The 57,671-nt window shown below is 36.2% G+C and carries 61 protein-coding genes (2 of these 61 cut by a window edge); 21 read left to right on the top strand and 40 right to left on the bottom strand.

The genetic code is table 11. From position 1 onward, the window contains the following. The 6 genes in view from M900_RS13530 to M900_RS17330 are tightly spaced (at most 38 nt apart) and all read left to right on the top strand, a layout consistent with a single transcriptional unit that may run on beyond the window. Positions 1 to 992 carry the 3' portion of a response regulator gene (locus M900_RS13530; RefSeq protein WP_021275427.1) on the top strand. The gene continues 337 nt to the left of window position 1, outside the view, so 992 of the gene's 1,329 nt are visible here — the last part of the coding sequence; its start codon lies beyond the left edge, outside the window; its stop codon occupies positions 990 to 992. Positions 993 to 995: 3 nt separating this feature from the next. Continuing rightward, a complete protein-coding gene (locus M900_RS13525; RefSeq protein WP_021275552.1) occupies positions 996 to 1,289 on the top strand; it encodes an Hpt domain-containing protein in 294 nt (97 codons plus the stop codon). Then, complete coding sequence (locus M900_RS13520) at positions 1,286 to 1,966, top strand: response regulator (RefSeq protein WP_021275607.1); 681 nt, start codon at positions 1,286 to 1,288, stop codon at positions 1,964 to 1,966. The genes M900_RS13525 and M900_RS13520 overlap by 4 nt, the downstream gene beginning before the upstream one ends. 1 nt (position 1,967) lies before the next feature. After that, positions 1,968 to 2,654, top strand: coding sequence for a PleD family two-component system response regulator (locus M900_RS13515; protein WP_021275502.1), 687 nt, complete (start codon positions 1,968 to 1,970; stop codon positions 2,652 to 2,654). 38 nt (positions 2,655 to 2,692) lie between these two features. After that, positions 2,693 to 4,867 carry an APC family permease gene (locus M900_RS13510; RefSeq protein WP_084703606.1) on the top strand — a complete coding sequence of 725 codons (2,175 nt, stop codon included), beginning with the start codon at positions 2,693 to 2,695 and terminating at the stop codon, positions 4,865 to 4,867. Beyond that, on the top strand, positions 4,867 to 5,448 hold the full coding sequence (locus M900_RS17330) for a PAS domain-containing protein (RefSeq protein ID WP_021275335.1): 582 nt from the start codon (positions 4,867 to 4,869) through the stop codon (positions 5,446 to 5,448). Before M900_RS13510 ends, M900_RS17330 begins: the two co-directional genes overlap by 1 nt. Before the next feature lie 32 nt (positions 5,449 to 5,480). On the opposite strand, the gene tyrS is transcribed toward M900_RS17330, so the two are convergent. From tyrS to M900_RS13475, 6 genes are all read right to left on the bottom strand, one after another. Further along, positions 5,481 to 6,752, bottom strand: a complete 1,272-nt coding sequence (tyrS, locus tag M900_RS13500; RefSeq protein WP_021275481.1) for a tyrosine--tRNA ligase — start codon at positions 6,750 to 6,752, stop codon at positions 5,481 to 5,483. Positions 6,753 to 6,762: 10 nt separating this feature from the next. Then, positions 6,763 to 8,190 (bottom strand): glutamate--tRNA ligase, encoded by a 1,428-nt coding sequence (gene gltX, locus M900_RS13495; RefSeq protein ID WP_021275583.1) that lies wholly within the window; start codon positions 8,188 to 8,190, stop codon positions 6,763 to 6,765. A gap of 254 nt (positions 8,191 to 8,444) precedes the next feature. Further along, the gene (locus M900_RS13490; RefSeq protein WP_021275354.1) at positions 8,445 to 8,879 is read right to left on the bottom strand and encodes a hypothetical protein; all 435 of its coding nucleotides are present in this window, start codon (positions 8,877 to 8,879) and stop codon (positions 8,445 to 8,447) included. A 2-nt stretch (positions 8,880 to 8,881) separates the two neighbouring features. After that, on the bottom strand, positions 8,882 to 9,325 hold the full coding sequence (locus tag M900_RS13485; protein ID WP_157680670.1) for an FMN-binding protein: 444 nt from the start codon (positions 9,323 to 9,325) through the stop codon (positions 8,882 to 8,884). A gap of 77 nt (positions 9,326 to 9,402) precedes the next feature. Next, positions 9,403 to 10,542: a hypothetical protein gene (locus tag M900_RS13480; protein ID WP_021275309.1), complete on the bottom strand. Its 1,140-nt coding sequence runs from the start codon at positions 10,540 to 10,542 to the stop codon at positions 9,403 to 9,405. Positions 10,543 to 10,649: 107 nt separating this feature from the next. Continuing rightward, the gene (locus tag M900_RS13475) at positions 10,650 to 11,885 is read right to left on the bottom strand and encodes a hypothetical protein (RefSeq protein ID WP_021275601.1); all 1,236 of its coding nucleotides are present in this window, start codon (positions 11,883 to 11,885) and stop codon (positions 10,650 to 10,652) included. A 247-nt stretch (positions 11,886 to 12,132) separates the two neighbouring features. Here M900_RS13475 and M900_RS17325 point away from each other — a divergent pair, with 247 nt between their 5' ends. From M900_RS17325 to M900_RS13460, 3 genes are all read left to right on the top strand, one after another. Next, positions 12,133 to 12,918, top strand: coding sequence for a response regulator (locus tag M900_RS17325; protein ID WP_021275506.1), 786 nt, complete (start codon positions 12,133 to 12,135; stop codon positions 12,916 to 12,918). Positions 12,919 to 12,925: 7 nt separating this feature from the next. Further along, positions 12,926 to 14,233: a sensor histidine kinase KdpD gene (locus tag M900_RS13465; RefSeq protein WP_021275595.1), complete on the top strand. Its 1,308-nt coding sequence runs from the start codon at positions 12,926 to 12,928 to the stop codon at positions 14,231 to 14,233. Positions 14,234 to 14,303: 70 nt separating this feature from the next. After that, the gene (locus M900_RS13460; RefSeq protein WP_021275408.1) at positions 14,304 to 15,518 is read left to right on the top strand and encodes an ectonucleotide pyrophosphatase/phosphodiesterase; all 1,215 of its coding nucleotides are present in this window, start codon (positions 14,304 to 14,306) and stop codon (positions 15,516 to 15,518) included. Here the strand turns inward: M900_RS13460 and M900_RS13455 are convergent, their stop codons facing one another. The 4 genes from M900_RS13455 to M900_RS13440 all read right to left on the bottom strand — a co-directional run bounded on the left by M900_RS13455 (position 15,519) and on the right by M900_RS13440 (position 18,441). Continuing rightward, on the bottom strand, positions 15,519 to 16,940 hold the full coding sequence (locus M900_RS13455; RefSeq protein ID WP_157680668.1) for a hypothetical protein: 1,422 nt from the start codon (positions 16,938 to 16,940) through the stop codon (positions 15,519 to 15,521). A gap of 35 nt (positions 16,941 to 16,975) precedes the next feature. Next, positions 16,976 to 17,341 (bottom strand): response regulator, encoded by a 366-nt coding sequence (locus M900_RS13450; protein ID WP_021275637.1) that lies wholly within the window; start codon positions 17,339 to 17,341, stop codon positions 16,976 to 16,978. Between the two features lie 8 nt (positions 17,342 to 17,349). Then, positions 17,350 to 17,724 carry a hypothetical protein gene (locus tag M900_RS13445; RefSeq protein WP_021275429.1) on the bottom strand — a complete coding sequence of 125 codons (375 nt, stop codon included), beginning with the start codon at positions 17,722 to 17,724 and terminating at the stop codon, positions 17,350 to 17,352. Between the two features lie 78 nt (positions 17,725 to 17,802). Beyond that, positions 17,803 to 18,441 carry a nucleotidyltransferase domain-containing protein gene (locus M900_RS13440; protein WP_021275329.1) on the bottom strand — a complete coding sequence of 213 codons (639 nt, stop codon included), beginning with the start codon at positions 18,439 to 18,441 and terminating at the stop codon, positions 17,803 to 17,805. Between the two features lie 77 nt (positions 18,442 to 18,518). Between M900_RS13440 and M900_RS13435 the strand changes: the two genes are divergently transcribed. Further along, positions 18,519 to 19,574 carry a serine/threonine protein kinase gene (locus tag M900_RS13435; protein WP_021275334.1) on the top strand — a complete coding sequence of 352 codons (1,056 nt, stop codon included), beginning with the start codon at positions 18,519 to 18,521 and terminating at the stop codon, positions 19,572 to 19,574. On the opposite strand, the gene M900_RS13430 is transcribed toward M900_RS13435, so the two are convergent. Together M900_RS13430 and M900_RS13425 are read right to left on the bottom strand one after the other, a co-directional pair. Next, entirely contained in the window at positions 19,571 to 20,113 is a 543-nt protein-coding gene (locus M900_RS13430; protein ID WP_021275638.1) for an NADAR family protein, read from the bottom strand. The two genes, M900_RS13435 and M900_RS13430, sit on opposite strands and share 4 nt — an antisense overlap. Positions 20,114 to 20,164: 51 nt before the next feature. Beyond that, positions 20,165 to 21,532, bottom strand: a complete 1,368-nt coding sequence (locus M900_RS13425) for an MATE family efflux transporter (RefSeq protein ID WP_021275438.1) — start codon at positions 21,530 to 21,532, stop codon at positions 20,165 to 20,167. A gap of 97 nt (positions 21,533 to 21,629) precedes the next feature. Here M900_RS13425 and M900_RS13420 point away from each other — a divergent pair, with 97 nt between their 5' ends. The 3 genes from M900_RS13420 (at position 21,630) to M900_RS13410 (ending at position 23,487) form a co-directional block, all read left to right on the top strand. Beyond that, entirely contained in the window at positions 21,630 to 22,067 is a 438-nt protein-coding gene (locus tag M900_RS13420) for a co-chaperone YbbN (protein ID WP_021275489.1), read from the top strand. Between the two features lie 7 nt (positions 22,068 to 22,074). After that, on the top strand, positions 22,075 to 22,809 hold the full coding sequence (locus M900_RS13415) for a hypothetical protein (RefSeq protein ID WP_021275400.1): 735 nt from the start codon (positions 22,075 to 22,077) through the stop codon (positions 22,807 to 22,809). 93 nt (positions 22,810 to 22,902) lie between these two features. Then, the gene (locus tag M900_RS13410; RefSeq protein WP_021275308.1) at positions 22,903 to 23,487 is read left to right on the top strand and encodes a hypothetical protein; all 585 of its coding nucleotides are present in this window, start codon (positions 22,903 to 22,905) and stop codon (positions 23,485 to 23,487) included. Between the two features lie 39 nt (positions 23,488 to 23,526). Here the strand turns inward: M900_RS13410 and M900_RS13405 are convergent, their stop codons facing one another. The 9 genes from M900_RS13405 to M900_RS13370 all read right to left on the bottom strand — a co-directional run bounded on the left by M900_RS13405 (position 23,527) and on the right by M900_RS13370 (position 32,125). After that, the gene (locus M900_RS13405; RefSeq protein ID WP_021275564.1) at positions 23,527 to 24,003 is read right to left on the bottom strand and encodes a hypothetical protein; all 477 of its coding nucleotides are present in this window, start codon (positions 24,001 to 24,003) and stop codon (positions 23,527 to 23,529) included. A 76-nt stretch (positions 24,004 to 24,079) separates the two neighbouring features. After that, a complete protein-coding gene (gene ahpF, locus M900_RS13400; protein WP_021275626.1) occupies positions 24,080 to 25,627 on the bottom strand; it encodes an alkyl hydroperoxide reductase subunit F in 1,548 nt (515 codons plus the stop codon). A 64-nt stretch (positions 25,628 to 25,691) separates the two neighbouring features. Beyond that, entirely contained in the window at positions 25,692 to 26,258 is a 567-nt protein-coding gene (gene ahpC, locus M900_RS13395; RefSeq protein WP_021275526.1) for an alkyl hydroperoxide reductase subunit C, read from the bottom strand. A 123-nt stretch (positions 26,259 to 26,381) separates the two neighbouring features. Further along, complete coding sequence (locus M900_RS18065; protein WP_369751684.1) at positions 26,382 to 26,600, bottom strand: ankyrin repeat domain-containing protein; 219 nt, start codon at positions 26,598 to 26,600, stop codon at positions 26,382 to 26,384. Positions 26,601 to 26,846: 246 nt separating this feature from the next. Then, complete coding sequence (locus M900_RS13390) at positions 26,847 to 27,317, bottom strand: Dps family protein (RefSeq protein WP_021275373.1); 471 nt, start codon at positions 27,315 to 27,317, stop codon at positions 26,847 to 26,849. Positions 27,318 to 27,409: 92 nt separating this feature from the next. Then, positions 27,410 to 28,177, bottom strand: coding sequence for a ZIP family metal transporter (locus M900_RS13385; RefSeq protein ID WP_021275559.1), 768 nt, complete (start codon positions 28,175 to 28,177; stop codon positions 27,410 to 27,412). 83 nt (positions 28,178 to 28,260) lie between these two features. After that, the gene (locus tag M900_RS13380; RefSeq protein WP_021275435.1) at positions 28,261 to 30,300 is read right to left on the bottom strand and encodes a methyl-accepting chemotaxis protein; all 2,040 of its coding nucleotides are present in this window, start codon (positions 30,298 to 30,300) and stop codon (positions 28,261 to 28,263) included. Positions 30,301 to 30,362: 62 nt separating this feature from the next. After that, complete coding sequence (locus tag M900_RS13375; protein ID WP_021275606.1) at positions 30,363 to 30,806, bottom strand: cache domain-containing protein; 444 nt, start codon at positions 30,804 to 30,806, stop codon at positions 30,363 to 30,365. 92 nt (positions 30,807 to 30,898) lie between these two features. Next, complete coding sequence (locus tag M900_RS13370; RefSeq protein WP_021275520.1) at positions 30,899 to 32,125, bottom strand: glycosyltransferase; 1,227 nt, start codon at positions 32,123 to 32,125, stop codon at positions 30,899 to 30,901. A gap of 59 nt (positions 32,126 to 32,184) precedes the next feature. Here M900_RS13370 and M900_RS13365 point away from each other — a divergent pair, with 59 nt between their 5' ends. Beyond that, on the top strand, positions 32,185 to 33,525 hold the full coding sequence (locus M900_RS13365; RefSeq protein ID WP_021275668.1) for a cytochrome P450: 1,341 nt from the start codon (positions 32,185 to 32,187) through the stop codon (positions 33,523 to 33,525). On the opposite strand, the gene M900_RS13360 is transcribed toward M900_RS13365, so the two are convergent. The 8 genes from M900_RS13360 to M900_RS13325 form a co-directional block, all read right to left on the bottom strand. Next, a complete protein-coding gene (locus M900_RS13360; protein WP_021275342.1) occupies positions 33,520 to 34,479 on the bottom strand; it encodes a fatty acid desaturase in 960 nt (319 codons plus the stop codon). The genes M900_RS13365 and M900_RS13360 overlap by 6 nt on opposite strands. A 101-nt stretch (positions 34,480 to 34,580) precedes the next feature. After that, positions 34,581 to 35,354: an exodeoxyribonuclease III gene (locus tag M900_RS13355; protein WP_034732907.1), complete on the bottom strand. Its 774-nt coding sequence runs from the start codon at positions 35,352 to 35,354 to the stop codon at positions 34,581 to 34,583. Between the two features lie 19 nt (positions 35,355 to 35,373). Then, complete coding sequence (locus M900_RS13350; RefSeq protein ID WP_021275525.1) at positions 35,374 to 35,970, bottom strand: DUF938 domain-containing protein; 597 nt, start codon at positions 35,968 to 35,970, stop codon at positions 35,374 to 35,376. Positions 35,971 to 35,972: 2 nt separating this feature from the next. Then, a complete protein-coding gene (locus tag M900_RS13345; protein ID WP_021275307.1) occupies positions 35,973 to 36,311 on the bottom strand; it encodes a DOPA 4,5-dioxygenase family protein in 339 nt (112 codons plus the stop codon). Between the two features lie 15 nt (positions 36,312 to 36,326). Further along, the gene (locus tag M900_RS13340) at positions 36,327 to 37,268 is read right to left on the bottom strand and encodes a hypothetical protein (RefSeq protein ID WP_021275385.1); all 942 of its coding nucleotides are present in this window, start codon (positions 37,266 to 37,268) and stop codon (positions 36,327 to 36,329) included. Continuing rightward, positions 37,265 to 37,558, bottom strand: coding sequence for a hypothetical protein (locus M900_RS13335; protein ID WP_034732786.1), 294 nt, complete (start codon positions 37,556 to 37,558; stop codon positions 37,265 to 37,267). Before M900_RS13335 ends, M900_RS13340 begins: the two co-directional genes overlap by 4 nt. Before the next feature lie 83 nt (positions 37,559 to 37,641). Beyond that, on the bottom strand, positions 37,642 to 39,135 hold the full coding sequence (gene proS, locus M900_RS13330) for a proline--tRNA ligase (protein WP_021275599.1): 1,494 nt from the start codon (positions 39,133 to 39,135) through the stop codon (positions 37,642 to 37,644). Positions 39,136 to 39,241: 106 nt separating this feature from the next. Continuing rightward, positions 39,242 to 40,189, bottom strand: a complete 948-nt coding sequence (locus tag M900_RS13325; protein ID WP_157680664.1) for an endonuclease/exonuclease/phosphatase family protein — start codon at positions 40,187 to 40,189, stop codon at positions 39,242 to 39,244. Positions 40,190 to 40,288: 99 nt separating this feature from the next. On the opposite strand from M900_RS13325, the gene M900_RS13320 reads away from it, so the two are divergent. Beyond that, positions 40,289 to 41,179, top strand: coding sequence for an ImmA/IrrE family metallo-endopeptidase (locus tag M900_RS13320; RefSeq protein ID WP_198296018.1), 891 nt, complete (start codon positions 40,289 to 40,291; stop codon positions 41,177 to 41,179). Between the two features lie 30 nt (positions 41,180 to 41,209). Here the strand turns inward: M900_RS13320 and M900_RS13315 are convergent, their stop codons facing one another. Both M900_RS13315 and M900_RS13310 read right to left on the bottom strand, forming a co-directional pair. Beyond that, positions 41,210 to 42,484, bottom strand: coding sequence for a DEAD/DEAH box helicase (locus M900_RS13315; RefSeq protein ID WP_021275300.1), 1,275 nt, complete (start codon positions 42,482 to 42,484; stop codon positions 41,210 to 41,212). 133 nt (positions 42,485 to 42,617) lie between these two features. Beyond that, a complete protein-coding gene (locus tag M900_RS13310) occupies positions 42,618 to 43,085 on the bottom strand; it encodes a YaiI/YqxD family protein (protein ID WP_021275430.1) in 468 nt (155 codons plus the stop codon). 35 nt (positions 43,086 to 43,120) lie between these two features. Between M900_RS13310 and M900_RS13305 the strand changes: the two genes are divergently transcribed. After that, positions 43,121 to 43,342, top strand: coding sequence for a DUF3820 family protein (locus M900_RS13305; protein WP_021275384.1), 222 nt, complete (start codon positions 43,121 to 43,123; stop codon positions 43,340 to 43,342). Here M900_RS13305 and M900_RS13300 read toward each other — a convergent pair. From M900_RS13300 to M900_RS13290, 3 genes are read right to left on the bottom strand one after another with little or no spacing between them, the layout of a single operon-like run. Then, positions 43,339 to 43,965: a LysE family translocator gene (locus M900_RS13300; RefSeq protein ID WP_021275665.1), complete on the bottom strand. Its 627-nt coding sequence runs from the start codon at positions 43,963 to 43,965 to the stop codon at positions 43,339 to 43,341. The genes M900_RS13305 and M900_RS13300 overlap by 4 nt on opposite strands. A 55-nt stretch (positions 43,966 to 44,020) precedes the next feature. Beyond that, positions 44,021 to 45,283, bottom strand: a complete 1,263-nt coding sequence (locus M900_RS13295) for an Hsp70 family protein (protein WP_021275454.1) — start codon at positions 45,281 to 45,283, stop codon at positions 44,021 to 44,023. A 1-nt stretch (position 45,284) separates the two neighbouring features. After that, the gene (locus M900_RS13290) at positions 45,285 to 46,409 is read right to left on the bottom strand and encodes a DegT/DnrJ/EryC1/StrS aminotransferase family protein (RefSeq protein ID WP_021275514.1); all 1,125 of its coding nucleotides are present in this window, start codon (positions 46,407 to 46,409) and stop codon (positions 45,285 to 45,287) included. A 125-nt stretch (positions 46,410 to 46,534) separates the two neighbouring features. On the opposite strand from M900_RS13290, the gene M900_RS13285 reads away from it, so the two are divergent. After that, positions 46,535 to 47,269, top strand: a complete 735-nt coding sequence (locus M900_RS13285) for a DUF3750 domain-containing protein (RefSeq protein WP_021275593.1) — start codon at positions 46,535 to 46,537, stop codon at positions 47,267 to 47,269. Between the two features lie 136 nt (positions 47,270 to 47,405). Further along, the gene (locus tag M900_RS13280; protein ID WP_034732783.1) at positions 47,406 to 47,816 is read left to right on the top strand and encodes a hypothetical protein; all 411 of its coding nucleotides are present in this window, start codon (positions 47,406 to 47,408) and stop codon (positions 47,814 to 47,816) included. On the opposite strand, the gene M900_RS13275 is transcribed toward M900_RS13280, so the two are convergent. After that, positions 47,796 to 48,401 (bottom strand): hypothetical protein, encoded by a 606-nt coding sequence (locus M900_RS13275; protein ID WP_021275448.1) that lies wholly within the window; start codon positions 48,399 to 48,401, stop codon positions 47,796 to 47,798. The genes M900_RS13280 and M900_RS13275 overlap by 21 nt on opposite strands. 124 nt (positions 48,402 to 48,525) lie before the next feature. Continuing rightward, positions 48,526 to 48,858, bottom strand: a complete 333-nt coding sequence (locus tag M900_RS13270) for a hypothetical protein (protein WP_021275411.1) — start codon at positions 48,856 to 48,858, stop codon at positions 48,526 to 48,528. 125 nt (positions 48,859 to 48,983) lie between these two features. Here M900_RS13270 and M900_RS13265 point away from each other — a divergent pair, with 125 nt between their 5' ends. Next, positions 48,984 to 49,274, top strand: coding sequence for a DUF6172 family protein (locus M900_RS13265; protein ID WP_021275663.1), 291 nt, complete (start codon positions 48,984 to 48,986; stop codon positions 49,272 to 49,274). Here the strand turns inward: M900_RS13265 and M900_RS13260 are convergent. Next, complete coding sequence (locus M900_RS13260) at positions 49,271 to 50,428, bottom strand: DEAD/DEAH box helicase (protein WP_021275494.1); 1,158 nt, start codon at positions 50,426 to 50,428, stop codon at positions 49,271 to 49,273. The two genes, M900_RS13265 and M900_RS13260, sit on opposite strands and share 4 nt — an antisense overlap. A 103-nt stretch (positions 50,429 to 50,531) precedes the next feature. On the opposite strand from M900_RS13260, the gene M900_RS13255 reads away from it, so the two are divergent. Beyond that, positions 50,532 to 51,515, top strand: coding sequence for an alpha/beta fold hydrolase (locus tag M900_RS13255; RefSeq protein ID WP_021275362.1), 984 nt, complete (start codon positions 50,532 to 50,534; stop codon positions 51,513 to 51,515). 39 nt (positions 51,516 to 51,554) lie between these two features. On the opposite strand, the gene M900_RS13250 is transcribed toward M900_RS13255, so the two are convergent. The 3 genes from M900_RS13250 to M900_RS13240 form a co-directional block, all read right to left on the bottom strand. Then, positions 51,555 to 52,250, bottom strand: coding sequence for an ABC transporter substrate-binding protein (locus M900_RS13250; RefSeq protein WP_021275376.1), 696 nt, complete (start codon positions 52,248 to 52,250; stop codon positions 51,555 to 51,557). A 214-nt stretch (positions 52,251 to 52,464) separates the two neighbouring features. Further along, the gene (locus M900_RS13245) at positions 52,465 to 56,166 is read right to left on the bottom strand and encodes a flagellar FliJ protein (RefSeq protein WP_021275455.1); all 3,702 of its coding nucleotides are present in this window, start codon (positions 56,164 to 56,166) and stop codon (positions 52,465 to 52,467) included. Between the two features lie 154 nt (positions 56,167 to 56,320). Next, complete coding sequence (locus M900_RS13240; protein ID WP_021275368.1) at positions 56,321 to 57,136, bottom strand: MaoC/PaaZ C-terminal domain-containing protein; 816 nt, start codon at positions 57,134 to 57,136, stop codon at positions 56,321 to 56,323. Positions 57,137 to 57,193: 57 nt separating this feature from the next. Here M900_RS13240 and M900_RS13235 point away from each other — a divergent pair, with 57 nt between their 5' ends. Then, on the top strand, positions 57,194 to 57,671 hold the 5' end (the start) of the coding sequence (locus tag M900_RS13235; RefSeq protein ID WP_021275540.1) for a tRNA-dihydrouridine synthase family protein. Its footprint extends 479 nt past the window's final position; only the first 478 of its 957 coding nucleotides appear in the window; it begins with the start codon at positions 57,194 to 57,196; its stop codon lies off the right edge, out of view.

Below are 57,671 nucleotides of genomic sequence, written 5' to 3'. Positions count from 1 at the left end.
CGGCAATGCTTAATAAAATTTTGAACTACGACGGAGATGGAGAACAAAGTAAATATCGAAGAGTTCCAATATATAACTTTACGAGATTCAACTACACAAAATGTTCAATCTTCATCGAAATAAATAAGGAAAAGTACGTTAAAATCATTAATAAAGAACATGAATATGAAATGGACTTTATTCAACGCTACATTCAAAAAGAAATTAAGTATTTCTATATATTAGCAGAAGATTACGAAGACTTTCTCGTTGAATTTACATCAACAAATTTTTTAAAAAACACTAATAGTGAAAGTGATTTCTTAGAAAATGCAAAGAAACAGCACCTCTACCTAGCCTCCCTGGTGAAACAACTAGGAATTTCACAATACTCTATCGATGAAAGTTCTAAACTTGCTTTACAGGCAATTGAGCAGGCCCACAAATCTAGCTTTAAAGGACTGATCGAATCTCTGCTAAAATCAAATGATTATTCTTACGATCACACATTTTTGATAACATGCATTTGCTCACATATTTCCGGTGAAGTTGGGCTAACAAAGCAAGCAAATGAAAGACTTGCAATGGCATCACTAATTCATGACCTAGGTATTGAAAGGGCCGATTTAAATTACATTCATGACATAAGGCCAGAAAAGATCAAAGACTTAACATATGATGAACAACAGATAATAAGAAAACATGTTAAACTTCTTGAGAATAATAAGAATTTTACAGATATAAGTGATGAAATTCAAAAGATTTTAACAATTCAACATAGTTTTGATGAGAATTATCCTTATAATGAAAGTCAGATGAATACAAATAATTCAGTCACCACTTTGACCTTTCTAGTGGCTCATGCTTTTTCTAATGAGCTGTATCATTATGAATTTAAACCTGAAAAACTAAGAGAGATTTTTACAATATTAAATTATAAATTTGCGCACAAGAATTTCTATAAAATTTTAAAAGCAATCAAAGATAAATTTCTAATTACAGATGAGGAGTAAAAAATGCCAATCATTGAAGTTGATGAAGAACTTAAAGATATCTTACCCAGCTTCCTCGAGAACAGACGCAAGGATATCGGACTACTAAATGACGCCTTTGCGGTTAAAGACTACTCAACGATAGAAAAAATTGGACATCGTGTATCTGGTAGTTCAGGTGGTTATGGTTTTGATGAACTAGGAAAAATTGCTAAGAATATCGAACTTGAATGTAAAAATGGAAATTTTGAAAAAGTTGGTGATCTTATCAAAAATTTTGAAGCATTTATGCAGGATATTCAAGTCAAATTCATATGAGAAAGAGTAAGAGTATTTTAATAATTGATGATGATCCGGACATGAGAGTATATCTTCGAAAGTTGCTCGAAGGAATGGGTCATGAAGTACATGAAGCAGAAGATTCACTTTCAGCTGAGAAGAAGCTTACTGCAATTTACCCACATCTTATTCTATTGGATATTAATCTCGAGAATGAAAATGGCTTCAATTTTATTTCACAAGTACGTAAAATTGATCCACACCGTCGCATAAAAGTTATAATGATAAGTTCCCTATCAAGTAAAAAAGCGATAGAGCTGTCTCAGCGTATAGGAACAAATGGTTATCTAATAAAGCCTATCAATAATAATATACTTATGACCACAATGAAAAAAATCATGCCAGACCTAGATCTCCTGGAAGCTACAATCGTAGACCAAAACACAAGTAGGCTAACGGCAAAATGTATGGGGCAAGTGACAAAAATTAGCGAAGTTGAACTGGTATTGAGATCAAAAATTAAATTTAGTGAAAAAATGAAGCTCAATATAAGCAGTAAATTTCTAAAGAAAATTGAAATTGATCGTGCCCAGTTTGTTATTCACCGACCTAGTCGTGATGTACAACCAGGAATCTATGACACTGATGTCAGTATTGTAGGTCTAAAAGAAAAAGATCTAAAAGGTATTAGGTCATTAAAAACGAAGAAGGCTTAGTGTGAACGAAAGAAGAATTCTTACTATTGATGATGATGCTGACATCAACAACTATCTAAAAGTTATTTTAAAGAAAAACTCATATGCTATTGAGACAGCTACTTCCCTCGAAGAATTTTTCAAAAAAATTGTATCTTTCAAGCCACACCTCTGTCTAGTAGATCTAAACATAGGAGATTTTAACGGAGTAGGATTTAAAATCATCGAAATGATGAGAAGAAAGATAGGCAACCAAATTATTATCATTATTATGTCCAGAAGAGATAGTGATGAAGATATTCAACTTGCTCTTGAGTGTGGTGCAAATGACTATATTCAAAAACCGCTAGATAATAAAATTCTGATGAGTAAAGTTGATCTCTACTTAGAAAGATTCAATGAACAGAATGCCTTCCCATTCTTTGCAATTCCTACAGGAGATCTTGAGTGTTTCTTTGAACTACCATTAACTATTCACTCTATTACAGAGGAATATATCCGTGTTCTTTCTAAGAACTATATCGCAAAAGGCACATACATAGAAATCAACAATGGCTTCTTGGCCGGTCATAACTTTATTATCAAAGAAGTAACACTCGATCGAGAGCACGGTGGGTATATATTTAAAATTGAACTTGACGAGCAAGAACATGCAGCTCTTTTCCCTGCGATTAGAAAGATACTCATCGAATCCCCTCCAATAACATAAGTATCTAAATTAATTGATTTTTCTTCCGATACGCTTGCATGAAAAAATTAGAACGAAGCTTAGGACTAAGCTCTGTCATCGCAATTTGCATAAGCTCTATGCTTGGCTCTGGAATCTTCGTTCTTCCAGGTCTCGCTTTTTCCATCACTGGTGAAAGTGTATGGCTCTCCTATTTACTAGCAGCAATTTGTGTCCTACCGGCCGCTATTTCAAAATCAGAACTTGCCACAGCAATGCCATCAAGTGGTGGTACATATATTTATCTTGATAGAACATTTGGCCCGATGGCAGGAACAATTGCAGGCCTAGGTCTTTGGATATCTCTTTTGCTCAAGTCAGCATTTGCCCTCATGGGCTTTGGAGCATATCTCAACATTCTAAGTAACGTTAATATTAAAGAAGTAGCACTAGTGCTCGCTATCGCGATAACCTTTATAAATATTTTTGGTGTGGGAAAAATAAGTAATTTTTTAATCTTTATCGTCATCACGGCCATTAGTAGTTTAGTCTTACTTGATACCCTAGTGATTCTAAACCCACTGGAAGTTTCAGGTGATACAGCATTTCTACAAAATGGTATAGAAGGTTTAATCAAAAGTACTGGTCTTGTCTTTGTTTCTTTTGCGGGGGTAACCAAAGTTGCAGCTATAGCAGAAGAAATAAAAAAACCAGAAAAGAATCTTCCTCGTGGAATTTTAATATCTCTACTTATTGTCACGATTGTTTACTGTACAACAACATTTGCACTATCTAAATATGTCGAACTATCAAAGTTATCAGGAAACCTTAGGCCTATATACACAATGACCAAAGCATATGCAGGTGACTACATAGGAATAGCTATCTCAGTTATTGCAATTATCACAATGACCTCAATGGCTAATGCAGGTCTACTGGCAGCATCTCGTTTCCCATTTGCCATGAGTAGAGATGGATTACTTCCAAAGAGCTTTGGAAAGCTACACATAAATTTCAAAACTCCTATTGTGAGTATTATTAGCTCTGGAATTATTATTCTCTTTATAATTTCATTCATCGATATTACGAAAATTGCCAAATTAGCTTCTGCTTTCATTCTTGCTATTTATCTTTTTGAGAATATTGCAGTTATCATACTAAGAGAAACTCGCGTTCACTGGTATAGGCCGACATATAAAAGTATTCTCTATCCATTCACTCAGATGATAGGAATAACACTCACAAGCTTTCTTCTCCTAAAAATGGGAAGTGTCGCAATTGTTGGACTACTCGGAATTTCGATACCTGGTCTCATAATCTATTTTTCCTATGCTAGGAAAAGGGTAGATAGAAAGGGTGTTATTGGAATTCATGGAAAGAGAAAAGATCTAACCAAACAACGAGATGATGAGATAAATAAAATGGAGTCTGCAACTTTTAATCGTGATGCCCAAATTGTAATAACTCTTCTAGGGAAAGAACGATCTCCAGAAATGCTTGTTGAAATGGGTGTTGCACTATCAGAAAATGATGACCTAATTGAAGTCGCTCATCTTACTGAAGCTCCTGAACAATCGGACTTAAGTGATTTCATTGAAGAGCCTCCTGAACTTAAATCTCTTCGCCGACGTGTCATTGCGATGGCAATTGAAAAAGGAAAACCTCTTACTTTTGATCCCGTTGTCACTCACGACATCTCAAAGACAATTTTTGAACTCTCTCAGCGAATGCACTCAAAGTGGCTCTTCATGGAATGGAGCGGAAAAAGTCGAGGAACTATCACCCTTCACTCTCCAATCACTTGGCTTAAGGCCCATCTCGAATGCCATCTTGTTATCTTCAAGGATAAGGGTGTTCGTTATATTAGAAAGATACTCGTCGTGCTTAATCTAGACCATAATGATGAAATCATTATTTCAACAGCAGAGGCCCTTGCAGTAACAAATAAAGCAGAAATAGCTTTTGCGTACTTTGTTAATAAAAATGAGGCGATTGAGCGTTGCCAATCAATTGAGCATGAGCTAGAAATTCGTACAAATGACGTTCGAGTCAGAAAAAGTATTATTATTTTGACTGGCAAAAACTCTGTCTCTACTATTGTACAAAACAGTGCTGAATTTGACCTACTTATCATTGGTAGTGAGAAGAATTATAGATGGCATGATATTTTTTCAAGTGTCGAGGATCAGATAATTGATCAAGCAACTTGTTCCGTCATCTCAATCCACCCAAGTGGAAAAGGAATTAATAAATAATGAAATCAATTCTTGATGTTCTTACACAATGTGGAAATGAGTTTGATGAGTGCTTTACCATCGTCGATCTAGAAAAAGAAGATTCTCCACTCGTTTACATAAATAGTTATTTCACAGAAATTACCGGATATACGGCAGCTGAGTCAATAAATCGAAACTGTCGTTTCTTACAAGGACCAGGAAGTGATCAAGAGGTTACAAAGTCTCTTAAGAACTCTATATCAAAGGGTATATGCTGTTGGTATGATCTCATTAACTATAAGAAAGATGGTACACCATTTTGGAATAGATTAATGCTAATACCGATTGAGCATGAGCTATTAGGTGTTCGATATTTTATTGGGATTCAAAGTGATATCACAGAAAAGAAAGAAAAAATTCTCGATACAACACTTACAGAAACAATAGAATCGAAGATTAGTACAAACGAAATCGAGCACAACGTCTCTAATCCGCTAGAGAGAATCTTTGCAAATATCCGATCAATGCAATACTTCACAGACCAGGAAAGTGCGATGGTAGTCAAAGAAGAAACTAAAACAGAAATAAAGAAAATAATTGACTATATAAGATCAATTTAACAAAAAAAGGAGGTCAATGACCTCCTCTACTCTTATTCAAATTTAATTACACAGTAATTTTTCTTTCCCTTTTTAACGAGAAGAGCCGTCTCACTTGCGAGATCATCTTTAGAAAGCTTCTTATCAACCGCTGTAACTTTTACGTTATTAATAGAGATTCCATTTTGTTCAACGCTACGTCTAGCCTCCCCTTTTGATTTAAAAAGTGGAGTTTGAGCAAGGGCCTCTAAAAATTCACCTTCATTTAAGAAGTCTTTAGAGAGTGTCACGGAAGGAACATCTTCAAAGATTGAAGAGATTTCTTTATCTGTTACATTTTCAATTTTTTCACCGAAGAAGAAGCTCGTTGCACGAAGTGCCGAGGCTAATCCTTCTTCACCATGAACAAGCTTTACCACTTCACTTGCCAGAGTCTTTTGAGCAACTCTTAAATGTGGTTCAGTCTTAGTCTTATCTTCGAGTGTTGCAATTTCATCCAGAGTTAGGAATGTATAGCGCTTTAGAAGACCATCGACGATGGCATCATCAACATTTAATAAAAATTGGTACATCTTATATGGAGAAGTCATCTCCCCATCAAGAAAAATAGCATTTCCAGCTGACTTTCCAAACTTATTTCCATTTTGATCTGTAATTAGTGGCATTGTAAAACAGAAGGCCTGCTCCCCATTCATCTTACGTACAAGGTCTGTACCAGCGGTCATATTTCCCCACTGATCAGAACCACCAATTTGAAGCTTCACATTATGCTGTTTATTTAAACAAACAAAGTCATATGCCTGAAGAATTTGATAAGAGAATTCAGTTAAGCTGATCCCTGATTCTGATTGAATACGAGATTTAACAGAGTCTTTGGCAAGCATTTCACTTACTCTAAAACGCTTTCCAATAGTTCTTAAGAACTCGAGGAATCCAATTCCCCCCCACCAGTCATGATTATTCACCATTACAGCAGCATTAGACTTCGAAGTATCGAAGCTTACAAATTGACCAAGTTGCTTTGTGATACCTTCAATATTTGATTTCAGCGTATCTTCGTCAAGAAGGTTTCTCTCTTCACTCTTGCCTGAAGGATCACCGATCATTCCAGTAGCACCACCAACTAGCATATAGGGCTTGTGTCCTGCATTTTGAAAACGCATACACGTCACAATTGTAAATAAGTTACCAAGCTGTAAAGACTTTGCAGAAGGATCATAACCACAATAGAAAGAAAGGCTTTCGTTATTAAGTTTTTCTTCTAACTCATCGTGACTCATGGCCTCGATAATACCTCTGGCTTTTAATTCATCATAAAACTTCATGCAATATCCTTTAGCTTAATCTTTTCTTAACGATTTCAAGTGGAGTTAATGACACAACTGATTTTAAATCTGGTCCGTGTGCTCTACCTGTTAGGCAAACTCTTGTTCCCATGAATAATGGTTTACCCTTAATTTTTAATTCACTTTTTAGATGGTTCATCCAAGTATCAACAAGAGACTCGTCAATAAAATCACCACTAAGCTTTGAAACTTCCTCATTTAAGTAGGTCTTAATTTGAGCTGTAGTTTCCCAAGCAATTGCTTCTTTATACTGATCATCTTCTTCAGCAGCGGGATCAAAGAAGATTGGGAGGTGTGACTCAACATCAGAGAAAAGTTGAATTTTTTCTTTCATGATGCTCGCAAACTTTACTTTCCACTCATCACTCTGTTTATTAAATTCAGAGTCCGTCCCTAGTGCAATAGTCATTCCTTTCGCAATATCAGCATCAGGAAGAGCACGTAACCATTGCTCATTTACAAAGTTTAATTTCTTAATGTCATACATTGCTGACGTCTTAGAAAACCTAGAAAGATCAAATTTTTCTCCAAGTTCGTTCACATCAAAAATATCTTTCTCTTCTGGATGTGACCAACCAAGAAGACAAAGGTAATTTGTCATTGCCTGTGGAAGATAGTGAAGCTCTTTGTATTGAGTTACAGAAGTCGCCCCATGTCTCTTAGAAAGTTTTTGTCTATCTTCACCAACAAGAAGAGTTACGTGACAAAACTGAGGTGGCTCTGCCCCCATGGCATCATAGATCATTAGCTGTCTAACAGTATTATTTAAATGCTCTTCTGCGCGGATAACATGACTGATCTTCATTAGACAATCATCAACGGCACAACAAAAGTTATAAACAGGCATTTTATTTGAACGGATAATAACAAAGTCACCTACCATATCTTCAGGGAAAGTTACTTCTCCACGAGAAAGGTCTGTAAACGTCCATTTCTTTCCTGGGTTTTTAAATCTAATAACATACTCTTCACCTGCTTCGATTCTCTTCTTTGCTTCAGCAAGGTCGTAGTCTCGATATTTTCCGTGATAAGCATGTGGAGCGATTTTTTCAGCATTCGCTTTCTCTGTAAGCTCTTCAAGTTCCTCACTTGTTAAGAAACACGGATATGCTTTTCCTTCCTCAATAAATTTCCAAGCAATATCACCATAGATTTGCATTCTTTCAGATTGACGGTAAGGTCCATACTCTCCACCGATATCTGGCCCTTCACCGTGCTCGATCCCTAACCACTTGAGATCTCCAATTTGGCTCTCTTCATATTCTCTTTTAGATCTTTCAAGATCTGTATCTTCAATACGAAGTACATAAGTTCCACCCATCGCTTTTGCGAAAAGGTATTGGTAAAGCGCAGTTCTCGCTCCTCCGATATGTAGGTAACCAGTTGGTGATGGTGCAAATCTAACTCTTACAGTCATTTCTATATCCTTCTAATTTAACAAATTTTTGGCACATTATAGCAAAAGCTAGATGTATATGCATTTAAAAAGCCAATGGCACATTGCCCAATTCGATAATTAGTTTAAACTGCTCCAGAAAAATGGGGATAATTATATCAATTTCTTAACAACAACATGGGTTTAGGTATTTTTTTTACTGCAGCCTAAAATCTCAGGGTTTAACGACACTAAATAACAAAAGAATATACAAATCTCATCCCCATTTAACTGGATCAGTTTGAGGTATGCTTCGAGAAACTGACTAAAGCATGGTGAAGAATGTAAGAAATGGCCCAAATTAAAGCAGATATATTGTGAATCAGTACAGCTGTATTGCGCCCAGCTTCAGAGATAAATACTTGGATTGAAGTTCCTGAAAATAACATGACAAGAAAAGACACCACAAGTAAGAGTCCTGATACTTTAAATTTTTTCACCCCACTCTTAAGCTTTATCAATATATGAAAGTGTAAAATTGAACCAATAAAGAAAACTAAAAGTGGTGTGGTTAGAAGATGTGCACTCAACAAAGGCTTAACGAGGAAGTGATCTTCAACTCCCCATTCCCCTTCGACACTAAAGAAATTTTTAATCACATACAAGATTGCACCGATTGCGATCACAAGGTATGAAGAAAGATGTACAGGAAGAGAGTTTCGTCTTTGCATAACTATTTTATTATAGCATCAACATAGAGAAATACCCAACTAAGATATTTCGTTGAGCGCGAAGTCAGTGTTGCCCCAGAGACTCCATCCATTTTATCAATCTCACTTAGAGAAGTAATTTTATAAAATTTCTCAAGCCAATAAGGCTGTACTTTGTACTCAACTGGTTCATCAAACTTTAAGACCTCAAGATTTACAATCCTCTTGTCTTTTATCTCAATTAATAGAAATTGCTTTAATGTCCTTACAACATCACTTGAAACAAATAGTCGAGACATTTTACCTGAACAAGATTTTTCATAATAATTATAAAATGCACTGATGTTTTTTGTCGGATACTTTTCTTTTAATTTCAAAAGTTCAGCATCTTCAAGAAAATATACTTTCTTTTCTAGCTTGCACTCTGGAAATTTTTTTTCGAGGTTACTATGGATTTTGTCTCCCATAGAATTTGAGGACAAAAACAAAAAAGGGAGAAGTAATCTTCCCCCAATTTTTAAAGTATTTTGAAATCTAGACAAGATTAGTATTCCCATCCGATACCAAAGTTAACTTTATCAACTCCTGTTTTTGCTTCGTTTGTAACTTTTTGGTAGTCAACTTTGAAAGCAATTTTCTCAACTGGCTTATACATTAAACCGTAAGTAAGGTTCGTAACATCTTTTGACTTATCTTTGTCACCAAGGCTTGCATCAAGCTTTTCTTGAGTATTGAAAGTTTCATATCTGACGTAAGGAGCAAGGTAACAATCTTTTCCGTGGAAAATATCATAACCAAGTTCTACATAGTAACCAGCCATTTCATCAGCAACATCTTTACTTACAACTTCAGAAATCTTCTTCCCATCAAGGTCAGATTTTACATAAAGAACTCTCGCCTTTAAACCTTGGTAATTATACTCAGCATGTAATTCATAAATATTGTGCTTTAGCCCTGAAGCTGTTGTTCCATTTGTTTTTGAAATATATGCTGTTGCTCCTAAATCAAGACCAAAATTAAAGTTATAATCTAATCTTGCAAGGTATGCCCAGTTTCCAGCAGCAGCATTAGAGCCCTTCTGTCTACCACTTCGAACACCTGAAGCATCAAAACTATCACCCTTTAAAGAGTTTAAAAGAAATACGTTATATGAAAGTTGGTTGAGCTTCCCATGAAGACCTAAACCATTTTCTCTCCATGTTGTTGGAATAATTTTACTTTCGATCTCCGGTCTATTTACTCCAAAAAATCTAGTTGGCTCATGCTCTGTATTTACAAAACCAATTGGCGCAAGAAGAAGACCGGCCTTAGCATTGAATGCATCAGAGTGAGAGTATCTAATTTCAGCGAATTCCGTATAAATTTCATTCGCGTGCTCAATTTCAATTTCAGTTTTAAATGACCATTTTGGTGAAAACTTATAACCTACATAAAGCACGTTTCTAAGAGTATCCCACTTATTGCTTGGTTTTACTCCAGACGCTTTATTTGACTCATTTTCAGACGATGTATCTGTATAGATAATTTCTCCGTAACCACCCAGAGTTACACCAGTTTCAGTTTTGTTTTCCTTAAGATTTTGTACTTCTGTTGCAAGTACATTTAACTTTCTTTCTAGATCTGCTGTTGTTGCTGCATTCGCTGTAGTTGCGAGTACTACCATTGCAAGTAATGACTTCTTCATTGTTTCTCCTGTTTGAATAATCAAACAGGAGTATTAACAAGCAACAAATAATTGTCAAGCAAAACAGGTAAAAAAAAAGGCCACCGAAGTGGCCTAACTAAATTCTATTAATCTTTATAAACTTTTAGACTAAAAATGTGCTCTCTAGAATTGTTTGGTTTTTGATTTCCAAGAACATTTCCAAGCGGAGTTGTTTCAAAAGTTGTTGCGACTTTAATTCTTACTCCACCAAAAAGATTTTTTAGGGCCTTGAAACCATGTTTTTTAAGATCAATTGAAAGTTTTACCTTCCCATTTCCAGCATCAGTTTTCTTAAATTCATTAATATTGAAAGTTTTCTTATAATGTCTATCTCCGTCAGAAACAGTTACAACATCAATTTCAACAGCAAAGTTTACAGCGCTGAAGCTATCAACAGTAAGTACGTAGTCACCATCTTTACTCATCCATAAACCATGTGAATTAATTTTTAATGGCGCTTCATATTGAGCTCTATCAACTACATTTACATCAACTTGTGATGTGAAATCGTACTCACTTGATGAAACAATTCTATTATCAACTTCAAGAAGTGTTAAAGCAGAGTGGTTATCAGCAGAAAGGGAAATACTTCCATTCTCAGCTAAGGCAACATTAATTGTTGCATCAGAAAGGTCTTTAGCTCCTACGATATTAAAGTTAACAGTGTGCTCAACTTTCTTATCAACTTGATATGGAACTTTAACTGTAATTTTACATGCGTATGGAATACTTCTGTAACGAGTAACTGTTTTACATTCGTACTCTTGGTATGGAACGCTTGAACATACATTTCTACCTGGCTCATAATCACATCTATTGCGCGTTTCATTGCGACAAACGTAATCTTGATAAGGAACATCTCTACAAACTCTTCTTCCTGGAGCAGTGTCACAAACCTGCCTACCTGGAATCGTTCTACAATTATTCTCTCCACGCGAATTCGTTCTACATACTGTTTTACCTGGCTCATAACGACATTGTTGTCTTCCTGGCTCAGTTCGACACTCTTGACGATAGCGAGTTTCATAACGACATATTCTATCTGTATACGGTCTACAAACATTTCTACCTGGCTCGTAGCGACAGTCCTGACGATACTTTGTTACATACCCACACTCTTCTGTGTCATATGGCTCTTGTCTAGTGCAAGTCGAATCTTGAAGCTCATCTCTATACATTGTTACTGACTTAATTAGGTCAAGTACAATTGTCTCTTCAGATTGTCCGTTTAATTGAAAACTGTCTGCGCTTTCGGCCTTTGCCCCTAGACCAAGCAACAAGCAAAGCAATAAAAGGCCTAAACTTAGGTAAGTCTTACTCATCTCTCTCTCCTTATGTTGTGTTACGAAGATATCAAAGAGCAATTAATATGCCAAAAAAATCAAGTATATAGCAGCGCGTCTTGTACCTGAATTTGTTTAGGACCAGGAATCTGCAAAACTAGCTATAGTGACCCCAGTGTCAAAATGGCCCATGAAAAAATTTCATTTTGCACCTATAATTGATCTAATAAAAATTTATTGGAATCCGATAGAGTTCGTACAATCGAACAAATAAAAAGGACCAGCCATGGAAGAAATAGAAAAAGAACTTAAACTAGCAACGATGAGTGAGCTTGAAGATCATCTTGCAGAACTAAGTGATGTCTTATACGGCAAAGAAGTTTCAGAGTTTGGTACTGATGACTATAATCAAATGTTTCGCGTGATACATTCTATTAAGGGTAATACAAGAGCTTGTGGTTTTGACTCAATAGCGGAGATCTCTCACTTATTTGAATCAAAGTTGATCCAATTAAAAAATGGTGAAATTGAGTTTGATAGTAAATCTTATGATACATCATTAATGTATCTCAATTCTCTCTCTGATTATCTTGAAATATTAAAAGTCGACTTGACTGCAGATTTTGATTTCTATGATTTAACAAATATGATTCAAAATCAAGCAAGTGATAAACCAATGAAGAAGAATAATTTTAAGTTTCTTATTATTGATGATGATCCAGATATTCAAGAAATTGTTTCCACCTATCTAAAAGAAAGTTTTAATTGTGAAATTGCAACATCTGCTAATGGTCAAGAAGGCTTGAGAGAGAGTCAAGCTAAAACATACGATGTCATCATCTGCGATTACATGATGCCAGAACTCGATGGGAAGGCGTTTATCAATCAACTCAGAAAATCTGTTGGAGGCAATCAACATACACCAATTATTTTCTTGAGTGGTTATCGTCCAGAGATCAATGCTGACGAACAAGTCTGGGAAAAAGTATTCTTTGCTGAAAAACCGTTATCAGAAAATAAACTTATTTACTATATCAAGTGCTCAATTGAACTTGGAAAAATTGCTGCATAAAATTTAGATGAATGTAGAAGAACAAAGTAATTATCGCTTTTCAGGACAATTAAGAGATAGAGACCAAGAGGCTTTGTTCAAAGAATATTATTGGCAGCAAAGTAAGAAGCACTTTTTTGTAAGCTATAATATCTGCTGCATTCTACTTCTTTTTGCTGGAATCTTTTTTGACTTTCATCGTACCTTTTATTGGGGAAGTGCAAATATCCTCATCGGTCTTCGCCTTATACTAGTCTTTGCTGGACTGCTAATGTTTCCACTTTTCTACAAAAAAGTTCATTACCCTAAGGCTATTGAAGAGTATGGTTTTTTCCTGATGCTACTGTCGACTCTCATAATTATTCTTCTGACTTTGATGACAAGGGGAAATAGCTTTACTCTAATGCCAGGAATTCTCATCATGACCTGCTCATTTTATATAGTAACTCCAGCACCGCTACTTTATGCATTTATTTCCTCTACACTTTTACTAGTACACTACATTTTCTTCTTTAACTTTGAACTCGTTGGATTGAATGCTCATATTTATATGTGTTTCATGTTATGTGCTATTAACATAGTTCTCATTTATATAAAAATAGTTCAATCAAAATCACAAAGAGCAAGTTTCTTGGCACAAGAATACCTTAAAGAACTCGGCTACGCTAAAGATACGATACTTAGCCTTATCGGCCATGACCTTAAAAACCCACTTACAGTTATTAAAAGCAGAGTAGAAATACTAAAAAAGTCTCTTGAGAATGATGATATCGAAAGAGCAAACAAACAAGTTGAATCAATAAACTCCGCCTCAGATAACTTAAACGGCCTTCTTCAAAACCTACTTGAATGGGCCATAAGTATCAAGTCATCAAATGCAAAGAATGAATCAAATTGCGTGCAGAACGCATGTGCAAATGCGATAGATTTTTGCGAAGATTTAGCAATTGGAAAAAGTATTAATATTGAAAGTACGATTCATCCTCTTAAGTTTTGTTTTAATCAACTGATGCTTGAGACAGTGATTAGAAACCTCATCGCAAACTCAATAAAATATTCATTTGAAAACTCTAAGATTAGTGTGACGGGAGAAATCCTCGGCTCTCAATATAAAATAACAGTGAAAGACGAAGGTATTGGTATTGATGAAGATTTTTTAGAGGAGCTTAGAAAAGGTGTCAACAATAGAACATCTCTTGGAACACAAGGAGAGCATGGACACGGAGTTGGTTTAAAACTTGTTTTCCACTTACTTCAATCACATCAATGTGATATCGATATTAATTCGACTAAAGATGCGGGATCCAAATTCTCTGTCTTTCTCCCAATAATCTAATTCTTCCTTTGAAAAAATACTAATTATTCTTTAAACTACTCTCACATTCAATTTTTTACAAAGGCATTTCATGAAGAAATATTTCTGTCTCCTACTGACGACTTTGACACTATTCTCTTGCAACAAACAGGAAAAGACTAAACTTCTAGTAATCTCAATTGATGGTTACCGCCACGATTATACAGAACTCTACTCTCCACCATTTTTGACAAAGTTTAGCAATGAAGGAGCAAGGCTAAGATCACTAAGACCGTCATTTCCGACAAAGACTTTCCCTAATCACCTCTCCATTATGACAGGTGTTTACCCAATGAATCATGGTATTATCGCCAATCACTTCTATGCTCCAGATCTTGAAAAAAGATACTCACTCAAAGATAGATCTAGTGTAACGGATGGAAGATTTTATAAGGCGCTTCCGTTTTGGGCGCTTGCAAAGAAAAATGGAATCAAGTCAGCGACTCTATTTTGGCCAGGCTCAGAAGCGGAAGTACTAGGCTATCGACCAGACTTCTACCTTGATTATGAGCATACAATGCCACATGAAGCGAGAATTTCTAAGGTACTCGAGTGGCTATCTGATAAGACAGAGAATGCACCTCAATTTCTAACTCTCTACTTCTCTGATGTAGATTCCGCTGGCCATAAATTTGGTCCAGAGGCGCAAGAAACAAGAGAGGCCGTTTTAAAGGTGGATAGATCAATTGAAAGTCTTCTCAGTCAGGCACTTAAAATTGAGCCAAATCTCAATATTATTGTACTCTCAGATCATGGTATGCAGGCACTAGTTGCAGAAAATAAAGAGCTCCTTTTCAAAAAATCTAATGATTATATTCGCTCTCTCTACTTTATTGAAGGGCATGGTCCAATTTCACATTTATATAAAAAATCTAATATCGTAACCAATATCTCAAAAGATATTGAAGCGATTAATAAGACCGCCAAGAACTTCAAGTGCTACTCACCAATGACTACTCCAAAACAACTTAAGTTTCACTCGAATGTGAGAATTGGTGATATCGTCTGTATTGCAGATGATCAGTGGAATATCATTTTAAATGTTGATGATAAGCTTTCACTAGGAAATCATGGTTGGAATCAGCATGAGACAAATGATATGGATGCTATCTTTTATGCAAAAGGTCCTAAATTTAAAACTTCATATGTGCATAAGAGCGTGGATAATATAAATATTTACCCTCTGTTCGCCTATATTTTTGGAATCAAAATTGACCACGGAATTGATGGAAACTTTGCTCCAATTATGGGTATTTTAAAACAATAGTCATTTGAACTTATATTCAAATCCGACACCAAGTTGATGGTCGATATCATATCGGCCATTTCTATCGAACTCTTCCTGTCCATACTCTTTTGAATAGCGATCAGCATTATATTCCATGCCAGCTTTGACATAAATATAACCACGATCTGTTACTCCAAATCTTCTTGTAAGTGATGCTCCTGAGATCATACCTGATTCACGATCTTGATATTTCTTAACATTCCCATACAGTCGCACGTCCCACTGAGGAAATACACTTCCTTCATTCTCATCAAGGAAAATAGCTTTTAACTCTCCTCCTACTGAGACATATCTTTCAGAGCTTCCAAGAGTCGATGCTTGAAGCCCAGTGTAAGCAGTGGCTTCGAGTGACGACTTATCGCCTCTATAGATTTCAAACTTCTTACCAACCTCTACATAGGCTTCGTAGCCTCTTCGCTTTTCCATATAATCCAAGTAGTGATATTGAATTGTATTGTCCTTTGCCCCTTCTAGATTCTTGTGCCAGCTTTCCTGTACTTCTTTCGCAATGCCTGAAGTATCATCCATTTCTTTTTTACGACCAATTACTTTTACATAGACATCATCAAAACCAAGTTCTCTCTTGATCTCAAGTTCTATACCATCAATACTTAAAAACTCTTGATAGCGTTTTCCTTCCTCATCGTAGATAAATTGCGACTTGTACATTTTCCCATTATATTTATAGCCATTTCCTTCAACTGAACCGAGACGACCATAACCTTCAGAGAACTTGCGAAGAGTAATCTCCCCTTTTTCAAACTGTGCACTTACTTCTCCAGAAATTCCAAATGTTTTACCACGATCATCTCCCTCTATTCCTTCACCCCAACTTGTAACGCCAATGGCCCCAAGTCCACCGTGCAAAGGATTATCATTTGAAGTCATTAACTCCAACTTCATTCCAGTGAGTTTTCCCATAGCAAAGAACCCATCTCCCTCGAGAGCAAGCTCGACGACATTATGATCCTCTGTATTTGATTTTTCATACTCGACAGTTACATCATCATTGATGACTTTATTTTGACCACATGGACCAGATTGCGGTGTTGTATAGTCATTAATTAATTCAAGAGTTTTTAAATTATAAATAACCAACTCTTCATCTGTTGGTTTACTTAAAGTAGAAATCTCAGCATGCTTTTTTAGCGTCTGGAACAATTTTTCAGTATCCTTTGAGGGAATATCATAAAAATGTTTTTTTTCAATTTGATCAAACTTACGTCGTGGATACCAGTATGACTTTCCACGGGCCTTGAAGAGGTAGCTACTAGTAGCATCGTCAAATGACAAAGAAACTTCTACTCCATCAACCTGAGATTTATAAAGATAGCCAGACAGATTACTTGCAGTAGTAAATTGACATAATAGAAATATACCGACCAAAAATATTTTTCTCATAAATACTTTTCGGTATATCTATTAAAAATCTTGAGTTAAGAACTCAACTGTTTTAAGACCTGGAGTAAGCGCTCAGATGAGAACGGTTTTTCAAGTATTTGGTAGAATTTATCATGATATTTATGACTGAATTCCTGGTCGATTAGGCCACTCATAAGAACAACCCTGACATCTTTGTTAAGGGTATTTTCTTCAGAACGAATAAAAGTGATTATTTGCTCTGAGCTCTCATGCCCTAAAACGATATCTAGGAAGATAGCTTCGAGCTCAATTTCTTTAATAACCTCAATTGCATCCTGGCAATTATCCGCCTGCATCGAAATTGCACCAAATTCTTGAAGTTCCCACTTTAAAAAGCTCAAAACATCATGATTGTCATCAACAATTAAAAAGGGCTTCATTTGCTATCCTATTCTATTTTTTTTTGCGATATCGTTCCTTCAAATTTGGAGAGAACCTTATCCAGATACTTCACGTTCTCGAGACGCTTTTGCATCGATTTTTTAATAATACAATTATCTTTTCCAACACACTTAAGTGTGGATACACTCTTAAAGCAAGTTGCAAGGAAATTAAAATATTCAGGTGTGCCAACTTGAATTTTTCCTTCCGGAACTTCACCTGGCCCTACGACAAAGAGAGCCTCATTTCTCTTTAGACACTCATCAATACCAAAGACTGTGTATTCAAGAATATTTTGCTTTCTCGCGTTCTTGTAATTTTCAACAGGAGATGCAAAAACATAGAGACTAGAGATAAATATGATAGCGAGCAATTTAATCAACTTTATTCCTTTTCAAGCGACTTAATTATTCTAACTTAAAATGGGAAGAGGAAAAATCAATAAAAAACTGGGAAGAAATTACTTTTTTATCTCCATTCCTACAATTAAGTTAACCACTTTCTTAATTTTTAGAAGATCAGCAGGGTCCTTAAGTGCTTCAGAGTATACAAAGTAGAAATCAGGGTGAGTCATTCTTAAAGATAATAGAGTTTCTTTACTACCGAAGAACCACATCCCATTTAATGTACAAAAGATCTCAAGAATATCTTTTAAGAGACTCACTCTTCTGTAGTTAGCTTCGTCATCACCTCTTTGCAATCGATCATACGTGCGCTGTAGCCAAAGTACGAGATTATTTCGAAGAGCACCACCAATTTGAGCAGGACCCTCGCCGATATAATTACGAACACCTTGAACAAGACGTTCACCTTGTTGCTTATCATCAAGAATGATTTTGGCGTTCTTTAATTTCATATATTGAGAGAAGTCATTGATCTTTGATAGTTTTGACATCGGTTCAAGCCAGCAATCAAGAAAACGCCCCTCAAACTCAAGGTTGAAACACTCGGGAGCATCACCTTCGTAAAAGCAGTGAATATCAATATCACTTTTTGGTGTATAGTCGCCACGAACCATTGAACCGTACATGATTGCAACTTTAATATCGATATTCTCTAATAAGAATTCAAGTAATTTATCTGAATTAACACCGCTCATACTTATTCCTTTCCCATTAAATACGGCTTCTAGTATAATTCTGACAAATCAATCACCTTTTTACAATAAAGGAATTTATGACAAACTACGTTTGGGGTAATGAAACACAATTCTTCTTTCACTTAACACCTGAAATTGTTCTTGATGCTGTCGAGGCCTTGAAAATAACGACAACAGGTCGTTGCCTCCAATTAGGAAGTATGGAGAACAGGGTGTATGAGATAGAAATAGAAAGACCAACAAACGAGATTAAAAGTCCTAGTGATAAGTTCATTGTCGCTAAATTTTATCGACCAGGACGATGGAATCAAGATCAGATACGCGATGAGCATCGCTTCCTGCTTGATCTTGACGAGCAAGAGCTTCCAGTCATCGCCCCCCTTGTTATTGATGGTGAAACTTTATTTAAACTGAAAGATCATGATATCTACTACTGCCTCTTCCCAAAGAAAGGAGGAAGAGCACCAGAAGAACTCAATGAAGAACAGCTGCAAATCATGGGAAGAACGCTTGGAAGAATTCATAATATTGGTGCAAGCTCTGTGGCAAGTCACCGCTTATCAATTAATACAAAAACCTATGGAGAACAGAACCTCGATTTTCTTTTAGAAAAAAATATTATTCCTCCGCAATATGCCAAAGGCTATGAGAGCGTTGTGCGAGAGATTTGTGAAGTGAGCTCTCCCCTTTTTAAAAATATTAAAAATATTCGTATCCATGGAGATTGTCACAAAGGTAATATCATTTATCGCGACGACATCCCTTACTTCATTGACTTTGACGATATGTTAATGGGTCCTGCAGTTCAAGATATCTGGCTAGTCGTTCCCGGTATCGATGAGGAAGCACTTAATGATCGAATGGTTCTTCTTGAGGCCTACGACTCAATGAGAAGCTTCAATTATGAAGAGCTAAAGTTAATTGAACCACTGAGAGCTCTACGTTATATCCACTTTGCCGCTTGGATGGCCAAGAGATGGGATGATCCAATTTTCAAAGAGAATTTTCCCTACTTTAATACAGATCAATACTGGGCAGAGCAGATATATGATCTCAATGAACAACTAAGGACGATTAAAGGTCCTTCGAATGGATATGGCAATGGGTATGGAGACGATGATTACTACTATTAAAGCTCTGCTCTAATTGTCATCAGTAGTTTTCCAAGCTTATTCTTACCTGTGCGATCACCACAATCACCCCAGTAACAATCATTCTTGGTATGTTCGAATATCTCACTATCATTAGTTGAAAGTAGTAGCTCTTTTAAGACTTCATACTGAGTGAATTTTGCTCTTACAGCAACATCCATCGCAATATCTTTATAAGAATCCCAGTCTGCACGTTTTGGAATATTTTTATCTCTTCCTCTCATTGCTGCCTCATATGGTGAAGGCGCTTGTCTTACCCACTCTTGGAGATCAGCTGCTTCATACTTATGTGCCTGATAATAATGTTCAGACGTCGGCCAAAGAACTCCATTAATTGTGATTGGAAAGAGAGCAAAGTTTGAAAACTCACCATAAGCTGTTTTCGTTGAATAGAAGTCTAAGATATCTTCTTCGTAAGGAATCGCAGGAGTTTGCGGATACCTGTCGTAATGAGGAATTGATCCAGCAAATGTTACAAGAGAAATAAAGGTAAGTGTGCAAATTTTGATTAGATTTTTCATGGCCAAATTAAATAAATAAATTCACCAAAAAGCAACGTCTCTTATTAGACGCTACGAATTAAGAGCTTGATTTCCGGCAATATCTTTAAAAGTTTTTTTCAAGTAGATATAAGCAAAGAATCCAGTTACCAGATGGGCAGTAAGGCCGGCGTAGTAAATTCCATACTCATGAAACGTCCCACGTAAGATGAAAGCATATGGCAGATAGATAATGAACATCTTAAAAGCATTGGCCACGAGAGATACTTTGGGTCTTTTAATAACATTAAAAACATTAACAATATTTAAAAGGACCCCATTACCAATTATTCCTATCGTAATAATAAGTAGGTAGCTTCTTGCGGCACTCATTACTTCAACATCATCGTTAAAAAGCGCACTAATATTATCAGAGAAAAAGTACATAACTAAAAAACAAAATGCGGCCCAAAGTATTGGAAAAATATTAGCATAACGAATCGCCTTATTTATTCTTTCAAAATTCTTAGCACCAAAGTTCTGCCCAACAAATGGGCCAAGACTAACTGATAGTCCAATAAGCAGAATAGTCATAAAGGACTCGATACGAGTTCCGACACCAAAACCTGCGACAACTTTATTTCCATAATTTGAAACCATTCTTGTAACGATGGCCATTGAAATAGGAGAAACAATATTTGTACAAGTCGCAGGAATTGCAAGCCAGATAATATCGGTCCATGACTTCCAAAGTTCCTTAAAGTTTTTAAAAGGATTTTTGATTACACCATACTTTGTATGAAGAATATAAAGTGAAGCAAAAAGTGTTAAGATTCTTGATATCATCGTGGCGATGGCAGCACCTTGTAGTCTCATTGGCTCAATTGGTCCTAAACCAAAAATGAGAATAGGATCTAAGATGATATTTACAATCCCCGCAACTGCCATGATCTTTGCTGGATTCTTAGTATCTCCAAGTGAGCGCATAATATTATTTCCAACCATCGGAATAACAGTAAACGGCGTACAAAGATACCAAATTTGCATATACTCACGGATAAGAGGAAGAACCGTATCATCTGCTCCCATCAAGCGAAATTGCCAATCAATTGTTGAATATCCTAGAACTGCGACGATACAGACTATAACGATAGCAAGGAGAAGACTATAACTTGTGTACTGCTTAACTTCCTCTACTCGACCTGCGCCAATGGCCTGAGAGGTAAAAGAGGCTGTTGAAGTACCAATACCAAAAGAGATTGATCCCACAAGCATTGGTATAGGAAAAGTAAACGCCATGGCAGCAAGCTCCAAACTTCCAAGCTGACCAACGAAGAAAGTATCGACGAGGTTAAATCCAATAATACTAAAAACACCAAATGACATCGGTAACGCTAAAGAGATTAGTTGTAAAAGAATATTACCTTGAGTGAGACTTGCTTTGAGTTCTTTCTTTTCCATATCCTCACTATATACAAACAAGAGTTAAAAGATAAGCATTTAATCAAAGTACTCGCTGCGTCTTATCAAAATGTGGTCCATCACCTAAAATTTTTAAATGGATTATATTTTAACATCAGAAAATTTTGACTCATCTGTTAATGCTCTTAACAGACCCTATATTATTAAGTTTGGATCTGAAACATGTGGTCCATGCCAAACGATGAAACCTGTTCTAGAAAAGTTTCGTGAAAGCTATCCTGAAATAAAACTCTTTGAAGTCGACACAGACCAAAGTCCTGAACTTGCAAGTCATTTTGAAATTAGATCGGTGCCAACAATTCACATCTGTGAAGGCAGAGAAATTCTTTACTCATTCTACGGTGTCACTCCATTTAGAGATTTAGAATTCGTAATTACAAATATCGACCAACCTTATTTTCGAGAGCACGGACAATTTGAAGTTGAAAAACAAAACAAGTCATACTCATTTGAAATCTTAATCATTTTACTACTAGTCATTTTTATTGGTGCTTTTATCTTCTTAAGCCTCTAGGATTTTTATGAAAAGCTTTTTTCTTATCCTCTTATCACTTCAAACACTTGCATCTTTCTTGCCTGAGAATATGGAGACAGTTGAAGTTGATAATACTTTCATGGAAAAATCTAATAGAGAACTCTACGAGATAGAGCTTGATAATTTTCGAGGATTTTATAATATGTCCAATCTCGAGGTCAGGCTGGCCTGGGAAAGAAATGACGTTAATGCATATGCTTCCAGAGAAGATGGCCTAATGGTTATCACAATTCTTGGTGGACTTATACGTCACAAACAAATGAACATTCAAACTTTTCAGACAATACTTTGCCATGAGCTTGGCCATCATTTTGGCGGAGTTCCCTACAAACAAGGAAGATGGGCCACGGTTGAAGGAAAGAGTGATTACTATGCAACAAATACTTGTCTTAAAGAATATATCGCTAACGAAGACAATCAGAATTTCATGAAGATGCATAAAGACGAGTCCAGCCAAATTGGCCTTTGTGCAAGCAATGATTATCTTTGCCAGCGCCTCATTCTAAGTGGAAAAAATACTGCCGAGTTTTCACACAAATTATCAAATACCAGAAGAGGTAATCGCTTTCCGTTTCCAAAATTGACTAGACAAGATTCAAGTATTGTCACCCAAACAATGGAAGAACATCCAGCTCCTCAATGCCGTCTCGATACATTTAAAGCAGGGATTTTAAACGAGAGCTATCCTAAGTGCTGGTATTTTAACGATGGTGTAAACTAAATCTACACCCCTAAATAAATTTCAATAAACCTGAATATGAACGCTTCTCCAGGTAATCTAGAAATAATTTTATTTCATAAAACTGGAGACAACATGAAAAAGTTATTACTTGCTTGCGCACTTTTATCAACATCGACGTATGCCTTAAAAATTGAAATTGGAACAAATTTAACATCTAAAACTTTCTATAAAAAGATGGCGAAAAATGATTTTATTAAGTCATACTCACTAGCGAGCGGAAATGTATCTTTTAAGTTTTCTGATGATGGCGAAACAATGCTAGAGAAATCAGAAGACGTAAGCCAAAGAGATGATAAGAATGCTCATCTCAAACGTATTACAGTTACAGGGAAGAACACTATACAATATGTAGATAAAGAAATCGACGCTAACGGAAGACAAGAGAATATTGATATTGAAATAAATGCAAAAATGAAAAAATCATTCACTGGAAACTTAAAAGAACTTACAATCTCAAAGGAAGAACTTCTCGCCATATATAAAGATGAATTAGAACAGTCAGGTCTTGCACAATTACAGCATTTAAATATTGACACAGATGAATTTAAAATCTCTAGTGATATCCAATTTAGTGATATGGAATGTTCTGTAGATGGTGACACACTTGCTTGTACGGATCATTTAAAAATGACAATCGAAGTATCTGACGAATTATAAAAATATAGAGCTTGGCCTAGAAACCAAGCTCTTATCTATTTAAATCTCCCAAGTAAACTCGACGAGATTATTACCAGAAGTTTCTAAACACTCATTATTAACTTTAGTCATAAAGAGTAGAGAAATATAAGCATTAAACTTAATCACATATCTAAAACCATTTACCATAAGAGCATCAATTGCCTCTTTCTTACTAGTACAAACTTCATCACCAACAGCAACAGAAGATTCAAAGTTTAAAAACTTCTCCCCTTTTTTACGTGAAAAGTATGCGTGATAAGAACAACTCCCATCAGAAGACATTAGGTCCATTGTGATATTACGGGTGCTATCAGAGACCCCTAAGAGGGTAAACTCCATGTCTAATTCCGCAAGCTCAGTTGGTGTGGAGGCCTTATCTCTAAAGCTCTTACACGCATAATTTTGGAAAGTTGTAACGAATTTTTGGTTCTTTGCTGTTAGCACTTCTAAAGCATAAATATTTGAAATTATTAGAATCGAGATTAGAGTTTTCAACTTAGACCACCTTGTTTCACTGATCAAACTTTATTATCACTAGCAAAACAAGGTGTAAATAGATATGAATATTTTTCTAACTAATCATGTGATCTTCAAATGAAGTCAGGGCTGCTTTCGCTCCCTCTCCCATTGCGATAATGATTTGCTTAAATGGTACAGTTGTTACATCTCCTGCGGCATATATATTTGGAACACTCGTACGACATTTTTCATCGATTACAATTTCTCCAAATTTATTTGTCTCAACAACATCTTTGATAAAAGCACTATTTGGTAAAAGACCAATCTGAACGAAAATTCCATCAAGCTCGAGATTCTTGATTTCACCGTTGCTTCTATCTTCATATGAAAGACCAACAACTTTTTCGCCGTTACCAACGACTTCATGTGTTCTCGCATTTTTTAAAATCTTTACATTTGGAAGAGACTCAAGTTTTTTAACAAGCACTTGATCGGCCTTAAGTTCTGGAGCAAATTCAATAAGTGTAATACTCTTTACGATGCCAGCAAGATCGATTGCTGCCTCAACACCAGAGTTTCCACCACCAACAACTGCAATATCTTTTCCTTTGTAATATGGGCCATCACAGTGTGGACAGAATGCTACACCACGTCCAATATATTCTTTCTCACCAGGAATATTTAACTCTCTCCACTTCGCTCCCGTTGTCACGATAAGAGACTTTGTTTCAAGCTTCTCTCCAGAGTCTAAAGTTAAGAATGAATTCTTATCTTTTACAACTTTTGAAACTCTACGATGCTCAAGAATTTGAATATCATATTCGGCCATATGCCCTGCGAGTTTAGCCGCGAGCTCAGGACCTTCTGTATATGGAACAGAGATTAAGTTTTCAATCCCTTTTGTATCTTGAACCTGGCCACCAACTTTTTCCGCAATTACAGCAGTCTTTAAACCTTTACGAGCACTGTAAATGGCAGCAGATGCACCAGCTGGGCCACCACCAACTACAACAACATCATAGAGACCAAGGTCTACTTCTTTTACTTCTCCACCTTCTTCAACCCCGTATTTTTCTTCAAGTTTCTTAATAAGATCTGGTAATGATATTTTTCCTGAACTAATAAGTTTTCCCTCACCAATAACACTTGGAACCCCTTGGATACCCAGAGAAGAAATTTCTTCCTGAACGAATTCTCCATCAACCATCGTATGAGAGAAGTTTTCATTGAAGATTGCCATTAAGTTTAACGCCTGGACAACCTCTGGACAGTTTTCACATGAAAGTGAAATATATGTTCTAAGAGCTATTGGCCCTTTTAATTTCTTAATTCTATTGATGATCATATCATCAGGTAATTTTCCTTGCTTGTCTGAGTTTAGAATTGCAAGAATAAGTGACGTGAACTCATGTCCACCAGGAATACCTTCAAAAGCAATTCCATTCTCTTTACCATCATATTTAATATAGAAGCTTGGATAAGACTTCCCGTCAGCAACTTCTGTCAAAACTATCTTATCTGATGTTGAAGAAAGTTGAGTTAACATTTCTTTTAACTCTGCTTGCTTAGCGTGATCAGAAGTTCTTAGAACCAATTCAACTTGATTCTCAAGCTTTGTGAATACTGATTTTAATTGTTCTAACATTGCACTATCTAACATACTTTCCTCGATCTTTTCCTAAAGAAGAGCCGTCTAAAAGACGGCCCTAAAACTTTTTTTAATTCTAGATTTTACCTACTAGATCTAAACCTGGTTTAAGTGTATCTGAACCTGGTTTCCACTTAGCTGGACAAACTTCATTTGGGTGTTCTGCGATGAATTGAGCAGCTTGTACTTTTCTCATTAGCTCATCAGCGTTTCTTCCAATTCCGTTATCTTGAACTTCAGCAAGCTTAATTTCACCAGCTGGGTTTACAAGGAAAGTTCCTCTGTAAGCAAGACCAGCTTCTTCAATGTGAACACCAAATGCTCTTGTTAGGTGACCTGTTGGATCAGCTAGCATTGGGTACTTAATTTTCTTGATTGTTTCAGAAGCATCATGCCATGCTTTGTGTGTGAAGTGAGTATCTGTAGATACAGAGTAAACTTCAACACCCATTTTTTGGAACTCAGCATACTTATCGGCCATGTCACCTAGTTCAGTAGGACATACAAATGTAAAGTCAGCTGGGTAGAAGAAAAAGATTGACCACTTTCCTTCAATGTCTTTGTTTGTAACAGTTTTGAAGTCATCATTGTGATAAGCTTCAAGTTTAAAGTCAGTAATTTTTGTGTTGATTAACGTTTGCATAATATCCTCCTAAAGATTTATTATCTAATGCATATACTATCGTTTAATTTTTACTATTTTCCAATTTCATTTTATCTATACATTGATAGGCTCACTCTATCAAAAAAAACCATATAATATCAATTAGTTAGACACTCTTCTATTCAAAACTTCGAGCATGCTAAAATTGCCTTGTTCACGGGCTAAAGATGACGCAGAACGCCCCTCCAAGTCGGTCTCATTGACGCTTGCGCCATTCTTCATTAACTCTCTTACAATATCCTTACGATCAAAGAGTGCGGCATACATCAATGGAGTTTGTTGTTCATTGTTTTTCTGTTCTACCGTACATTTATAAGAAATCCACCATGCTCAGTTTCTCTTGTCCAAGTATCAGCAAAAGATGATAGCGATAATATTTTAATTGAAATTATGAATCCATTTATGATTTTATTCACGGCCATATAGTCTTTCTGTTAAAGTTTCATAAAAATCATATTCACTTGTTTTGCGACTAATTTGAAATTCTATATATTGATGAGATGATAGAGAAAGCTGAATTAAAAAAGGGACTCATTGAGTCCCACAAATCACTTATATCGAATGATCTTAACCAATTAAACTTCTTAGCATCCAAGCTGTTTTTTCATGATACTCGATTCTCGCACCAAGAAGACTATTTGTACCTTCATCGTTTGCACCTTCAAGAAGTGGTAAAATCCCTTTGGCTGATCTTACAATTGTTTCGTGATCATTTAAAAGATTTTGAATCATTACATTTGCTTCTGTGTTTGTTGAAGTATCTTCTTTAACTGAACTTAGTTTTGCAAACTCACCATATGAACCAGGAGCTTTAACTCCCATTACTCTAATCCTCTCAGCAATCTCGTCAACGGCAAGAGCAAGTTCGTTGTATTGTGTTTCAAACATTAAGTGAAGAGTTTGAAACATTGGCCCTGTTACATTCCAGTGATACTTGTGTGTTTTTAAATAAAGCGTATAAGACTCTGCAAGAAGTTGTGAAAGACTTGTTGCGATCTCTACTCTTTTGTTTTCATCAATTCCAATATTTAAATTCATAAATCCTCCAAGGTTTTTAATTAAATCAAAGATATTTTATTATATTTTATTACTCAATGATAAAAATCACAATTAAGGGAAAACCTAATCACTTATAATAAATAACTAAGTGCAAACATCGTTATAATGCCACTAACGACACCACAAGATGCTTTCTTTTCATGTCCCTTTCTAAAAAGCTCAGGAAATATTTCCTGACAAATTACAAATAACATCGCCCCTCCAGCAAAGCCTAGGGAGAACGGAAGAAGCATATTAGAAAATTGCAATGAATAATATCCGAGTATAGCAGCAATTGGTTCAACTAATCCAGATAGTAATGCAAATTGAAAAGCTCGGCTTTTAGAGCTACCTTCGCTAATTAATCCTATTGCAACAACTAACCCCTCTGGCATATTTTGAAGAGCGATACCAAAACTTAGAGCAAGGCCCTGGGACTTATCGTCTGAGGCAAGACCAACACCAACTGTAAGTCCTTCTGGAATATTATGCAGACAGATAGCAAGCATAATTAAAGTCATGCGACTTAAATTTTTTTCAAGCTTCATATCAACGGCCTTATGAAAGTGCAGGTGTGGCGTCAAATTATGAATACCTATAATGAAGAAATAACCAATCACGATACCAAAAGTGACGGTTAAGAGCCCGTTAACTTTTCCAAAGAGAAGAATTCCAGATTCAATTCCTGGAATGATTAGAGAAATAAATGAGGCTACTAACATAATACCTGCACTAAAGCCCATTCCTAGATCTAGAGAGTCTTTATCAAACTTCTTTTTAAAGAACACAGGAAGGGCACCAAGTCCAGTTGAAAGACCAATTAGAGTGACAATGATAAACGGATTATCTAAAAACGACATAAAAAACCCCTATCTCATATGATAAGGGATTAGTGTGATATATTGTAAATAGATTTTTTCTATGGCCTCATAAAGGAAAACAACTATTGCTCACTAATAGCTTCTTTCTTTTTTCCAGAGATAAGGTTGTTAAAAATTTTAACGATATCTTCAAGTTCTTCAGAGCCATCATTCAAAGTTTTTGCAACTTTTAAGATATCAGTCGAAATCTGCTGTGTATCGTTTGAGACCTGATCTAACATCTGCATTGCTTTTGATACTTCGCGAATACCTGTAGCCTGCTCATTAGAAGCTAGCTTTACTTCAGAGATTGTTCCATGGACACTATTTACATTTTCAAGGATGAGATTTAACTGCTCTCCACACTTAGTCGCAATAGTTTGACCAAATTGAATTTTCATTGCTCCCTCTTCAGTAACTCGTGCAATTTTATCTTTTGAAGAATTTACAATTTGTTGAACTTTACCTACAGACTCCTGAAGCATTGTTGATATTTCCGTTGCAGCTGTTCCCGAAGCTGTCGCGAGATTTCCAACTTCTTCGGCGACAACAGAGAATCCCTTTCCATGTTCTCCTGCTCGCGCGGCTTCTACCGAAGCATTAAACGAAAGTAACTTCGTTTGAAAAACGATATCATTGATTACCGAAGTCTTTGCTCCAATCTCTTCAATAACTGAGATGATTTCAACCATCTGTTCACTCAACTCTCTCATTTCTTCAGTGATATTATTATTAGTACCATTGATGTCATTCATTGCTTCACGCATTTTACTTACAATGCCTAGTCCTTCTGTAGCGGCGTTCTTACTCGCTTCCGACAGCATTGTTGACTGATCAACATTCTCAAGGTTCTTATTAACCATCTGTGTGATTTCATCCATTGTTGAAACCGTTTCTTGGATCGAGCTTGCGAGATTTCCAGAAGCATTTCCAAGATCCTCAGAATACTTTTTTACAATCTGTGCATTCTCTCCAACGTCTCCCGATATTTCTTTTAGATGATCTGTAGAAGATGTAATAGGCCTTGATAACATTGAAGTTGCGTACCAACTTACAAATACAATAATTCCAAAAAGAATGAATGAAATAAGAACAATAAAGTAGATCATTTTATTTACAGGAGCTAAGATATCTGTAATTTCTCTCTCTGCGATAAAAGCCCAGTTTCGGTCAATAACTCTGAGTGTTCTATAAGATGTCAAAACCTCTTTTCCTAGTGGACCAACAAGAGTAAGGCTTCCGACATTATTTGCAAGAGCATTTTTAACTGCTTCATTTTCTATTTTTATATTCTCTTTAAGTGAGTTTGTAACATTAAACTTTCCACTTTCAATGAACATATTGGATCTTAAAATCCCGTCCTCTCCTACTAAGTAAGTTTGTCCCGTCTCACCCATTCCTTCTCGAGAAGAAAGAATTCCATTGATATAAGCTTGATCAACTTCTGTGACCAGAACACCTAGGACATCTCCTTTTGCAATTCCCTCATCGGGATGAGGAAATTCAGCAAGAGCACGCTGACAAATAAAAGAGTGCACATCTCCTGATGTTTGATATAGAGCATAGTCAGCAAAGAACATCTTATTACTGTCTGATGCAATGGCCTGCTCAAAACACTTACTAAGAGCACTGCCTTTCAATGCTCCATTCCTTAAGCTTCGCCCAAGAAAATGATACTTCTCATCATAGATAGAATTCATAATTACTTGCCCATTTATTGAAACAAGCATGATCGACTTTAACTTATAATCTTTCGCTGTTAATCTAATTCTATCTCCATATAATTTATCATTAGATATATAGGAAGGAGTTAAAATTTTTTGATCACTATCTGTTGAAAATGCACCACCATAGAATGCTCCTTCAAATGCGATAAACAACCCCTCTATCAAGCGGTCTTTACTTAATATACCTGTAAAGGTTTCTAGTGATGAAAAGTATTCATTCGCCTTATCCGACATCAATTTACTCGTTGAATCAAGTTGCCCTTTTGATATATCCAAAAGCGCACTCTTAGAACGAATAGAACTAATGAAAGAGATAACTACAATACAGATTGCTGAGACGATTGCAGTCATCAAAGTAATTTGTACTTTAAGTCCAATATTTTTTAATTTTTTCATCACTAGAGAAATCCTTACATACTTACTTACTTACTTACTTACTTACTTACTTACTTATTTACTTACTTCCAAACACCTGCACCAGCAATCCACTTTTTGTCACCTGCACACTGCTTAACAAATGACACTTTTGGAGTTGGTGCCTCATCTCCTGGCTTAGTCCAATAGTAGTCTACCCAACCACCTTCAGCATTTGCCTTGGCAACTTTATCAAACTCAACAAATAGGAATTTTCCTTTTTCATCTTTATTGCCTTTCAGGTCTTTCCCGTTAAGTCTTCCCTTAATTGGATGAACAACCATTTTTACATCTGCGTCTTGTACCCAAACATAATTAGTGTCACAAAATCTAAACTTTGCGACCTCAGCTTTTGCAGCATCGCCTTTTGCAGTAATTTCTCCGCACATTTTCTCTACAGCGGCCTTAGCCTGTTCTTTAGTACAGCCTGCAGCATTCGAATAAAATGAAGTTAATGATAAAATAGTAATCAAGAAAATCTTCTTCATAATCCCTCCCAAATTATAAAAATTTATAAAAACTTATATTAAGATATCGGTTTATAATTTAGATAGTTAACTACTTTTATATGAAGAAAAACTCATAATTCTAAATAAGAGAGCAACACTGATAACCGATCATGTTCACCATTTTCAATGGAGACAGAGAAGGTTTCTATCAGTGAATATTTAAGCTTAAGCTTAGTATAGCATAGGGATTTTAAAGGAATAAAATCACCGTGACCTATTTTCTTCACACGATAGGCGTTATCAAATTGATCCGTACAAGATGGAATGATAATTTGAAATACTTTAGATTGATAACAATTGGAGACAGTTCCAATTCCTCCTTGATGAATAACCGCCTTTGTTAAAGGCATAACTGAAGTATAAGGTAGAAAATTCGCGAGAAGAATTCTATCTTCTTTTAAAACAGCATAGCGCTCTTTATACGAATCAGGAATTGTGAGGATATAGCGATCCTTCGTATTTTCAATGAGTTTAATTATTGGTTCAAGATACTCATTGAGATTATACACAGCCACAGATCCTAGAGTCACAAGTATTGGTTTTTCTTTATTATTTAAGAAATATTTAACTTCATCAGATAAATCAGTTTTTTCTCCACTATAATTTAAGAAGTCAGCTTGAACCGTATTGATTGGCCAGTCTTTTTGAAAAGTGCCAAATTCTTTTGGAAATAATGCAATATTTAAGTCTTTTGAGAAAGGAGCCTCTAGCATAAGGCTTCCGGCTTTTCCAAGTCCATGTCTCTCATATGAGCGATGAACCTCACGGCCCCAATAATCGACGAGTTTAAACATCGAGCGAAATAAAACTTTATGTATGAGACGTTTTCCAAACTTTAATTTTTGCAAAAAAAGAAGAGGATAAAGAGCTGGAGGGTCATAACTTGAAAAAAAACAAAGAGCACAAAGATTTAGAGAGACCCACTTCACATTATTTTTAAGACACGCTATCTTTGCGGCATATGAAAATACATTACCAATTACAAAATCATAATCATTAACAATATCACAAAAGTCATTAATACTAAGTTCAAGTTGTTCCTCTGTTAGAATTAACTTATGGACATAATAAAGAGTTAGTGTCGGATGAACAATTGCTTTACACAAAGCTTCGTCTTTTGGATCGTAATTAGGACGAACACAGATAAAGTCCAAGCCGGCATCTTGTATATTATTTCTATAGCGTTCGCACGTTGCCAAAGTGATAACGTGACCGTTTGCCTTCAAATACTTTCCAAGAGCAATAATTGGATTTACATCTCCCAAAGAGCCAATAGAAGTTAATAGAATTCTTGCCATGGAAATATTGTACCATCAAAAAAAACTTTATGTTTGAAATTGAGTTGCTAAAATAAACTATGGCAAATGAAAATCGCAAATCTAGTTTTAAAAAGGCAATCACTTTTGTCAGACTTTCCCATATCCCAGGCCCTCGAGGGTTGAAATATATTAACTATGTAAAAGAGTTTCAAAAAAATATTTTAGCGGCATTCACACAAACGCATAATGAATATGGAAAAATAGCAAGCTTCCCATGGCCAATGAACTCTGTAATTATCTATGATCCAAAAATGATTAAAGAAGTTCTCATCGAGAATAATCGCTCATTCATTAAAGGAGAACAGATTGAAGAGATTAGGGCCGTTGTTGGAAATGGCCTCGCCACAAATAATGATTTTAACCTTTGGTTACGAAATAGAACAATTATTTCAAAAGAGTTTGGAAATAACGCAATTACAAGATATGAACCATCTATCAAAAATATCACCTCAAAAATGGTTGCTAATTTTTCAGATTCAATCAATATATGTGATTTTTGCAAAAAGGTAACGTTTGATATTGCATGTGAGATTTTTCTTGGTTCAAATTTGGGAGAAGAAAAAGCAAAGATCGTGAGTGAAGCAGTAGACTATACCTCAATCGTAACATACGAGAGAATTTTCGAGTTCTTCCCTATTCCTTACTGGGTACCAACAAAGAAAAATTTTAAATTCAAAAGACATTTTAAAAATTTAGAAACAATAGTGATGGAACTTATTACTAAAGAGAGAGAGAACCCAAGACCCACAGAACTCTCCAGTGTACTTCAGCGACTTGTGCATGCAAAAGATGAAGAGACTGGAACGTCACTTAGAGATGATGAGCTTAGAGATGAGATTTTAACTATAATGCTCGCAGGTCACGAAACGACTGCACACACTCTATCTTGGATATTTGGACTACTAGCAAAGCATCAGGATATCCAGGAAAAGCTATTTATAGAAATTCAGCGAAATGATGATTATCTTGATCTCGTTATACACGAGGCTATGCGTCTCTATCCGGCATTTCCAGTTCTATCGAGAAAAGCTTCTAAAGATACGCAAATTGGAGACTTACAAATTTTCAAAAATACTAATGTTGTTATTCCAATATATGTCATGCAACGAAGTGAAAAATATCATCAAGATCCTTTAGAATTTAAACCTGATCGTTTTATAACGAATGAAATTAATAAAGAACATCGTTCGATACCTTTCTCAAAAGGACCAAGACGTTGTATTGGCGAACTATTTTCTTTAAGTGAAATAAAAATAATTATTAAAGAGGTTTTAAATAACTTTCAACTGGAATTAAGTGATGAGCTTCCTCTCGCAGAAGCTTATGTTAGCTTAAGACCAAAGAAAGATATTTTGATAAAGCTAACAAGTCGACTATAGACTTAAGCGATGGACAACGGCCAGTCTATCTTTTGACTGGGCCTTCTCAAAATTCTTCTTTCTCTCGCCCCAAATCCCATTGATTTCAAAATACTTTGAAATTAAAGATCCTGAATATTGATAGTCCTGATGTAGAGAGATTCCTTGTGCTTGCTTGGAAATCAACCTCTCTTTTGAACGTTTTGTTTTTAGAGCACGTGGATCAAAGAGATTTTGGTTTAAGTGATGACTCTTATGATAATAGCCACCGATCGTTATGAAGTTTGCAACTTTATAATAGAGGTTATGATTAAGGTTAAAAATCTCCACACTTCCGTCTTCATGGTCTTGATGGCAAACATAATTAATATGAGCAAGAATAGCAATATTGCTAATTACAGATGGAATATAAAAAAGTAAAAAAAGCTTTGGTCCAAATAGAGTAAACCAGAAAGCAAGTCTCAAAACAAGATTCAGATGAAAAAGAATATCATGCCCAATCATAATCTTATGATAATTTTCTTCTGATTTATAATTATCTTCTAAGAATGATTTAGCTCTTTTAATCATATAGCGCATTGGCGCAGTCACAAAAACAAGAAATGTCATACCTGACGGATTTACAGGATCAAATTCTTCATCCGTATATTTATGATGAAGGATATGAATCAGAATAAAATTTCTAAAGCCATACATTACCCATGCTCCACAAAACTCACCTACAAATAGATTTAAAAAACGATTTTTAATATTATCGTGGGAAGTATTGTGAAGAAATGAAGAAACAAGCCAGCCCATAATAACAGCTGGAATTAACAATAAAAAGTCAACCGCTGAAAAATTGAGAGCTTCGAATGATCTAAATTTTAAAAGTATAAGAATAGCTATTGAAAATAGTAAGGTCTCCACTGAATAAAGCTTCAGAAGATAATACTTGTCCTTACAAATATTCTTAAAGATAGCACTGCTTTTCATATTGACCTCAAAATTTGTATACTTTGTTATAAACAATTTTTGAGTAAGAAGTAATTAAATAGTCAACTTCCTGAATATTTTACACAGAGCATTAAAAAAACTTAAACCTCTAATATCATTGAGATTGGACAGTGATCACTTCCCATCACATCGCTATGATGTTCACAGGCCTTCACTCTTGGGAGAAGTTCATTTGTTGACCAGAAGTAATCAATACGCCATCCGATATTTCTCGCTCGGCAGTCACCTCTAAAAGTCCACCACGTGTAGTGACCATTTTCATCTGGAGTGAACTCTCTAAAAATATCTGTAAAGCCCTGGCCTTTAAACTCATCCATCCACTCTCTCTCAATTGGAAGAAATCCTGTAGACTTAGTATTTGTTTTTGGATTTGCAAGATCAATTTCATGGTGAGCCGTATTATAATCACCAGTAATAATAACTTCTTTCTTAGTTTTCTTTTTGAGTGTTAAGGCCTTCTTCGCAACTTCACGGCTAAATTCTAATTTATAAGGAACACGTCCGTGGTCGCGTTGGCCATTTGGAAAGTAGCAATTGATAAGTATGAAGTTTGAAAACTCAGTAATGATAGTCCTTCCTTCACAGTCAAACTTCTCAATACCAAGACCAATAGTATGCTTATGCTCAATTCCTTTTCTAACCCACGTAGAAACCCCCGAATAGCCTTTCTTTTCGGCCGGTGCGTAGATTGCTTCATGATTTACGGGATTAACCAGGGAGTCATTTAATTGTTCAGGTAATGCTTTGGTTTCCTGTAGACAAATAATGTCGGCATCAAAATCTCTAACCCAATCGTGATAACCTTTTTTTTCACAGGCCCTAAGACCAGCGACGTTCCATGATGCAATTTTTATTTTCTTCGCCATATTTATCTCACTTTAACTTTTTAAAAACTAGGAAACGATTATTAGCAGGCATTTCAAAATCATTTTCTAATATAAAGTTATATTTCACAAAATTATTACAGATATCTTCGAAACTTCTAATCCCGCTCATAGGATTTCTATCCTTCAGCCAAGCATCGAAATTTTCATTACTCTCACTCGTAAATTTTCCATGATAATTAAAAGGGCCATAGATACAAACGCGGGCGTCACCTTTCAAGGCCTTTCCTATTTGCTTAATAAGTGTCTTAACATTTTTCCAAGACATGATATGAAGAGTATTTGCAGTATAAACAATGTCAAAGTCACCTTGAGGAAATTCATCTTTCCCCGATTCAAATTGAATTGGTTGCTTGATATTTTTTATTCCTTCAATCCAAAGTTTAATCTGCTCATGATTTTCTTTAAGGTCACTTGTAGACCAAGACACATTAGAAAGTTCGCTAGCAAAGAAAGCTGCGTGCTGACCAGTTCCACTACCGATCTCAAGAATATTCAAATCTCTCTTGCCATCGATAACCCCTTTGAGCTTCTCAAGGATTGGTCCTTTATTTCGCTCACAAGCTTCGCTTATCATTTTTTCCATTACTAGGCCTTCTTAAAGATGTCGATATTTAAATCAAGTGATTTACCGAGCCAAATTGCATGATCAGTATGATCAAGAAGATCATCTCCTGTATTTGGGTGGGTGAAGACAATAAGATGCTTATGATTAAGAGTGATCCATTCAAACACACGACCAAAGTCGGCAGTCTGAACACTTAATTGCACACTCCACATTGGGTGAGGGCCCACAAATTTTTCATGGAAGTGCCAAATTTCAATTGGAAACTTTTCCTTGCATCTATGAGCGAGATCTTTTGCAAATTCTATTGAGTTTTCATCGTAGTAGAGATGAACGTGATAATCTAAAACTGTAATATTCATAGCAATAAACTATCATTACTTAGTTAAGAAGGCTACTCCCCACTCATGTATTTGAAACTTCGAATCGGCCTGTGCAACGTTACGATAAATTCCCCTCATCGGATTCCAATCACTTTCAGGGATTTTTGTGAAATTAGCTCCCTTCTTAGCTAAAATCTGATCTTTCGGAATTAGTGCAAATAAAACTCTTTTATAAAATTGTGGTTGTATTGAGCTTTGCCAAGCAGCAATTTCATTAAGCTCCTGATGCTCCTGAGGGAACACGCAATACTCCCCTTTAGGAATTTTAAAGGCCCAGTAATTTTCAAAATCATCGACTTCTGCTTTTTTAAATTTCATTGTATTTAAAACAGAAACCATCTTCTTATACACAGATTTCTCATCACCGCAAAAACCTGCTTCACTTTGCAGTTTATTTGAGTCGAGTTTGTAATCATAATAAAGGTAGTTATAGTTTGTCCCATCAACAACTAGTCCATCTTTTGACTTCTTAATACTCCATCCATTCTTTGAATGAATTGGAGAAGTCGAAAGTTCATTCGCCTTTTCTTTATAAGAAATTTTAAAGTCAAATTCTTGTCCGTTCTCTAGACCATGAAAATAAATATTTGGCTTTCCTGCGGCCATATTACCAGGCCCAGGATAGTAATGATTTGAAAGTCCACCATTATTCCATACACCCGGATACGAGTAGTAACTTGGATATTGGTACATCCCATACCCATACCACCAAGGATAGTAAGATGGCATTGGTGTCGCTACACTTGGATATATTCCACGATCAAGGTACTGACATTGAACACAGTAATCACTTGGCCTTGTCGCACTTGTATCTCCCATACACTGAGGGAGCAGCGCCATACATCTGGCACCTTCCATATCTCGCATACCTGGCTGTGGTGCCAGCATTGAGGCCGTGGCCATCATTCCAAATAATGTTACGAAAAAGAATTTCATTGCTTAACCTCAATTGTAATATCTGAGTCCTTATTTGCTTGATGAGTATGATTTAGTGTCGCACTACAACCAGACTTCGTAATGTAGGAGATATCATACTGACCTTTAGGAAGATTAAAAGCAGCACTCCCGTCAAGAGGTACCTCTAGTTGATAGACTAACTTCTTATTTTCAGAAACAAATAATTGTCCTAGCTCGTTAGTCTTACAATCAAAATTCTTTGCCTTGATTCTTAGAGTTGAAGCTGAACATAGAAAAAATGGAGTTATAAACAAGATTATTGCTTTCATAAATAAATAATAGCAATTTTAGAGACTCAATAAAGATAGAAAAAAAAGCCCTACTATTTAAGTAGGGCTATATTATTAGAAGATTAGTAACTTTTTGCGATGATAACTCTTCTCTTAACAGGTTCACCCGTAAAGATACAAGTCTTACCTTCAACCTCTTGCTCAGTTAAAGGCATACAACGGAAGCTCATTTGCTTCTCACTAAGAATATTTCGCGATTCTTCATTGTCTGCGATATAAGCAAATCCCATTTTATTTGGGAATTCTTTTCTTGAAAATACTTCTTCAAATTGGTCTTTTGAACTGATTTCAACAATATTCGCGTCTCTCTTCTCTTTTGCTCTCGTGTAAAGATTCGCCTGAGCTTCCTCAAGCATCGAAGCTACAGAAGAGATAAAATCATCTTTTGCAATTCCTGATTTAGCACCAGTTCCAAGATCTCTTCTTGTCATAAATACTTTACCATTTTTAACATCACGTGGACCGATTTCAAGAATGATTGGGTAACCTTTCTTCACATTACTCCAGTACTTCTCACCTCCACGAATATCACGATCATCAACTTCAACAGAAACTTTTCCACCATTAAAGTCAACTTTTGAAACTTCTGCCATTAAGTCATTTACATAAGCAAGAACTTCTTCTCTCTCAGCTTCTTTCTTGTAAATTGGAAGTAGTTTTACATGAACTGCTGCAATTTTTGGAGGAAGCACAAGTCCATCATCATCAGAGTGAGTCATGATAAGACCACCAATCATACGAGTCGAAACTCCCCATGAAGTTGTGAAAGCATATTTTTCACTAAGATCTTTATCTGCGAATTTAATTCCTTGAGCCTTAGCAAAGTTCTGTCCAAGAAAGTGAGAAGTTCCACCCTGAAGCGCCTTCCCATCTTGCATCATCGCTTCGATTGTATAAGTGCTATCTGCACCAGGAAATTTTTCTGATTCAGTTTTTTGACCAGGCATTACAGGAATAGCAAGTACATCTTCAAAGAATGAGCGATAAACTTCAAGCATTGTTAAAGTTTCCTGGACTGCCTCTTCTGCAGTAGCGTGTACTGTGTGTCCTTCTTGCCATAGGAATTCAGATGTACGTAGGAAGATTCTTGGCCTCATCTCCCATCTCATAACGTTTGCCCACTGATTGATTTTAATTGGAAGATCACGGTATGAGTTTACCCATTTCGCGAATGCTTCACCAATTACCATCTCACTTGTTGGACGAATTACATATGGCTCACCAAGTTCACCATCTGGTTTTAATCTATCTCCATCTTTTACAAGACGACGGTGAGTAACAACCGCACATTCTTTCGCAAAACCCTCTACGTGCTCAGCTTCTTTCTCAAGGTAGCTAAGTGGAATTAGCATTGGAAAATAAACGTTTTGGTGCCCAGTTCTTTTGAACTCAGCATCTAAATGCTTCTGCATTCCTTCCCAAATCGAATAGCCGTGAGGCTTTATAATCATACATCCACGAACGGGAGAATTCTCAGCAAGGTCTCCAGACTTTACAACTTCTTGGTACCATTCATTAAAATCTTCTTCTCTCGTTGGGGTAATTGCTGTTTTCATTTTTCTCTCTCTAATATATTAAAAATTTGCTCTATTATAAGACAATGCGCTTGGTCACGTCCACTATATGAACCGTGTTAATTTAAAAAACTTTAATCGCTCCAGTTTAGAAAAGACTGAGGTCTTGAGTTCCAAAGATGGCCTCGAAGCCATAGTGATCAGAGAAGCCATTTTTAAGAGTAATCTCACCTTTTAATGGGATGATACCTCCGTGCCCAAAGATATGATCAACGACACCTTCATCATCATCTTGTCCAGTTCCAGGGAAAGTTGTGAGGTCAGAAAAATCAGAATTAAGGGCCGCGAAGTCTTTTAAATAGTTATTCTTGAGGTTTTCCCAAAGATTACTTGTGTTGAGATGACGTCTTCTCTTATCACTTGGTGGTGAAATATTAAAATCTCCACCAAGAATCGACTTACCTCTTCTTGAATTCACCTTGAACCAGGCCGCCAGCTCTGTCAGCTGAAGTTTCTTTTGCTCCTGATAATCGTGATCGATATAATCTGAAACCAAGTGAGTTGTCGCAATAAAGATATCACCAAGCTTAGGATGCTTGATTGTTGCACCAATTGCTCCTTTCGAAACAAAGGACTCTCCATCGAAGATATACTTCTCATCCCCACTTTCAGAGAAGATTAAACGCTTTGGAGAATTAAGCTTATAGCGACTAAGAATCAAAAGACCTGAATCAAGACCCAGATGACCAAAGAGATTTGAAAGTACGAAATTTATTCCACGCATTGAAGGAGAGCTAACCCTCCCCTTTTCAATATTGCGATCAAGTCCACTTTGTTCATCCAAATCAAGGCTATATTTAAAATCACATTTCTTTTTAACAAGCTCACGATATGAGCTAATCCACACTTCTTGTAAAAGAATTACATCATAATCTTTGGTCTTAATCTCTTCACAAAAACTAGAAATTCTCGCTTCAGTGCTTGAAGAAAAAGGCATAATTGCCCCGAGGTTCAAGGTCAGAACACGAAGATTTCCACTAGCAAAGGAACTTGCAGCACAAATGACTGAAAATAGGAAAATGAGTTTCTTAAACATGCCCATTAGGCATATCTATTTTTTATTCATCTGAATAGAGTGGCGAGTAATTATTTCAAACCATTAGCTTCCAATTTCTAATAAAGATATAGTATGTTCATGAAAATCAAGACTATCGCACAAACATTACTGGCCCTAGGCCTTTCATCAATCGCACTTGCTTCACCAATGACAGAGCAAAGCTTTCATCAGGTTATCGATGAAGTTCTTTCACACTACCAAGAACAGATTGAACTAAAATATGGTCCAATTACTTTTGACACGAAATGGGAAAGTAAAGTGGCCAATGCCAGTGTCTCGTATCGTAAAAATAAAGTTATTATGACTTTCCACGGCGAGTTTCCAAGAAAATACAATTTAACTGACGACGCTTTCGCTATAACTGTATGCCATGAAGTTGGTCACCTCCTCGCAGGAGAGCCAAAGGTATATCCAACCAAGAAGTATTCCGCAGAGGCCCAGGCCGATTACTTTGCCACATCAGAATGCTTACCAAGGATTTTCAAGGATGATCGCATACGTATGGAAAGAGCGATATTAGATTCACGGGAAATTTATGGCAATGCCTCTGTTGACACTCCATCAACTGAAGTTGTGACAATCACAAATGTAAATGATTATCCTTCCAAGCAATGTCGTTTTGATACTTTGATAGCAGGTCTTAATCAAGAACAAAGGCCTGCATGTTGGTTTAACGACAGTTATGACTTTACAACATGGGACTACAAAGAAAATTATGTCTACGAAGAAGCACAAATTCTAGGAACAGCGGGAAAAGTTACTTTAAACCCACTTGGTTGTCATGTGGAAGTTAACGATATCGATTTCTATGGACCAAGTTATCTTGCACCACTTGAAGAAAGTGATATCTATTCACAGGGATTCTTTATTGTTGGAAAATGCGATATAAATGAGAATTCAGATTTTTCTGGCTCTCTTAGTTATTATCGTGGAAAGATTTATCGTAATCTCAATTCAAATGATAAATAAAAAAAGACCTCTATTTAAGAGGTCTTATTGTTAATTACTTTTTCTAGGAGCAGCACCAGAAGCCTTCTTATTAAGTGGCTTTCGACGTCTATTTTGATTATGCTTTGGCTTGTTTCCCTTAGCTTCATTTGGATTGCGTAAAGGTTGTTTCTTCGCAAGATGTGGTTCAGCACCGTGATATGGTTGAGTAGTATCAACATCTATTTTCATCTTAATTGTTTTTTCAATGTCTTTTAAAAGTTTAAGCTCCGTCTCATCACAAAATGAAATTGCAACACCTTCACGTCCGGCCCTAGCCGTTCGACCAATACGGTGAACATAACTTTTTGGATCATTTGGAAGATCATAATTAACAACGTGAGTAATATTAGAAATATCAATTCCACGAGCAGCAATATCAGTTGCTACTAGAGCTCTAATTTTTCCGCGCTTAAATAAATCTAGAGCTCTTTCACGAGCTCCTTGAGACTTATTCCCATGAATTGCGGCGGCACCAATTCCTGCATCCTCAAGATGTTTTACAACTCTATTAGCACCATGCTTTGTACGAGTAAAAACAAGTACACTTTGTATCGTCTTGTCCTGAAGGATACTTTTTAAAAGCAGTGGTTTATTTGTACGATCAACAAGACAAAGCTTCTGATCAATTTTTTCAACTGTTGTCGATTCTGGAGTTACTTCAACTCGCACAGGTTCTTTTAGTAAAGAATTCGCAAGGTCGGCAATATCATTTGGCATCGTTGCTGAAAAAAGAAGAGTTTGTCTTACTTTAGGAAGTTTCGCGATTACTTTTTTGATATCGCGAATAAACCCCATATCGAGCATACGATCGGCTTCATCAAGAACAAAAACTTCAAGTTGCTCAAAAAGAATATGTCCATCACCCATCAGATCAAGCAGTCGTCCAGGAGTTGCCACAAGAATATCCACACCTTTTGACATGGCCATAATTTGTGGACGAGGCGAAACTCCACCGAAGATAACAGTGCTTGAAAGCTTTAGACCTTTACTATAAGACTTAATATTTTCATCAATCTGTGAAGCAAGCTCACGTGTTGGTGTAAGAATAAGAGTACGCATTCTTGCAGGCTTTACCTTGATCTTATTACTTCCAAGTCGATTAATAATCGGCAATGAAAAGGCAGCAGTCTTTCCTGTTCCAGTTTGTGCTATTCCAAGTAAATCTTTATTTTCTAGTAAGTGAGGGATGGCCTGCGCCTGTATTGGTGTTGGGCTTGTGTAACCCTTTTTTTCGAGAGCTTCTAATATAGAGGCGTGCAAATTCAACGATTTGAAATCTATCATCTTTAATATTCCATTTTTTATTTACTACCTAATCCAAACACCGGTAGTAAAAGGTTTATTTAAAGAGTGTTTAGATTGCACCCTATCTATCTCTTATTACCGAGGCCTTGTCAAACGACCTTGAAGAAAGTAGCTATTTTAACTTCTTTGTTAGTATTTTATTTAGTGAGTTTGCAAAAGACTCCTTATCTTTTGGTCCAAATGGCGCTGGCCCTCCAGTCTGCATTCCACTATCACGCAGATCTTGCATAAAATCTCTCATGGAAAGACGCTCACTGATATTCTCCTCCGTATACAACTCTCCACGAGGATTAATTGCTAATGCGCCTTTTTCAACGACAAGAGAAGCAAGCGGAATATCAGCAGTAATAATAATATCATCAGCTTCAAGGTGTTCGACAATATAGGAATCTGCAACATCGGCACCTTGCTCAACTTGAATGAGGCGAATCAGTGGAGAATGAGGAATAGTCATATAACTATTAGCAACAAGAGTTACAGGGACTCCGGTGCGAGCACAAGTTTTGTAAACAACTTCTTTAATGACTTTAGGACAGGCATCTGCGTCTATCCAAATTTTAAAATTGATTGTATTATCCATTTATACACTCTAACCAAATTTAGAGAGAGAGTCGAATGGAAAACCAACTTAACTTTGATAAAGAATATTTAAAAAAATTTACAACGACCAGAATGCCTTTTGGTCGCTACAAGGGTGTTCGTCTAATTGATATCCCTGAAGAGTATATGGTTTGGTTTGAAAATGAGGGCTTCCCTGATGGAGAGCTTGGAATTCTCTTACGTGAACTTTATGAGATAAAAGTTAATGGTCTAGAGTATCTTTTCAAGAATATCTAAAACAAAATTTTTATACTCATAAAAATACCTAGTAACAACATAAGAAGACCACTTAGTTTGCTCACTTTGGCCATATACTTAGTTCTAATAGCTTCTTGATAGCGTTTAACAAAGTGACTCAAGCATACAAACCAAAGAAAAGACCCCATTGCAAGACCAAGAGAGACAATTAAGATATTGAGTAAATTAAACTCGAATAAATCTAAACTTTTTAAAAAAGCACCTAATGCCGTCATCGTGACAATAAGTCCAGGATTTGAAGTATAGAGTATAATTCCGACCAAAAAAGATGTAACAATTGTTTTAGTTCGTGCTTGATCAACAAATTCTTCATTAAAGCTTTGTGAAGAAAATAGAAGTTCCTTAACTCCCATCCCAAAAATTACAAGAATACCAATAACCTTGAAAAAATTAATGATCGATTCAGAGAAACTGAAAAAAGACAATCCACTTAGAATTATATAGAAATAGATAAAATCCATCAAAGAGCCGCCCCCCGCAATTGCGAGAGCACTTTTGGCACCTTTTCTTAACTGAGTATTGATAACCCAGACATTAATTGGTCCAATTGGAATACACATAAGAAAGCCAATAACAAGACCAGTTATAAGTGCTAAAATCATTCATATCCTCACATTGGTGATGAATTATAGGAATTAGAATACCATAGACTTTGAACTATTGTTGAAGTTTCGCATACTCAGTTAGACCATTAATCACTGATTGAAAAACCTCTCCATCGGAGATTTTTTCTGGTCCAAAAATTTCTTTGAGCATTTCTTGAATATATGGAGACTGTCCAGTACCACCTGTGATGAAGACCCTATTAATGTCTTCGAGCTCTAAGTTGGAATGATCAAAGGCCTTAAGCATTGAGTCTTTAATTTTATCGACAGTCTCAGAAATCGACTCTCGATAAGCGTCTTCAGTAATCTCCTCATCGATATGAATCGAAGATTGATGAAATTGATATGTGCTCGTGCTCTTTGAACTCAGGGCAATCTTTGTATTTTCAATTTCACTATAAACAGGATAGGCCAGTTGTTCCTCGACAAGAGTGAACAGCTGGTCAATTAAGCGCTTATACTCATCACTAATACTATAGCTTTGAATTTCTTTTAAAAGTTCCCACGTTTCTCTTTCGCGTAAGATCGATATGTGAGCAGGAGAACATAGAGTTAACATCAGCTTTTTTGGAAACTTTAACACATTATCATTAAATGGAATTTGATATTCGATTTGTGATCCAAAATGCTTGGAAATAAAATCTCTCATCATCTGCCCATCAAGGGCGTCTCCGGCCACAAAGAGACCGCTCATGCCAAGGACATCATCAGCTGAGTACTCTTTGTCATGAACACGAAGGATCGTGAAATCAGAAGTCCCCCCACCGAAGTCAGCAATCAAGACATTCATCTCTTGAGACTTATCACTGAGTGAGGAAAAGTTTAATCCTGCAGCAAGAGGTTCAGGGCAGAAGATAATTCTTTCAAAGCCTGCAAGCTTAGCGGCCTTTTCCATTCTATCCTGGGCCAATTGGTCGTTATCGTCATTTAAAGAATAACGAGCAGGACGACCAAGCACGACGCTTGTGACATTTTCGCCTACCACTTTGTCTGCTTGAGATTTCATATGTCCCAAAATTTTCGAAACGAGAAATTCAATTGAAACTTGCTTACCGTGAACTTCAGTTCCCTTATAATTTGGTTCCGCAAGAAATTTTTTTATTGATCGAAAGAAGCGTCCTTCTCCATCATTATTCTCACGTTCAAAAATTGCTTCTTTACCATAGAACCATTCTCTTTGAGTAGGAGTGTAAATAATGGACTTCAAGATAACATCCCCATCGTGATCAATGGGGATTAGTTTAGCATTGCCATCTTTATCAATATAAGAAATTAACGAATTTGAGGTACCGAAGTCTATTGCGTAAAAACTCATCTTACTTTTTAAAATGCTCTTTTACCGCCGCTACAACGTACGCTAATTCTTCTTTTGTAATATATGCAAAACATGGCAGGTTTAGAACTGCTTGCGAAATATAGTGAGCATTTCCATTATCGATTGAACCAACTAAGTGATCTTTTGCTCCACTTTGAAGACTCATTGCTCCTGGGTATATAGTCCCAAAACCAATATTCTTTGACTTTAAAGTTTCAATTAAAGCACCTCTTAATTCTGGCTCAATAAGTGCGACTGCACAGTAACCATTTTCAGAAACATTTGAAGCCGCTGTAACTACTTTTAGAGGAAGTCCTTGAAGATTTTCTTGGTAGTATTTTACCGCTTCTCTTCTACTGTCTAGTCTGGCATCGATATGCTTTAAAGAAAGATTTAAAAATAGAGATTCATAAGCACCGATACGTGAGTTCCAACCAATCATTCCGTGAGAATAGTGATCTGTACGTCCATGATTGACAAGTATTCTGGCCGTCTTTGCTAGGTTTTCATCATTTGTAAAAATTGCTCCAGCATCTCCAGAAGCTCCAAGCACTTTTGCAGGATAAAAACTTGTTGTAGAAATTAAACTTTCTCCAAGAACAGATTTCCCATCAACTTCGGTTCCAAAACACTGAGCGCCATCTTCAATTAAAAGAACGCCAGCATCTTTTGCGGCCTTGCGAATAGCTGTCGTATCAGGAGAAGCCCAACCGTAGAGATGAACCATAATAGCAGCTTTTGGTTTAAATTTTTCAATCGCTGCTTTAAAAGTCTCGACATCCCAATGAAGAGTTTCACGGCTAACATCAACTGTCGCAGGATTTGCGCCAACATTAACAACCGCTTCAAAAGTTGCCCAGAAAGTCATATCTGGAACAAGAACAACATCGTTCTTTTCAACACCAACAGCTCTTAAAGCAATTTGGATTGCATCAGTTCCATTAGCACAGCCAACAGCATATTTTGAACCAACCTTCGTTGCAAGAGTTGCTTCAAGTTCAGCGACCATTGGGCCACCAACAAATTGAGTATTATCAAATAATCCTTCAACACCTTTTAAAAATTGATCTCTAAATCCATCTTCAAATCTATTGAGGGTAATAAATGGTACAGCTGAAATAGACATAGTTATTCCTTGATTATGAATTAAATACACCTCATTATAAGCATATTTTAAGAGAATGGAAATCTAGTTATCGTAAAGATTTTGTCAAAGTAGATATCTAAACTATTTTGGTGTAATATTCCTGTATGAAAATCGTATATAAACTTCTTCAATTTACTCTCCTATTAATGATCTTCTCATCTTGTTCGAGTAAGGACTGGAGAAGTGCATCACGGGAAAGTGCAAATATTGCAACTCCTGCAAAAGAACAGAAGGAAGATATTTTCCAGATCTACTATGCTCGAGCATTCGCATGGCGCGGCTATTTTGGAACACACCCATGGGTGGCCTGGAAACTAAAAGAAGATACGGCTTACACTGTTGCCCAGGTGACATCATGGAATATCAGAGCAACTGGTTCGGCCATCAATGTTGAAAAGCAGCTCCCAGATAGGAAATGGTATGATAATGAACCAACCCTATTATTTGAAAGCACTGGCGGTGATGCAAGACTCATTGTTGCCGAGGTCAAAAAACTTATCAAGCAATACCCATTTAAAGATCGCTATGTGCTTTGGCCTGGACCAAACTCAAATACATTTGTCTCTTACTTAATCAGAAACATTAAGGAGATCGACACAGAACTTCCTGCCAATGCAATCGGTAAAGACTATCTCGGTCCAAATACGTTCTGGGGAGAAAGTCAAAGTAACACAGGTTACCAACTCTCTTTCTTTGGATTATTTGGCGCAACTGCAGCTAAGAATGAAGGTATCGAAATTAACCTACTGGGACTAAACTTCGGTATCGATTTTTGGAGGCCAGCACTGAAACTTCCTTTTATTGGACGTCTTGGCTTCAGTGAATCAGTAAAGAAGTGACAAAATAATTTAGCACCTGTGTTCAAGTATAGGGATTTTTAAGCATTCCTTGGTCAAAGCATAAATAAGATTTCATACTTACCTTATAAAATCACTAAACCTCGAACAAGCTTAAAATAGAGTTATCGAGGTTTGTATGATAACAAAAACAGAATTACTTCTTAACCCCAACTTAATGAATGATGAAGATCAAATTCAGTACTATGAACATCTATGCGATGAGATTGAACATGATAGAAAGATGCATATTGATGTCGATGATTATGAAAATGATTTTCAATGGTTTTGGGCACTAAAAACGCTGAAGAAAAATTACTTTCACATCTACTTCTCGTTCTTTGCCACTATAGCATTAAGTATGGCTTATCTCGAGATTAACAGTAGCCCTGACTATTTTCTGTTACTTTATTCGATGGTATTGATTATTGGTAGTATTCTCCTCTACTCCCTTACGATTATTATTTACTATGCTCACTTGAAACATGAGAAGGAACTCCTTGAGTATCGTCACAAGTTATTAATGGGACTAAGGGAGCAAAAATCCTGAGAGATCAAACGCAGAAGTAGAATTATCAATCATAACGATATCGCCGCCGATCGACGAATCCTGGTGGCGATAAAGTCGTTTAGAAAACTTAAGTCGGTCGACTTTTGCTTGTCTTATTTTATAATTAGTAGATGAATGCATTTCATCGTATTCAAAAACTTCACCTGTTTTAAGTTCGAGTACAATATTAATGGCCTGTCTCGAAGTGTTTCTCACGATATCTGAAACTTCAATACCAAAGTTTTCCAATGTTTCGACAACTCTTGATTCAAGATAATATGGGGCTTGTCCTCCATAGATACGTACAGAGTATGAATCACCTTTAAAAAGTTTAGCTATTTCTGATACGGCCTCTGGTAATTTAGTCGCACTATCAATATGGGCGAGCACACCAGTTTGAGTACTTTCGCTATAAAATACGACTGCGAGGCAAGTATATACACCATAAGTTTGAACATACTGATGGCGAGTAGAATCGGTGTAAATATATTCCCTTTGGGCAATTTCAGGGATTTGTGCACTATCATGAAACTCAGCGCTCGCGAAGAAATGAACTGAAAATAGAAGAATGAAGATCTTAAACATTGTCCTAATTTTACTACTTCAAAGTATTCTTTTGGCCAGAAAGGCAAAAAGTATAGAGGGTGTTAAATATTTAAACACTTAGCTATGTGCCCGTAATAGTTTAAGCTTTACGGGCACGATCATTTTATTGAGCTACAAGAGTGCAGTTTACTTCCAAAATTTGTTCACGCTTCCATGAAACAAGTGAAAGGTCGTCAGTTATTTCCTTTAACTCTCCAACAGCATAACTACGAGAAGGCTCAAATGGATTAAACACTTCAATTTCAAATTTTGTAGCTGTTCTCATAATCGAACTTACTTTAAGATCTTCATAGTTAAAAATAGCGGTCTTCTCACCCTTTGTGATTTCAACTTTATTCTTTTCAACCACAGTGTTATTAATAATTAATGAACAATCCAGAGTTTGCGCGAAAATCATTGACGGTAATAAAAGTATTGTAGCAAGTAATAACTTCATAAATTCTCCTTCCATAGACTAATTTCATTTAATTTTAACTTATTTTTGAGATTTGTGGTAATAATCTAGCCTGCCCCTCAAAATAGGGGTAAAAGCTTCGAACAAATAATATATAAGGACTAGAAATGAAAAAGACATTCCAGATAAAAGTAGATAACAAAGCTCCTGAAAGACAAGTTGACTCAATTAAACATGAGGTAAAAAAATACTTGGGACGTGAAAGACGAAAGTCGACTCCAGAAGGCGTAGATTTTTGGGACTTTGATTGTCGTATTGGTGATAATGCTCAAGTAGCAAAGTCAATTGACACGACAGAAATCAATGGTGAAATCACTAAACTTCTCGAGGATAAGAAAGAATCATTCTATCTTGAGATTCTTGCCAAGCCAGGTCATAAACAAAAGAAGTCCAGCTAACGACGTCTTCTACTTCTTTTCTTCTTTGCAGGGACAACCAGCTCTGCATGGAAGGGATGATTTCTTTCAACAGGAATCTTCTTTTTGATCAGGGCCTCAATATTTCTAAGTAATGGTAAGTCTTTTTCCGAGCATAAAGAAATCGCATCACCATCTTTACCAGCTCTTGCCGTTCGACCTATGCGATGAACATAATTGGCTGCATCTTCTGGCAAATTGAAATTAATAACATGACTAACTTTTGAGATATCAAGACCTCGGGCTGCGATATCAGTTGCCACCAAAACCCTCACCTCTTCATTATCAAATTCTTTAAGTGCTCTTTCACGCTCGACTTGAGATTTATTACTATGGAGGTCTTGAACCGAAACCCCAGATGAACGTAGTCTCTCGACCACATTGGCGACACCATACTTCGCCTTACAAAAAATAATTACTTTATTAAGCTTCTCTTGCTCTAATAAAGAGAGAAGAAGAAACTCTTTATTCTCCTCAGAAACAAAGAAAACTCGCTGTTCAATCGAATCAACAACAGAAGACTCAGGCGTAACCTCAACTTTTACAGGGTTATTCAAAATTTCATTAGCAAGTAATTCGATAGCCGCAGGCATCGTGGCGGAGAATAGAAGATTTTGTCTTTTAGCAGGAATCTTATTAATGATAAAGTGAATATCATTTAAAAATCCCATATCCAAAAGCATATCAGCTTCGTCAATGATGAAAGTCGTTATATCACCAGTTGAAATTTCTTCATTATTAATAAGGTCTATAAACCTGCCAGGAGTTGCAACGATAAGAGATGGGGACTCCTTAAGTTTTTCAATTTGAATCTCCTTTCTTACTCCACCAATAAGATCAACAGACTTCAAACCAAGTGGTCCACCAAAGAGATCAAAACAATTTTTAATCTGTGTTGCAAGTTCTCTTGTTGGTGTGATGATAAGCGCAACGCCTGCCACTTTAACTTTTTGAACAATTGGCAAAATAAACGCAACAGTCTTCCCTGTTCCAGTACGAGCAAGTCCAAGAACATCACGATTTTCGATTATATGAGGAATAGCTTGATATTGAATATCAGTTGGAGTTGTAAAAGAATGGTCCGCCAGGCCTTTCAATAAGTCTTGTGTAAGCTTGAGATCTTCAAATTTTTTCATAATATTTAACTACACTAATCAATTATGATTGGCACTAAGATTTGACACAATCTTTACTTTTATAAAGTGAACAGTATGATTACAATGATATTTCGGAGGTATTATGAAATCAATTTTAATTTTTACGGGAGTTTTACTCTCTCTTGTTTCTTGTTCTAGTAACAATAAATTATCTTACAATGCCAACCTTGATAGTTTTGTATACCCACACAAAGTTGAAAAAATAGAATTAAGTACACAGAACCAAAAACTTAAAATGGCATACATGTACCTAACAAAAGAAGGGGCAACAAAGACTGCGGTACTTCTCCATGGAAAAAACTTCTCAGGCTATTACTGGGAAGACGTGGCACAGCTCATGCTTGAAAAAGGATATAATGTCGTTATCCCAGACCAAATTGGTTTTGGGAAATCAGATAAGCCAAAAAATTACCAGTACAGTTTTGCCAATCTAGCCCTTAATACGAAGACACTTCTCGATCACTTAGGAATTAAAGAGATAACACTTGTCGGTCACTCTATGGGCGGGATGCTAGCTACTCGATTTACTAAAATATATCCAAAAACTGTCAAGCACTTAGTCCTTATCAACCCTATTGGACTTGAAGATTACTTACGTTATACGCAATTCAAAGACACAGACTTCTTCTATAAGAGTGAGCTTTCAAAGACTCCAGAAAAGATCAGAGAATATCAGAAGAAAAATTACTATGACGGAAAATGGTCACCAAAATATGAAGAACTTATCCAGACAAGTATTGGTCAACTAAATGGTGGTGACTGGGATCTTGTAGCATGGAATAATGCTCTAACTTACGGTCCGATTTTTTCAGAGCCTGTGGTTGATGACTTTCGCATCATCAATAACCCTGTAACACTTATCTTGGGAACAAGAGATAGAACAGGACCAGGCCGTGGCTTTATGAAGAAGGGCGAAAAGTATCAACTTGGACAATACCAAAACTTAGGGAAGAAAATTATAAAGCTTCTTAAGAATGGTAAGTATATAGAGCTTAAGGGCCTAGGGCACATGCCACAAATTGAAGATTTTGAAAGATTCAAGAAAGTATTTTTAAAAGCTATTTAAGAAATAAATAGACCAGGTGAAGCGTTCACCTGGTATTTTTTATTGTCCCAATTCTGCGTTGAATAACTCAACTAAATCCTTATGTTCGGACTTCTTTGAAAATCCAAACATCGTTTGACTAGCATCACCCTCAAGCTTCACTTTAAAATCTAATTTCTTGATAACATTTTGAAGCTTTAACTTCTCAATCATCTTCTCGCCCACAACTGTATTGACGAGATAGATGCGAAGCCGCTTATCTTTTAAGTTTTGAAAGCCTTCTTCTACACCATAGACATATTTTTTTTCAATATTCGGATTCTCTACAATTTCTTTTGGGTAAACAAAGCCACGATTTAGACCAAGAGTCGATCTTCTAAGATCATATAAAGAAGTAAGTTCAATATTTGACTCACGCAAAACAAAGAAACTTAATTCCTCCTTTTTACGATATGCCAACGAGAAATTTAAAAACTCTGAACGCTCTTCTGTTGGGGAAATTGTTGTTATCATATCTGCTTCACCATCTTCAAGCATTCGCAGAGCACGCTGCCATGGGACATAGAGAACTTTATATTCAATTCCATTTTTCTTTAAAACCCTGATGGCCATTTCCATATCAATCCCAACACTTCCACGAGTAGAAGCTTCATTCTCAACATATGGAGGAAAATAATCATTTACGATGATGATTTCCTTCGCGAATAAAGTGTTTGAAAAAAGCGAAATTAAAAATATAAGGATGGCATTTTTCAAATTACGTTCCTCGTTTTAATGCTCAACTATCGTCAGTTTAGCATATATGAGAAAATAATTTTCTTAAGATCGAACAATTAACCAAAATTAACCAGTCAAAATTTCGGGTACTTAAAGCAAGATTAAAAAGACAAACAAAACATTAAATAATTATAGATGAGGAAATTCAGATTATTAACTTCCAGTACTCAAAAAGAGCACTGGAAGACTACATTTAATCTACTTTGATATTTGCAGTATGCGTCCCAACAACTTCACCTTCATATGAAATTATTAAGCGAATAGAAAGTTTTTGATCTTTTGCTTCTTTTTTAAACTTGTAAGTCACCGAAGCTTCAGACTCTTGGGCCATGCCAGGAGCAGAAATTTGTGTCTTAGAGGAAGTGATAGAGATATACTTCTCACCTGTTAAAATTTCTGCCTTCACATCATAGTTACCAGGAATATGATCACGAAGCCCTTTTAGCTTTACTTTAATAGCGTGAGAACGATAGACCCATTTCAATGGCCATGGCTTCCATTTTCTCCACTCAACTTTTGAATCAAAACTTAAATCACTATTCACCTCAGGATTAACTTTTACTTTATCAGAAAAAGTTACGACTTCACTGTAACTTGAATTTAACGTATCCCCAGGGTAAGTCAGTTTAGTCTTCACTGAAATTACAGATCCCGGCATTGCGCTCTCGTTAACTTGTCCTTTGAAAACATCATTTAAATCTAACTTTGATCGTTTTGCTATCACAGGCGCAAAACGTCTCTGTGCATCGAGTGTAATATTATCAGTACTCGATAAAACTTCTATCTGAACATCGCGATCAGATGTCGACGCCCCTCCAAAGTTCTTAAGCGCCATTGCAAGATCAAACTTTGTCCCTTGTAGTAGCCCCTTATCAGTACTTGCAATAATCGCAACAGGTGTTTCGTGATCTTGACGTACAAGCGAGTTAGTCGCAAAAAATAACTCAGCATCACGATTCCCCATTTCAAAAAATCTTTTTTGCTCAACTGGTAAGTAGTCTGAATAACCAGCTTGCTCACCATCTTTAAAACCATTTTGGAATGCAACTTTAGCTCCTTCGTTCTTTGAGAGAAGAAAAGCTTCATCATATGCATGCTTATAAAATTCAGGATATTTCAAATCCTTACTAGAATTGAATGATGCCGTTCTGTACTCTGTATATTTAGTTGTATAATTAGCGAAATAAGTATCTCGGTGATTCTCTTTAAAAGTTTCTACATATGAAGTTTTAAAAGCCTGCTCACAGCTTAGAACAAGATCAGAGACATTCTTATAAACATTAGAACAATCCCTTTCTTTTGTATTTACTTTGATATCAACAAGATCAACATATGTAGACTCTGGTGTTGCTTTAGCAAATACCTTATCGTCATATTTAGCAATCTGGGCCTTTAAATCTTCAATTTCTCTATCAAGGGACTTCGGCATAAATGAAACTAAGCTTTCTTTTTGAGCAAGAGACGACCCATCTAAGATTTCAGAACGCTTATCCTCGAAACCTTGTGGATAAGAAATTGATTTAGCAAAATCTGAGGCCTTTTGTTTCCCAAGGGCGATACCATCTTTACGACCTAGTTCAAAATCTTCGGGAGAATTTACACCGGCATCATAACCTTCTCTCTCTCCAAGCTCTTTTCCTTCTACAAGTCCACGTAATGAACCATCTAAAGTACCAAGCTGTAGACCTATTAGCTGGCCATATTTCGAAGCTACTTCTTGCGTATCTCTTTCAGCTAGTTCCTGTGAATCAGCTACAGCAGAAGCTTGCGACTGAGAAGAACCAATTGTTCTTGCCTCATTATCATATCTTGCGTACAGTGATCTTTTCGTGTCATAAGTTGACTTTAGACTTTTTGTGTCAGCTTCAAGTTGAGTTGCAATCTTATTTTTTTGGTCAAAGTCTAATTCAAGACCAGTAAGAGATGATCTTAGATCAACAACTTTTCTATCTGTAGACAAAATCTCATTTTCGAGTTGCGGTATTAAGCGTTCGAGTTCAACAACACGATAGCGACTAGACTCCGCACGATTATTATTTTCATCAATAGTTGCAAAATTACGAGAAAGCTCATCTTGTACGCGATCTAATTCCGATGCAAAACGACTTTTTTCCTTTATTGTGTTTTCAAGTCTGTATTCGAGACTACTGATTGTAGAATTAACATCACTTAATCTCCTCTCCACGCTTACTCTATTATTTACGACTCTGTCGAGATCAACATCAAGTGTACGTAAACGACGTTCGCCATTCGATCTTTCGGATTCTTTTCTTGAGATTTTCTGTTGATTTTGTGCAATCTCATTTTTCGCCCTTGCTATCACGTCTTGGAGATTAGACATTTTCTGCTTCTTATTGGATATTTTAGAAGTTAATTGATCATTCTCATCTCTCGTTTGTTTTAAATTAGTCTGCACTTGTGTGACTTGTTTGTTAACACTTGAAAGCTCACTCTCCTTATTTGAAAGAGTGCGCCTCTCTCTTTCTACAGCGGCTTCAAGTGGACGAATTTGAGAATCATACTGTGATAGCTCTGATCTTACAGATTGAACCTGCTGGCTAACTGATGATAATTGGCTACTTTCATTTGATAATTGATTTTGTAGTTGGGATATTTCATTACGAGCTTGAGAAATTTTTGATTCAAGGTTCGACAACTCATTTTCTTTTGAAGAGATTTGCCTTTCAGAAGAAGAAATTGAAGATTGAATCTGACGTTGTTGATTATCAAAATTCGTGATCTCTCTTTGTAATACAGCTTTCTTATCAACAAGCCTCTTCATTTCATTTCTTAACTCTACAAGTTTCTGCCTCGTTTGATCATTAACTGGCCCTTGGCGAAGTCTTTGAATTTCAGCTTGTACTGAATTGTATTCAGAATCAACTCTTGATAACTCTGATTTGACTCTATTCTGATCAGACTTTGATTGAGAAAATTTAGAGTTCAAACTTTGAATTTCACGGCGTAGCGAGCTTATTTCATTAGGGAGACTCTGCTTTTGACTTTGTAGACGAGAAATTTCTGATTTCTTTGAGTCAATTTTATTTTTTGTAGAATTAATACTACTTTGTAGATTTGCTTGTTTAGACTCTAAATTTCTAAGCTTTGTCGTTAGTGGAGATAACTTATCTTGCACAGTCTTTAAGTTCGCTTGAGCCTGTCTTAAATCACTTTGAGCACGATCAACTTCCCTTTGAGTACTTTGAAGCTTAAATTGTAGTTGTTGTTTTTCTTGTTGAAGTCTTGATATCTCAGTTTCATTGCGAGAAATTTTATCTTGGTGATTTTTAATATCTTGCCTAAGATTAGGAATTTCAATACGTGCTTGTTCGGCTTCGTTTCTATCGGCTTGAATTTGGCGCTCTAGTCTGTCAATTTGTCTTGTAAGATCATTTAGCGCGCTTGCAAGCCTTTCTCTTTCATTCATCAACTCACGATGAGTATTATTTATTTGGGCCAGATCATTTTGAAGATTAGATCTTTCTTGAAGTGGTCTTTCTAGTTCACGGCGAATTTGAGAGATATCAGACTCAATACTTTGTATTCTATTAGAAAGCGTATACTTTTGATTATTCAGGTCAGTGTTTGCTGAATTAAGTCTTGCTATTTCATTTCGAAGAGTTTCAATTAAAAGTTCAAGTTCAATTTTCTCACTTCTTCCACTATTAAGCTGTGAATTTAAAACTGATAAAGATTGGAGATGTTGCTCAATAAGTTCTTGTGCCTGTTCTATTAGTTGTGCCGCACGATTTGCACTATAACGAGCACTATCACTTTGTGTTTTTGCTATATTATATTTATCACCAGCTGTTTTATAATCAATTTCAGTTGGCAGACCTGAAGCCTGGGCCATTTGCACAAGAGCGCATAGAGTTACGAAACTTAGTTTATTCATAAAAAATCCTCCCAATAGTTTAGGTATAAAACTCTAGATAGAGACTGCCAATTCTCGCCGCAGGGAGTAATAGTGTATTCATCAGGATTGTAAGAAACTTTTAGAAAGTGACATCAAAGTGCCCAAACTATAGAACGAAACGGCACCACTTTTATTAACTGATAGCTCTGAAACTTCCATGGAGGTGTAATCTCTCCCCCGATTTAGAAGTTACGCGAAAACTATCTTTATTATTCTCTAGCGTTACTTTGGAAGGAAGAAATATTGGTTTTTTAAAGTTGATTTGAAAATAGTTCACGCGACGAGCAAGACTCTCTTCAAGGATTCCATTCACCTTTGCGGCCATGAACATACCATGGATAATTGATGTTCTAAAGCCGAAGAGCTTTGCGAGGAACGGATGAAGATGGATGAAGTTAAAGTCACCTGAAGCGATTGCGTAGTTTCTACCATCGGCACCAGAAACTTCAATTTCACTTAAAAAATCAAACTCTTTTTCTAAAACCAAAGAAGTGGAGTTACTCTGTTTCTTTTTATTTTTTGCCTTAGCAATCAAATAATGACTAACGCATTTAATGATCTCTTTACCATTTTGCTTAAAAACAACATTAAAGATAATTAAATTCTCGTCCTGATTAAGAGACGAAATAATTTCAATACTTTTATCAAGATCAACATCTGAGAGATATTCCATCTCATTTGAGACATGAACGATACCCAATAGTGGATATGGAAAGTCAGGCGCAATCATCTGGGCAATATGGGCCCTTTGCGCAAAGAGATAGAAAAAACTAAGAGGGACAAGATCCTGTCTTAACCCAAGAGTTGAGAGGTAACGGTTCAATGTTTTTTTATCAATTGATGGAAGAGTGAAGCTCATTGTATTTGATTTAGCCTCACGCCCCCTTGGCTTACGGGTGATCGTCTTTAATGTCGGTACAAAAAGCTTCAAAGTATTTGGTAATTCCATGTAAAAATCTTACGTGGGCCAATTGACTAAGGCAAGGAAACTTGGGTAATTCAATGTATGCATCATTTTGTCCTGGCCCCCATTAGAGGAGTGACCAACTTTATTTATCGCAATGCTCTAGAGCAGACCTTTTCTGGTGCTGATAGTGCCCTTGCTCCCTATATTGTCACAAAGGAGTCAGGCGAACTTAATATGAGGCAGCTCTACGACGTAGAGGCGTCAAAAAACCTTTTGCCAACAACTGCACAAGTCTTAACTAAAGAAGCTGATCAATTTCTTCATGTTGCAAAAATCTACAAAGATCTAGGAGTAAAAAAAGTAAATCTTAATATGGGATGCCCATATCCTATGGTCGCCAATAGAACAAAAGGTTCAGGCTTACTTCTTCATCCCGAGAGAGTAGAAAGACTTCTCACGACTATCAAAGAAAAGTGCCCACTTGAATTTACGGTTAAGATAAGACTTGGCCGTGAAGACGTATCAGAGATTAAAGAAATCATACCTATTATCAATAGACTCGAAATCAATGACTTTA

The organism is Bacteriovorax sp. Seq25_V, assembly GCF_000447795.1.
In the GTDB taxonomy this organism is placed as follows: Bacteria; Bdellovibrionota; Bacteriovoracia; order Bacteriovoracales; family Bacteriovoracaceae; genus Halobacteriovorax_A.
The sequence above is the reverse complement of the archived record's forward strand: the minus strand, read 5'-3'. Positions and strand labels throughout refer to the sequence as shown.

Coding starts and splice junctions, on each gene's coding strand:
- M900_RS13525 (WP_021275552.1), top strand. CDS start 996: ATGCCAATCATTGAAGTTGATGAAGAACTTAAAGATATCTTACCCAGC.
- M900_RS13520 (WP_021275607.1), top strand. CDS start 1,286: ATGAGAAAGAGTAAGAGTATTTTAATAATTGATGATGATCCGGACATG.
- M900_RS13510 (WP_084703606.1), top strand. CDS start 2,693: ATGAAAAAATTAGAACGAAGCTTAGGACTAAGCTCTGTCATCGCAATT.
- M900_RS17330 (WP_021275335.1), top strand. CDS start 4,867: ATGAAATCAATTCTTGATGTTCTTACACAATGTGGAAATGAGTTTGAT.
- tyrS (WP_021275481.1), bottom strand. CDS start 6,752: ATGAAGTTTTATGATGAATTAAAAGCCAGAGGTATTATCGAGGCCATG.
- gltX (WP_021275583.1), bottom strand. CDS start 8,190: ATGACTGTAAGAGTTAGATTTGCACCATCACCAACTGGTTACCTACAT.
- M900_RS13490 (WP_021275354.1), bottom strand. CDS start 8,879: ATGCAAAGACGAAACTCTCTTCCTGTACATCTTTCTTCATACCTTGTG.
- M900_RS13485 (WP_157680670.1), bottom strand. CDS start 9,325: ATGGGAGACAAAATCCATAGTAACCTCGAAAAAAAATTTCCAGAGTGC.
- M900_RS13480 (WP_021275309.1), bottom strand. CDS start 10,542: ATGAAGAAGTCATTACTTGCAATGGTAGTACTCGCAACTACAGCGAAT.
- M900_RS13475 (WP_021275601.1), bottom strand. CDS start 11,885: ATGAGTAAGACTTACCTAAGTTTAGGCCTTTTATTGCTTTGCTTGTTG.
- M900_RS17325 (WP_021275506.1), top strand. CDS start 12,133: ATGGAAGAAATAGAAAAAGAACTTAAACTAGCAACGATGAGTGAGCTT.
- M900_RS13465 (WP_021275595.1), top strand. CDS start 12,926: ATGAATGTAGAAGAACAAAGTAATTATCGCTTTTCAGGACAATTAAGA.
- M900_RS13460 (WP_021275408.1), top strand. CDS start 14,304: ATGAAGAAATATTTCTGTCTCCTACTGACGACTTTGACACTATTCTCT.
- M900_RS13455 (WP_157680668.1), bottom strand. CDS start 16,940: ATGAGAAAAATATTTTTGGTCGGTATATTTCTATTATGTCAATTTACT.
- M900_RS13450 (WP_021275637.1), bottom strand. CDS start 17,341: ATGAAGCCCTTTTTAATTGTTGATGACAATCATGATGTTTTGAGCTTT.
- M900_RS13440 (WP_021275329.1), bottom strand. CDS start 18,441: ATGAGCGGTGTTAATTCAGATAAATTACTTGAATTCTTATTAGAGAAT.
- M900_RS13435 (WP_021275334.1), top strand. CDS start 18,519: ATGACAAACTACGTTTGGGGTAATGAAACACAATTCTTCTTTCACTTA.
- M900_RS13430 (WP_021275638.1), bottom strand. CDS start 20,113: ATGAAAAATCTAATCAAAATTTGCACACTTACCTTTATTTCTCTTGTA.
- M900_RS13425 (WP_021275438.1), bottom strand. CDS start 21,532: ATGGAAAAGAAAGAACTCAAAGCAAGTCTCACTCAAGGTAATATTCTT.
- M900_RS13420 (WP_021275489.1), top strand. CDS start 21,630: ATGGATTATATTTTAACATCAGAAAATTTTGACTCATCTGTTAATGCT.
- M900_RS13415 (WP_021275400.1), top strand. CDS start 22,075: ATGAAAAGCTTTTTTCTTATCCTCTTATCACTTCAAACACTTGCATCT.
- M900_RS13410 (WP_021275308.1), top strand. CDS start 22,903: ATGAAAAAGTTATTACTTGCTTGCGCACTTTTATCAACATCGACGTAT.
- ahpF (WP_021275626.1), bottom strand. CDS start 25,627: ATGTTAGATAGTGCAATGTTAGAACAATTAAAATCAGTATTCACAAAG.
- ahpC (WP_021275526.1), bottom strand. CDS start 26,258: ATGCAAACGTTAATCAACACAAAAATTACTGACTTTAAACTTGAAGCT.
- M900_RS13390 (WP_021275373.1), bottom strand. CDS start 27,317: ATGAATTTAAATATTGGAATTGATGAAAACAAAAGAGTAGAGATCGCA.
- M900_RS13385 (WP_021275559.1), bottom strand. CDS start 28,177: ATGTCGTTTTTAGATAATCCGTTTATCATTGTCACTCTAATTGGTCTT.
- M900_RS13380 (WP_021275435.1), bottom strand. CDS start 30,300: ATGAAAAAATTAAAAAATATTGGACTTAAAGTACAAATTACTTTGATG.
- M900_RS13375 (WP_021275606.1), bottom strand. CDS start 30,806: ATGAAGAAGATTTTCTTGATTACTATTTTATCATTAACTTCATTTTAT.
- M900_RS13370 (WP_021275520.1), bottom strand. CDS start 32,125: ATGGCAAGAATTCTATTAACTTCTATTGGCTCTTTGGGAGATGTAAAT.
- M900_RS13365 (WP_021275668.1), top strand. CDS start 32,185: ATGGCAAATGAAAATCGCAAATCTAGTTTTAAAAAGGCAATCACTTTT.
- M900_RS13360 (WP_021275342.1), bottom strand. CDS start 34,479: ATGAAAAGCAGTGCTATCTTTAAGAATATTTGTAAGGACAAGTATTAT.
- M900_RS13350 (WP_021275525.1), bottom strand. CDS start 35,970: ATGGAAAAAATGATAAGCGAAGCTTGTGAGCGAAATAAAGGACCAATC.
- M900_RS13345 (WP_021275307.1), bottom strand. CDS start 36,311: ATGAATATTACAGTTTTAGATTATCACGTTCATCTCTACTACGATGAA.
- M900_RS13340 (WP_021275385.1), bottom strand. CDS start 37,268: ATGAAATTCTTTTTCGTAACATTATTTGGAATGATGGCCACGGCCTCA.
- M900_RS13335 (WP_034732786.1), bottom strand. CDS start 37,558: ATGAAAGCAATAATCTTGTTTATAACTCCATTTTTTCTATGTTCAGCT.
- proS (WP_021275599.1), bottom strand. CDS start 39,135: ATGAAAACAGCAATTACCCCAACGAGAGAAGAAGATTTTAATGAATGG.
- M900_RS13325 (WP_157680664.1), bottom strand. CDS start 40,189: ATGTTTAAGAAACTCATTTTCCTATTTTCAGTCATTTGTGCTGCAAGT.
- M900_RS13320 (WP_198296018.1), top strand. CDS start 40,289: ATGAAAATCAAGACTATCGCACAAACATTACTGGCCCTAGGCCTTTCA.
- M900_RS13315 (WP_021275300.1), bottom strand. CDS start 42,484: ATGATAGATTTCAAATCGTTGAATTTGCACGCCTCTATATTAGAAGCT.
- M900_RS13310 (WP_021275430.1), bottom strand. CDS start 43,085: ATGGATAATACAATCAATTTTAAAATTTGGATAGACGCAGATGCCTGT.
- M900_RS13305 (WP_021275384.1), top strand. CDS start 43,121: ATGGAAAACCAACTTAACTTTGATAAAGAATATTTAAAAAAATTTACA.
- M900_RS13300 (WP_021275665.1), bottom strand. CDS start 43,965: ATGATTTTAGCACTTATAACTGGTCTTGTTATTGGCTTTCTTATGTGT.
- M900_RS13295 (WP_021275454.1), bottom strand. CDS start 45,283: ATGAGTTTTTACGCAATAGACTTCGGTACCTCAAATTCGTTAATTTCT.
- M900_RS13290 (WP_021275514.1), bottom strand. CDS start 46,409: ATGTCTATTTCAGCTGTACCATTTATTACCCTCAATAGATTTGAAGAT.
- M900_RS13285 (WP_021275593.1), top strand. CDS start 46,535: ATGAAAATCGTATATAAACTTCTTCAATTTACTCTCCTATTAATGATC.
- M900_RS13280 (WP_034732783.1), top strand. CDS start 47,406: ATGATAACAAAAACAGAATTACTTCTTAACCCCAACTTAATGAATGAT.
- M900_RS13275 (WP_021275448.1), bottom strand. CDS start 48,401: ATGTTTAAGATCTTCATTCTTCTATTTTCAGTTCATTTCTTCGCGAGC.
- M900_RS13270 (WP_021275411.1), bottom strand. CDS start 48,858: ATGAAGTTATTACTTGCTACAATACTTTTATTACCGTCAATGATTTTC.
- M900_RS13265 (WP_021275663.1), top strand. CDS start 48,984: ATGAAAAAGACATTCCAGATAAAAGTAGATAACAAAGCTCCTGAAAGA.
- M900_RS13260 (WP_021275494.1), bottom strand. CDS start 50,428: ATGAAAAAATTTGAAGATCTCAAGCTTACACAAGACTTATTGAAAGGC.
- M900_RS13255 (WP_021275362.1), top strand. CDS start 50,532: ATGAAATCAATTTTAATTTTTACGGGAGTTTTACTCTCTCTTGTTTCT.
- M900_RS13245 (WP_021275455.1), bottom strand. CDS start 56,166: ATGAATAAACTAAGTTTCGTAACTCTATGCGCTCTTGTGCAAATGGCC.
- M900_RS13240 (WP_021275368.1), bottom strand. CDS start 57,136: ATGGAATTACCAAATACTTTGAAGCTTTTTGTACCGACATTAAAGACG.